The following is a 57671-nucleotide window of genomic DNA, read 5'->3' on the forward strand; positions in this document are numbered from 1 at the left end:
TCTACTACCAGAACCTTTAGTGAAGAAGCTCACAGTGAGTGGGATCATCGGGAAAACACAAGGAGTCAAAAGTGCTAGTAGCCCTCCAAAAAAGCCGAGCATAAAAAGATTTAAGAGACCTGTGTTCTCATCAGTTTCTGTGGTTTTAGTAACTCCGGAACACTCACCGGCTTCCACTACCGGCTCCTTCAAATCGATTGCGCTGCGGAGGTATTCGAAACTTGCCGGCCCAGTTGGTGTATTGTCGAACTCTTCGCGGGCGAGGCCACCTTCTCCAGAATTGAGATTCACGTAAAATTCTTCGAGTGTTGGAGGCAAGCACATTTTATCGTTGCACACCATGTAATAAACCGAACCTTCAATTTTATTAGTGCCTTCCGGAACTTTCACTTTTTGACGGAACGCCACCTCACCTTCAAAAAAGCTGAGGTCCATCATAAAATTGGGATCGTACTCGAGATGTGGCTCGGGCTCAGAGAACCCTCCGATGAACTCCATTCCTTCGAGCGTGTCGAGCAAAAGCTCGGTGGGCACAGGCCCCTGATCGCTCGGCAATTTTTGCGAGTAGAGATGCCATCCTTCATCGATGCTGGCTTTTACTGTGATCGTATATTCATCTCCACCAGTTTTGGCCGAAGATACTGACCATTTCACCGGTTCCTGAATTCCATCGTCCTCTTTGCTTTTTTCGCCTCCGTTAGCTGGCAGGGAAAAACGATATGGATCGAGCATGATGCACTTTTCTTCGTTACACACCATTCCCTCGATGTGGCCTTCTACCTGCACTCCTTCGGTGCTTTGCAGATCCACCACCTGGCGGAATGTAGCATCGCCATCGAAATAGTTTACATCGATTTCGAAGATGGGATCGTACTCAGTGACAAACTCTGAACTTGTTGGCTTTTCAATAATCTCATAATCGTTACTCTCTTCGAAAACAAACTGAGTGGGAAGCGGTCCCATGTCGTCCGGATCGGGAGTTGCTTCGAGACCGTATATGTGCCATCCTTCTTCAACGGTGGCTTTTGCGACAACTTCCACCTTGTTGCCTTCGAGTTCTTCGAGGCTTACCTCCCAGGTTACCGGATTTTCAATTTGCGCAAGCAGTGAACCTGCGAAAAACAGAAAAAAGGAAAACAAGAATGATTTTTTTGCTTTGAATCTCAACATAGTCCTTTCGGTTTTATCAGCTTCAAAAATAGCCAATACGTTTCTAGTGGCATTTTATTTTACCTCTTAAAATTGGACACCTAACCACCTAGAGCTCTATCTCCTGGCCCATCTTCAGGTTGAAGTGTTTTCGCGCCCACCACGAAGTAAGGTAAAAGATTGGAGTATCGAGTAATGCTACGAGAACTTTAAACAAAAAGCCATTGAGCAGAAGCATCCAGAACTTATCCCAGGGAATGGCTCCGGCCAGGCAAAGTAAAATCAGGACTATGGAAGTGTCAATGAATTGAGAAAAGACCGTTGAAAAATTGTTTCTCAACCAGAGGTGTTTTCCGTTAGTGAGGTTTTTCCAAAAGTGAAAAATGCGGATATCGACAAATTGAGCCCCGAGGTAAGCGAGCATCGAAGCTAAAACGGCAATGCCCGTCCTTCCGAAAACATTGGTAAACTGACTGTCAGTTACAGGCGAATAGTCAGTTGCGGGCACGGCATCCGCAACGATTACAATCAGGTAAGTAAAGATACTCGCAATCAGTCCGGACATCACCACTTGATTAGCGCGTTTTCTACCGAAAAGCTCGGAGATCAAGTCGGTTATCAAAAAAGTGATCGGATAGGGCAAAATGCCTACACTTAACTCGAAGATAAAATCGATTTCACCGATCGGCTGCCAATAAAAGAACTTGGCGAAAATCAAATTGCAGGTGACAAGGCTAGCAATAAAAAGCCCAGCCAACGTGAGATATAGCACAAAGCCCGATTTCTTTTTTGAAGGCTCCTTAGAGTTGTCCGTATTTTCCTTGTCGAGAATTTCTTTGCTGTTCAATTCACTATTTCATTTGTGATCAGCTTCTATTCAAAGCGTGAATATAATTTCCATTCTACAATTGGAATCTAATTAGGTTTTCAATTCTGAATTTTAGGACTTCTTCACAAACCAGAAACTGCTGGTTTTCCAGAAACTCTTTTGGAATCAGTGAGCTGCTCAAATGCAGATTTCAGATCGCGAAAATGAAACTGGTAACCCGCTTCCTGAAGTTTCTCCGGCAGCACCCATCGACTTTTCAAAATCAACTCGCTTTCTGTTCGCATCAGAAAAGTACCTATCTCGACCATCCAATTTGTGGCAGGCAGACCAAAAGGAACCTGAAGCGATTTTCTGAGTTGATGCATGAAGTCTCGGTTATCGACAGGCACAGGTGCTGCGGCATTGAAAGTTCCTTCGAGGTGATCGTTCTGAAGCATAAACATCACGATTTCGCAAAAATCGCGCTCGTGGATCCAACTCATCATTTGCTTGCCACTTCCCTGAGCTCCTCCCAATCCAAACCTTGAGAGTTGTGTCAAACGCTCGAATACTCCTCCGCGTTCTCCAAGAACCAGAGCGGTTCTGAGAAGTACCTTTCTCGTTTCGGGAACGGGAATATCCCAAAAAGTTTTCTCCCAGCTCTTGCAGACTCCTACGCTAAAATCATTCCCGATCTCACCCTCAGCTTCCGTCATCGGGCGATCCTCAGCGTGGCGATAGATGGTGGCACTGGCAGCGTTCACCCAGAGTTTTGGTGGGTTGCTGGCCATGATCACGGCCGTCCCCAAAGCTGTGGTGCTGTCAATTCGCGAATCGAGAATTTCCTTTTTGTTTTTTTCGTTGTATCGGCAATCGACACTGCGCCCACAGAGATTGAGCAGCAAATCTGCACCATTCAGTTCCGAAGTCCATTCAGTTGGAGTTTTTCCATCCCAATGAACGAATTTCACCTTCCCTTCAATTTTTTCATTACCGCGAGTCAGCACCACCACTTCATCGAACCTGTCGCCAAAATGGCGAATAAAACTCTCACCCATGAAGCCGCTTCCACCGGCAATCACAACTTTGTTCTTTCTATGTGTTTTCATGACTTTAGTTTTAATCGGTTGGAAAATCGAGGATGCTGAAATTGCCTCTGCGCCTCCTCCGTGTTTCGCCTTGCATAATTTGGTAAGAAAGCCAGGTGAAATAAATGGCTATTCCGCCAGTGAACACCATGGTGCCTGTGGCCCAAAACCCCAGTAAATTCAACTGGAGAATCAGATAAAAGGAAAGTGCACAGAGAATCACCAGTGCCCAGTAGACAATGATTCCATTTCGTATTGTTTGCCCCCAGCTGCGATACTGGATTAGTATTACAATTGCCGTTAAAAGCTGAACAATTCCCAGGAAAAAATGACCAACAAGACCTGGCATTCCCCAGATGTATAAAATCGCCACGGTGACAACCGCGACTAGCTGGAAATAGAAATTAAATCGTTTCATAATGTTTGTCTTTTATTTTCAATATTTTTTGAAAGTTCATATTCAAATTTTTTTAGTCCTCTTCATCGATAAACATGAAATCGCCCTGATCGGGTTCTGTCATTTCTGGCAGCTCTTCTTTCTCCTCTTTCACCGAAAACCATTCTACAAGGTGGACTACCAGGCAAACCAACGGAACCACTGTGAAGAAAATACTAGTGACCAATTTGTAATCAAGGCCAAAAGTTCCAGCCCAAACAGCGGGAAAGAACGGAATGAAAATCATTGCCAACGCCACAACGATAAAAGCCACCTTGAAAGGAATCTTTGGAGTGCGGCCGGCTCTAACGATCGTCCAAACAACCTGAAACCCGCCAAGCAACACCCACCAAATGCTAATTAATAAGTAAGGAAACTCAATGAATCGGCCGAGGATAACTCCCAGCACAAACACAGATTGTATGACGATAGCCCACTTTCTCATTTCACTTTTTTACAATTTTTAGAAGCGTCCCGGTAAACCAGTGCTTGTCAGCTTTGGTCATTCTCTCAAAAGCAGAATCAACCTTGCGGCTGAAGTTTTCTATGTTGTCAACAGTCTCCAAAAACTGACTTACTTCCGCAGCATCTCCGCTCTCAGGATCCACTTCTTTCACTTGCTCGAGTACACGAAGCACAGGCGCCAACTCTCTCTTTCTTCTCTCGTTGGCAATTTTGGTAGCCACTTTCCAAATATCCTTTTCGGCAACAAAAAACTCTTTTCGCTCTCCGATTTTACTTTCTTTCTCTACCAGCTCCCAATCTATCAACGCACGCAAATTGAGATTCGCATTTCCGCGGCTGATGCCCAGCTGGCTCATCACATCTTCAGCGCTCAGTGGCTCGTTGCTTACCAAAAGCAGCGCGTGGACCTGCGCCATGGTTTTGCTGATGCCCCAGCTCGATCCCAGCGCTCCCCAGCTCTCTATAAACTTCTCTTTTGCTCTCGATAAATCCATCAGGTAATTCTTTATGTGGCTAAACTACAACTTATTCTCGTACTTTCAATATATTTTGAAACTTTATTTTGACAAGGCTGGTTCGTGAGTTACTTTTCTATATTTGGCGCACCAACACCGACTGAAATATGAAAGCTTACCTGAATCGGAAAGCCATTGCAATTTGCATCCTGAACGTCATCCTTTGCTTTGTCCTGAGCCATGTTACTGCGCTTGCTCAGCAGAAGACTTTAGACTCCACACGTGTCTACAGCCTGATTGAGAAATCTAAAACCCCGTCAATCGACTCTGCTTTGGCCTATCTCGACACGGCTCTACTGATCAGCAAGGAGAAAAACATGAAGAAAGCACTTGCCGAGACTTACCATGAAATTGGTGCGGTGCACAAGTCAATTAGCGTTTACGACAAAGCTCTAGAAAACTACTTTGAGAGTCTGCGAATCGCAGAAGAAAACAATGATTCCGTGAGGCTTTCGGATGTTTACAGTAGCATCGGAAATGTTTATCTCGTCACGCAGGAACTGGATGATGCGCTGGAATATTTCGAAAAATCCCGAAACATCAGCCAGGCAATGAATGACAGCCTCGGAGTTATGATCAGCTACATAAATACTGGAGCTGCCAATCAGAAGAAACGCAATTTGGATGTGGCGCTCGACTACTACAATCGAGCTTTGAAGACTGCCAGAGCCAACAACTACACCGGAGATATCGCCATCCTCAACGGAAACATCGGCAGCACTTACATGGTCAAAGGTGAACTCGACTCTGCTAAACTCTATCTGGAAAAGACATTGATTCTCAAGGAGGAAATCGGAAAAGATGCCAGCACCGTTCACACTCTCAACGATTTGGCTGATCTTATGACAAGGCGAAAGGAGCCGGAGAAAGGAGTTGCTTACGCCAAGCGGGCCGTGGAGATTTCAAAGAAAATCAACAACGGAAGACACCTAAAATACGGCTACCTCTACCTCTCTGAAAATCAAAAACTGCTGGGAGATTTCGAAAACGCTTACAAAAACCTCAATCTTTACACCGAATTGAACGACAGCCTTTTTGGAGTTGAAAAAGCAGAGCAGTTCAAAGAGCTTCAAGTAAAATACGACACAGAAAAAAAGGATGCTGCTATTCAATTGCTACAGCGCGAGCAAGAAATCGCCAACTTTCGTACGAGGATCTATCTTTTAATTGGATTTCTTGTTTTACTTGTTGCCGCTGTCCTGGTCTACTGGCAGTGGCAAAATGCGAGAAAAAACAAGGAACTTCTAGCAAAAGAAAAAGAGGTAGACCGATTGAAAGCGGACTTTTTCGCAAACATTTCTCATGAATTTAGAACTCCACTAACACTGATTCTTAGCCCAGTAGAATCAATGCTCGAACAAGAGAGTGACCCACAAAAAGTAAAAAACCTCAGAGGCCTTCAGAAAAATGCCCAACGCTTGCTCAACCTCATCAACCAAATTTTGGACTTATCGCGGATTGAGGCAGGTCAGTTGACTCTCAATGTTCAGGAAACCAACCTTGTTTCACTGGCAAAAGGGGTGACCATGTCTTTTGAATCGCTAGCTGACTCCAGAGACATCAAAATCGATTTTGAAAGCCGAGCAAACACACTCGAAGTTTTCTGCAACGTCCGTCAATTCGAGACCATTCTCATCAACATCATTTCGAACGCTCTAAAATTCACTCCTCGCGGTGGCCAGGTAAAAGTGAAGCTCACCGAAAAATCGACCGCAGCTAAACTCAACGGATCTCCCGCTGTGGAGATCGAGGTTTCCGACAACGGGCAGGGCATAGACCCTGAGAAACTACCCCATATTTTTGACAGGTACTATCAGGTAGAAAACACTAACATAAACACACAAGGATCGGGAATTGGCCTGGCCCTGGCGCGGGAATTGGTTTTGCTCCACAAGGGCAAAATCGAAGTAGAGAGCGAAACAAACAAAGGCACGACTTTCAGATTCTGGCTACCTCTTGGACAAGCCCACTTGAGGGAAAGTCAGATTTATTCTAATACAGATGTAAAATTGACAAGATCTAACAATGAAATTGAGCCCTCCACGGAAATCCCAGATAAGTCGATTTCTGGTGCTACCCTCCCTCAGCTTCTCCTTGTGGAAGACAACAAGGACGTTCGAGATTATGTAAAAAGCATTCTCGCAGCAGACTATCAAATTGAGGAAGCCGAAAATGGCAAAATTGGATTAGAGCTCGCACTGGAAATCATTCCCGATTTGGTAATCAGCGATGTGATGATGCCAGAAATGGACGGCTATGAGCTCAGTGAAACGCTGAAAAAAGACGAAAGGACAAGCCACATCCCTGTCATTCTCCTCACAGCCAAAGCATCTGCCGAAAGCCGAATTGCCGGACTCGAAACTGAAGCTGACATCTATCTGAGCAAACCGTTTGTACCTCAGGAACTGAAGCTTTCAGCTAAAAATCTGATCACTTCAAGGAAAAAATTAAGAGAGAAATACAGCAAGGGACTGAAGTTTGAACCTTCAGAAGTTGCTATAAACTCTGTGGACGAGCAGTTCCTCTCTCGCCTGATTAAAGTGATCGAAGCTAATTTCGCAAAACCAGAGTTCACTGTAGAAAAGCTCAGTTCTGAAATCGGCATGAGCCGATCACAGCTTCATCGAAAACTTCAGGCACTCACCAACGAAAGCGCCAGCAACTTCATTCGGTCGTTTAGACTGCAAAGAGCACATCAGCTTTTAGAGAAAAAAGCGGGAACAATTTCAGAGGTTTGTTACCGTGTCGGGTTCAATAGTCACAGCTACTTTACGAAATGTTTTCTTGAAGAATTTGGCTACAAGCCTTCAGAAATCAACTCTTCTACCTGAGGAGATCATCGCTACCACCTCTCTCACAACACACTCATTAACAGACAGAACAACATTTGTTACACTTTTTGCAACATTTGTTTTATCAGGCAATTGCTGTTTGTCCTCATCTTTGCTCTGCTAGAATTATAAAGATCACTGGCACATGCGAAATAATACTAACACCAAACAATTCGAACCTCTGACTGAGCGAAAAAAGTTCAGTAGAGCAGATAAGGAATTCACAAAGAGCCTGGCTACTTTTTGGGGCTCATTCAATCAAGGGTCAAAACCCTGAAAAAGAAAAGTTTAAACCCTGGGTTTGGGTTTAATAATTGGTTATTTTTACAATACTTAATCACTTAGGGGTCAAATGATTCCAACAGCTACTACCGCAACCAAAAATATTTAATGTGTTAGACGGCAGAAGTCAACAGGGCGGGGTCTACTTTCGGGTAGCCCTGCTTTTTTTATGCCTTTTCCTGCTTGTCGAAATGCTTTCGAAAACGCCCAATATCCACCTCCGAATCCAGTTCTGACTTTCCCTGTACCCAGTCACAAAAATTGATAGCAAAGTACGGAGCGTTCATCACACCTTTTGTTCCCAACCCATTGAATAGCATCAAGCGCTCGTTATTTGGGTGTGCGCCAATCAGAGGTCTGCGGTCCTGGGTTGTAGGTCGAATTCCGGCTCGGTGCTCAATCACTTCGATGGGCGCTTTTACAACTTCTCTCAGCCTGGAAAGTAGCTTCTCTCTGGCCTCGTCAGAAGTTGTGAGATCGGCCGACTTCCATTCGTAAGTGGCACCAACTCGATAGAGATCATCACCCACGGGAAGCAGAAACTGCCCGTTGTTCACGATAGATCGATGACTAAGCCCCGCGATCTTTACGGTTAGCAGCTCGCCCTTGTTTTTGTGCAGAGGGAGGTAACCGAAGTACGGATTATCGGTTCCAAGATGACCTTCACAAAAGACAATCTTACCGGCTTCAAGAGAACCGTATTGAGCTCCTGAAGGCATGAGTTTTAAAGCCTCAAACTCGAACTCGCTCTCATCTATCAGGTTCTCCGATTTCAGCCATTCACGATATTTTTTGAGCAGCACTCTCAAATCGAGGTAACCCGCTTTTTCTACAACACCATAGCCGTGCTGAAAAGTAAAATCCGCATCAACCTCAGGAATTGACGTTGTTTTCAGGAAGTGCTCAAACCCGGGCTCAGCTGAACGCGCATGAAAATCATTCGCTGCCTCGTTGTCCGGAAAGACCCTGGCAATATTTTTCGGAAAGCGCAAGGTGGCACTGAGCTTCTTTTCTAAGTCTTTATAAAAATCGTCAGCAACAGGAATCAGGTCATCGGCACGCCAGCTTTTATTGAGCCTACGAAAAACGATGGGGTTCCACATCCCTGCCGCTGCATAAGAAGCGGCCTCAGCGTGTCCCTTATCGATAAAAAACACACTGTAGCCGCGCCTTTGAAGCTCGTGTCCGAGAACGGTGCCTGCCAACCCCTGGCCGACAATTAGAAAATCGTATCGTTCTGGTTGACTCAAATGATGTTCAGATCCTTACCAACTTTCACAAATGCGTTTACAGCTTTATCCAGATGCTCTCTCGTGTGGGCTGCTGAAAGCTGAACGCGTATTCTTGCCTGGCCCTTAGGCACTACAGGGTAGAAAAACCCGATAACGTAGATTCCTTCTTCCAAAAGCGCATCGGCCATTTTTTGAGAAAGCTTGGCATCGCCTAACATTACTGGAACAATGGCCGAATCTCCATCTTTAATATCGAAACCTGCTTCGCGGATTTTATCTTTGAAATACTTCGTGTTCGCTTCAAGTGTATCGCGGAGCTCTGTAGTTTCGTTCAGTAAGTCGAACACAGCAATGCTCGCACCTACAATTGACGGAGCAAGCGAGTTAGAAAACAAATAAGGACGAGAGCGCTGGCGAAGCATTTCAATAATTTCCTTTCTACCGGTGGTAAATCCGCCCATGGCACCACCTAGAGCCTTTCCGAGCGTTCCTGTGATGATATCCACACGGCCCATCACGTTTTTCAACTCGATGGAACCTCTTCCTGTCTTGCCGATAAAGCCTGTGGCGTGGCAGTCGTCAACCATCACCATCGCATCGTATTTATCAGCCAGGTCGCAGATCTCATCCAGCTTGGCCACGTAGCCATCCATTGAGAAAACACCATCAGTTACGATAACTTTGAAGCGGGCACCTTCTGCTGCTTTCAGCTGCTCTTCGAGATCTGCCATGTTGCTGTTCTCATATCGATAACGAGCAGCTTTACAAAGCCGCACACCATCGATAATTGATGCGTGATTCAGGGAGTCGGAAATGATTGCATCCTCTTTAGTTAAAATTGGTTCGAAAACACCTCCATTTGCATCAAAAGCTGCTGCGTAAAGTATCGTGTCTTCGGTTTCGTGGAAATCTGCAATTTTCTTCTCCAGCTCTTTGTGAATGTCTTGAGTTCCGCAGATGAAGCGAACAGACGACATTCCGAAGCCGTGAGTATCGATGGCTTTTTTAGCTGCTTCCATCACCTTGGGGTGTGACGACAAGCCGAGGTAGTTGTTCGCGCAGAAGTTAATCACCTCTTTGCCGGAATCGAGTCCGATTACCGCATCTTGGGGAGTAGTAATCACGCGTTCCTTTTTGAAGAGGCCTTCTTCTTTTATGTTTTCCAATTCTTGTTGGAGATGTTCTTTGATCTTTCCGTACATAATCTGTCTTTTTTTATGGGCAGACGAAGTTAGGAATTTGACAGGAACAAAAGAGCCATTCTACAATTTGAAGGCAAACAAAAAAGCCCCTGTGGATTGAATCTCACAGGGGCCTCTCAAAAAATTCTAAAGATTTTGTCCTATTGTACGCAACCTTGATCGATTTGTGACTGCAAGTCGTTATTTGGGAAACAATTTCCAGTTGGCAAATCCACGGGAACGTATCTCATTAAGTCTCCATCATAAAGCGACAGCTCAATGAAGTTCGTTAAATCAGTAATTTGTTGTGAACTCAAACCGAGTGGAACAAATTCCTCGTCCAGTTGAGTTGTAGGCACTTGCGGATTCTCGGCTACTGCATTGTTCTTGTACTCAATCACATCTCTCACAGAAGTAAATGAGCTACCATGCCCGTAAAACGGTGAATCCGTTAGGTTGTACAATTGAGGGGTTTTAAATTGGTAGTACTCTTCAGGGTTCTGAGTAAACCATCCTCTACCGAGTCGCTCTGTTGGTAGCGGCACTGTCAAATGCACGCGTGGCCCTTCAACCAGATCGTTAAATCCAAGCGCATGGAACTCTGTATCGCCTTCGCCTGTTGGCATCGACTTGTTCAGGCCTGGTCCGTTATGGCATTTGAAGCAGTTTGCCTCGCCAAAGAAAAGAATTGCACCTCTTTTCTCCGATGCGCTCATTGCCTCAGTATCGCCTTTGAGCCAATCCTGGAAAGGAGCCTTATTAGGCAAGATTGTTCTTTCGTAGGCCGCGATTGCCAAACCTGCAGTTCTTTGAGAGATTCTCGTTTGCTCCGGCCAATTTGGAAATGCATCATTAAACATATCTTCATAAACCGGATAAGTTTCGCAAAAATCCTGATCTACGACCATCCTGTGAACTGTGAGACCAGCTATTGCTTGTGTCTCTACACCTTCATGGCCAAACTGATTGTTCCAAATCGGAGTATTTGGAGGCCACAAATCTTCGGTTCCATTATTCACTCCTTCGGCACCAAACTGCCCATTGTAGAGCATGACTTTTTGGTAGGCTGTGTTGAGAATCGTTGGAGTGCGATTATTCACCACATCCATACTGTCCAGACTGTAATTCGGATTAAATTGTCTTCCTTCACCTGCTACACCAAAACCGATCCCTCCGTCAGCTACACCTTGAGGGACATTGCTGAAGAAGCCAGCCTGACCAAAGTGGCAACTCGAGCACGAAAACGTTGTCATGCCTTCTGTGTACTTGGCCTCAGTAGCAATCTGAGTTTCGTGGAAGAGGAGTTTACCTAACTCCACTTTTGCCGCTGTAATTGGGTTGAGTGGATCCTGAGGAATTTCACTGTATTGAGTTTCTTCCGGCAAGATCAAGGCTGATTCGCCAATACCTTGTGTAGCATCCAGGATAGCATCCCGAAGTGCCTGATCGTATTCCGGAGAATTTTCCGGAACCACATCAATTTCTTTTTCTTTCCTACAAGAAGACAGTAGGACAACTCCAGAAAAAGCTATGAGGAGTATTCTTTTTACCATACCGTATGATTTTGAATTAAGTTGTTGTTAGTCGTGCAAAAATACAAATTAATCGATAAAATCGATTTATCAGTCTAATTTTCAACCCCCAAACCGAGCAAATTTCATCAATTCTTCATGGAATCTTTTGGGTGCAGCAGCGTGAACCCAGTGTCCCACTTTATCAAAAGTGACGATTGAAACATCCGAAAAGATGCTTTCAATTAATTCGTGGTCTCCCTCATTAATATAGTTCGAAGCTCCACCCGCTATAAAAAGCGTTGGAGTACTAATCGAGCTCAACTCAATCTTGTCAGACATTGCTTTGATCTCCCGATTCAATACCGGTACGTTAATTCTCCATCCGAGTTTCCCTTTTTCTTTCCAGTAAAGATTTTTCATCAAAAACTGACGGATTGGCAACTCGTCTATGTACTGGGCGATGTGCTCGTCCACGTCTTTTCGCGATTTCAACTCTGATAGGTCGGCAGTGGTGAGTGCTTTCAATATTTGGTCGTGGTGAACGGGATAACTTTTCGGTGCAATGTCAACGATTACCAACTTATCAAGTTTGTCCTCATTTTTGCCGGCAAACTGCATCGCTGTTTTTCCACCCATTGAGTGTCCCAGGAGAATAGCGTCTTTAATATTCTCATCTTCGAAAAGCTCCTCGAGATCTTCGGCCATCACCTTGTAGTTCATCTCATCGCTGTGAGGAGAATGTCCGTGGTTTCTCAAATCCACCAGGTAAACATCAAAGGACTCCGCCCATTCTTTCGCGAGCGATTGCCAATTGTCGCTAGATCCGAAAAGCCCGTGTAAAATAACTAATGGCTGGCCCGATCCCAGTTTTCTAAAGTGAAGTTTCATTTTTCTATTCTTCAGTTTTGCTGCGAAGTTCAAAGTGTAGTTTTAGCGCAGCTCTCGTTTATAAAGATTAATTGTGTTTTCAAGTCCGTAGTAGAGCGCATCGCTAATTAGGGCATGCCCAATAGAGACCTCCTGCAGACCGGGAACGTGTTGGTAGAAAAAACGCAAATTCTGCAAGTCCAGATCATGTCCCGCATTTATTCCCAGTCCATTCTGAATGGCGCGCTCTGCTGCTTTCACAAATGGCTCAACCGCTTGTTCGCGATTTTGCGAATAGCCTTTGGCGTATGATTCAGTGTAGAGCTCAATTCGATCTGTTCCGGTGTCGACAGCTCTGTCGATCATTTCCAGATCTGTTTCTATAAATATCGAGGTGCGAATTCCATTGGATTTAAGTCGATCGATTACCTCTTTTAAAAGCTCCTTATTGTCTTTGGTGTCCCAACCCGCATTTGAGGTGAGCACGCCCGGAGGGTCTGGTACCAGGGTGACCTGGTGAGGCTTTTCTTCGAGGACGAGTTTCATGAAGGAATCATTTGGATAGCCCTCCACATTAAACTCCGTGGTGACCACCTTTCGAATTTCACGAACATCATCGTACCTGATGTGTCTTTCATCAGGACGAGGGTGCACTGTGATGCCATCAGCTCCAAAGGTCTCGCAGTTTTTGGCCGCTTCAACCACGTTTGGAATATTGCCACCACGGGCATTTCTCAAAGTGGCAACTTTATTGATATTAACACTTAGTCTCATTAAAACTTTTTTGGTTGGCGTTGAACAATTCCACTTATTTTGTGCCTCACAACGCAGTAACAAAATTAAGAACTTCAGCGTACCAGAAGAGGGAACTTAGGGGCAGCTATCCTTTGGATTGTAATGGGTTTAACCTAATCTGTTCCCAAAAAGAATAAATGAATGAATGCTATTGATATAATATCTTCGGAAATTCCGGAACTGTCTTTCAGTGATAATGGTGTGAATGCCTTAAACCTCATGGAAGAATACAAGGTAGGTCACTTGCCTATCGTTCATGACGGTATCTTCGTTGGACTCATCTCAGAGAGTGAGATTCTCGAAATGGAAAAACCAACAGTGGCATTCAGCACAGTAAACCAGAAACTTCTCGAAATCAGCACTCAGGAAGGATCTCATATTTATGAAATTCTGAGGCTGATGGACGAATTTCAACTGTCAATTTTGCCAGTGGTTGGCGAAGATGGCCAATACGAAGGCTGTATCACCGTGAACAACCTAATTCACAACCTGGCTCAAATGCAAGCGGTGGGCGAACCAGGCGGAACTATCGTTTTGGAGATGAATACGCATGACTACTCGCTCAGTCAAATCGCACAAATTGTAGAAGGCAACGATGCGAAGATTTTGAGTGTGACTGTTTCTACGGCTCCAGACTCTCAGATGATGGAGGTTACTCTAAAAATCAACAAAGAGGATCTCAATCCAATTATTCAAACTTTTAATCGATACGATTACAACATCAAATACTATTACCAAAAACCTCGCTACTCTGAAGACTTGAAGAGACGCTACGAGGAGTTGATGAAATATTTGAATATGTAGTTTTGCAGGATGAAGCAGCTCGCTTTTACGATCCTCTTTTGCCTACCTCTCTTTTTGGCGAGCGCCCAAAAAACACCAACAGACAGCACCCTTAAAAAGGTGGTGAAGGGTTTTGTAATTGATGGCAACAAACAAACCCACAACCGAATCATCCAGCGAGAAGTTCCATTCAAAGTAGGAGACACACTCCGGGTTTTTGAGCTTGAATACCAATGTGTTTTGGCTCGAAAAAACATTTTCAACACTCACCTTTTCAACTTTGTAGAAGTTACTCCGGTGTACACTGACAATGAAAACGTGTTCGTTAAAATTTCAGTGACCGAACGCTGGTACTGGTGGCCAGCTCCGGTTTTCGAAAATGCTGATCCGAACTTCAACATCTGGTGGGAAAGGAGAGACTTCAGTCGAGCGAATTACGGACTGATCCTGTACAAACAGAATTTTCGAGGGCGAAATGAAGACCTCTACCTAAAAGCCAAACTCGGTTACACCAACGAGTTCAAGGTAACTTATCGGATTCCATTTATCAATAAGAGCCAAAATCTTGGACTGACTCTCAGCGGACTTTACAAAGAGCAAGACGAAATCACTTACGCTACGTTCAACAACGAACGAGTTTTTTACCGACACCCGGAGACTTCCTCTCGTGAAGAACAGATCTACAGCATAGAAATGCCTTATCGAAGAGGAATTTACAGCACCCACGCCCCAAAAATCACTTACGTGAAATCGGCCATTCGAGACTCACTTTCGAACGTGGCTCCCGACTATTTTGGAAGTTCAAGGAAGCACATCAATTACTTCAAACTCTCCTACTTCTTTACCCACGACAAACGAGACATCAGAGCTTATCCGCTTAAAGGCAGCTACCTGCGAGTAGGCGTAGAGAAAAGAGGTCTTGGCCTTTTGAAAGAAAACAGTGTCGATCTACTAGGTGCTGTCGGCAGATTCAAAAAATACTGGCAGCTTCACAAACGGTGGTACTTTGCCGCAGGAGTGGCAGGCAGGACCAACCTTACAAATCAAATTCCCTACTACTTGCAAGAAGGATTGGGGTACAGCGATTTTGTGCGAGGCTACGAATATTACATAGTTGACGGCCAGCACTACGCCCTGGGAAGGTCGAATCTCAAGTTTGCAGTGATTCCGAACCGGGTTTTGGATCTTGGCTTCGGCCCAGAGAAATTCACAAAAATCTACTACGCCCTTTATCTAAATGGTTTTTTTGATGCGGGACACGTGTGGGACAGCCGCTACTCCGAAAACAATCCACTGGCAAACGAGGTGATGATGTCAGGCGGACTCGGGCTCGATTTTGTGACTTACTACGACAGCGTTTTTAGAATGGAGGTCGCCTACAACCGTTTCAAAGAGATCGGGTTTTTCCTTCACTTTGTGCAGCCGATCTGAGCAAAAAGAAGGCGATTCATCTGCAGCCTTTGGGGCTTTGATTATCTTCGCTTTTATCGAAAAGCACTAAAAAACGATTGTAGAATGACCATTGCCTTTTACGGCTTACAGTTCGGAGCTGATTTTAATCCTGTGGTTCAGGCCATTTTTGACGGCTTGCAAAAACGGAATACCGAACTCATCGTTCACGAAGATTTTGCAAAGTTTCTGAAAGAACGAATCCGTTTCGACTCCGACTTCAAAACATTTAAAGACCACCGCGGACTGGAAAGCGTGGATTGTCTCATCAGCATTGGAGGTGATGGCACTTTGCTCAGCACCATTCACTTTGTACGCGACTCCGGCATACCCGTTCTCGGAGTAAATGCCGGCCGACTCGGTTTTCTCTCACACGTATCAGCCGATCAGGTAGCCGAGGCTATTGAAGATCTGCTCGACAGAAAATACTCTATTGACGAGCGATCACTGATCAAGGTGAGCAGCCCTCAGCAAGATTTTGGAGACTTTCCCTTTGCCCTCAATGAAGTCACGGTTCACAAAAAAGACACCTCATCGATGGTTCGAATTCACGCCTACCTCGATGAAACTTACATCAACACCTACTGGGCCGATGGCCTGATCGTGTGCACACCTACAGGAAGCACGGCCTATTCGCTGAGTTGCAATGGCCCAATCGTGATGCCCGGTTCTGAAAACTTCACCATCACACCGATTGCACCTCACAACCTAAACGTGAGGCCGCTTGTGGTCCCAAACAGGCATAAGCTACGACTCAAAGCCGAAGGCCGTGAACCAAACTTCCTTATGGCTCTTGATTCTATCAGCCACTCTGTGAGTGCCAATACAGATATCATCATCGAGAACGCCAGTTTTTCTCTCAACCTCATCAACCTGGAGGGCAGAAGTTTCTTCAACACAATTCGCAATAAACTCATGTGGGGAGCCGACCGCAGAAACTAGCAAATGAGTTGTTTAACTATTTATGTTCCTAATTAAAAACGTACCTTTGCCAGCGCTTTTGAAAGACTGATGCGAACGCATAGCCGATAGCCAATAAAAATAAGCGTACAATAAAGAATTAAAATCGCCATTAGAAGATAGTTAAGGCCTGCCGAAACGGGTCCAGAACTGTACTTCAATTCGCTACTGTAGAGTAGTTTTTAGCAAGAAAATGATGCAAAGTTTTATTCGTCAAATTGCTCTTATCACAACAGCTTTTTTGCTGACTGCAACAGCATGGTCACAAACTAAGTGGGATCGATCTCAAGAGCTTGGCGTGTCTGTTGGCTCGTCCTACTACATTGGCGACATCAATCCCCGACAGCATTTCGGTGGCGAATTCCACCCGGGATTTGGATTGGTCTACAGAAATAGTTTTACAAAACGCTGGTCAGTCAAAGCATCTGTTCAGCGCATTCGATTCGAAGCCCACGATTCAGACTCCGATGATCCTTGGCAACAAAATCGAAATCTCCACTTTCGAAACACCCTAATCGAAGGGAGCTTGCAGGCAGAGCTAAATTTTTTCCCTTATCAAATAGGTAACCCGAGCTTTCCTTTCACGCCTTATTTTTTCGGAGGACTCTCAATTTTCAAGATGACTCCCGCTGCCGAGTACAACGGCACCTGGTATGAGTTGCAGCCATTGGGCACCGAAGGACAGGGAACCAGCGAAGGAGAAGAAAAGTACGCCATCAACGGAATTGCTGTTCCTTTTGGAGTAGGAATAAAAGCCAACATCATTGGCAGCCTTGCTGTGAGTCTCGAATGGGGCATGCGCAAAACCTGGACAGATTACCTCGATGACGTAAGCACTACCTACGCCAACCCGGCTGTGATAGAAGAAGAAAATGGAGAACTGGCGGCAATTTTGGCCGACAGAAGTATTGAGCAAGAAGGAATTGGAGACACAAACACCGGTGTTCAGCGTGGCGATGCATCGCGAAATGACTGGTACAATGTGTTCCATTTGATGATCACTTTTAGAATTGGCAAAAAACCAAACACGTGTTGGAAGTGATTTTCTCAAAAACTTTGGCCAGTTTTGCAAACCTGAAACGAAAAACCGAACTGTAGTTTTTTGAGTCTGCTGCCCATGAGCTATAAAGACAAAATACACCAGGATAACATTCCTCAGCACGTTGCCATAATTATGGATGGAAATGGTCGCTGGGCCAAAGGCCAGGGCCAGGAGCGTGTTTTTGGACACCTGCACGGTGTTGAGGCAGTTCGTGCATCGCTCAAGGCTGCGGCCGAAGTGGGTGTACAGTACCTCACACTTTACGCCTTCTCAACAGAAAACTGGAACAGACCCAGAGAAGAAGTGGAAGCACTGATGAACTTGCTGGTAAAAACAGTTGTGGGCGAGCTCGAGGGTTTACTGGATAACGGGGTGCGACTTCATACCATAGGCGACATTGAAAGCCTGCCAGGTGAATGCCGCGAAGAACTGATTGCGGCAAAAGAAAGAACAAAAAACAACACAAGAATCAACCTGATTTTGGCCTTAAGCTACAGCTCGCGTTGGGAAATCGGCAATGCCATAAAATCGATAATGGATTCCGGAGCTAAAAAGGAAGATGTAACAAATGAGCTCATTCAGCGTCACTTGGAAACAAGAGATTTTCCCGATCCGGAATTGCTCATTAGAACAAGTGGTGAAAAGAGAATTAGCAATTTTTTGCTGTGGCAGATCGCCTATGCCGAGCTATATTTCACCCCTGTGCTTTGGCCAGATTTCGATAAGGAAGAATTTTATAAAGCGATTGTTGACTACCAAAGTCGTGAACGAAGGTTTGGAAAAACCAGTGAGCAAATAACTGTGTAATATAGAATGAGACAACTACTTGTAGCGCTACTAATTTCTTTTATCATCCCTTTCACAAGCATTTGTCAGATAGATGGCCCTGCTCAAATAGGTGGCACTGAACTTGACTACAGCAATCCACAAACCTACACGATAGCCGGCATCTCAGTGCTAGGCGCTGAACACACCGATGTGCAGGCGATCAAGTTGTTCACCGGACTTCAGGTTGGCGATGAAATTCAGGTTCCGGGCGATGCTATCTCAAAAGCCATTAAGAATCTTTGGGAACAGAAGCTCTTTGCAGACATCTCGATCAGAATTGCAGAAATTCGCGGTGAAGACATTTTCCTGCTCATCGAACTAGAGGAAATGCCGAGACTCGGAGGATTTAGTTTTCGCGGAGTCTCAAAGTCAGGTGCTGACAACCTCAGAGACGAGATTAAACTCGTTCGTGGAATCGTTGTGAACGACAACCTCATTACCACTACAAAGAATGCAATCCGACAGTACTACATTGGCAAAGGCTACTACAATGCAGATATCGAGATAGAAACAAAAGACGCAAGTGCACTCGACAATCACGTTGATTTGATTATCAAAGTGGATAAAAAGAGCCGGGTGAGAATTGACGAGATTAACTTCATTGGTGTAGAGAAAGTGAATGAGAGAAAGCTCTCTAAAGCTATGAAAGACACCAAGGAGAAAGCAATTTGGCGTGTCTTCAACCCTTCTCGATTTAAGCCCAAAAAATACAAAGCTGACAAGGAAAAACTCATTTCTTACTACAACTCACAAGGCTACAGAAACGCCAAGATTTTGGAAGATTCTGTCTACTGGGTTGACAACAAAAACCTTGGGATCGACATCAAAATTCACGAAGGTGACAAATTCTACTTTCGCGACATCAGCTTCATAGGAAACACAAAATACAGTTCAGACACTCTAGAGCAGTTGCTTGGAATAGAACCCGGAGATGTCTACAATTCTGAAGAGCTGAACCAGCGTCTGTTCATGAATCCTCAGGGAATGGATATCAGCTCGCTTTACATGGATCAGGGTTATCTTACATTTCAGGCCATTCCTGTAGAAACCCTCATTGAAAACGATAGCATCGATCTGGAAATCCGGGTTCAGGAAGGCAAACAGTTCCGTGTTGGAAAAGTAACCGTAGTTGGAAATACCAAAACCAACGACCACGTGATCTACCGGGAGATTCGCACGAATCCGGGAGATCTGTTTAGCAGAACAGACATCATCCGTACGCAGCGCGAGTTAAACAACCTCGGATACTTCAACCCGGAGGCGTTTAACGTAACGCCAATGCAAAACCCCGAAGACGGAACGGTAGATATCGAATACGTTGTTGAAGAGAAGCCTTCAGATCAAATTCAACTCTCCGGTGGTTTTGGAGCAAATCGAATAGTGGGAACACTTGGAATAAGTTTCACCAACTTCTCCATGAGGAATATTTTTAATAAAGAAGCCTGGAGACCGCTACCAACAGGAGATGGACAAAAACTCTCGCTCAATGCAGTTTCTAACGGGCGATTCTATCAGTCTTACAGTGCTTCTTTCACTGAGCCTTGGGTAGGTGGAAAAAAACCAAACTCACTGAGCTTCTCACTTTCGCATTCGGTACAAAACCTCTCGAGCATTGGGGAGCTCGAAAGATCAGTAAAAATAACGGGGGGATCGGTAGGATACGGAAAAAGACTTCAGTGGCCTGATGACTACTTTATCTTGCAGCTGACTGGCTCTTACCAGCACTTCAACCTAAATAACTTTAGCTCTGTGTTTAGCTTCGCGAACGGTACTTCTAACAACCTCGCTGCGCAAGTGACACTTCAGCGAAATTCGATCAACGAACCGATTTTCCCGACTCGTGGATCGAATATTAAATTCACCACCAAGTTCACTCCTCCTTACTCCGCCTTTGACGGAAGAGATGATTATTCCGGTTTGTCGGAGCAGGAAAGATTTGAGTGGGTTGAGTACCACAAGTGGAAATTCACTGCCGACTGGTACACCTCACTGACGCCAGAAAAGAAGGAACGTCAACTCGTACTGAAAACCAGTGCCGGATTTGGTTTCCTCGGTTACTACAACGAACAACTTGGGCTTTCGCCATTTGAGCGATTCTACCTTGGTGGTGTTTTCCTCTCAGGGTTCATACTCGATGGTCGAGAGATTATCAACCTGCGTGGTTACGAAGACCTTTCGCTCTCGCCAACCACCGGGGCACCCTTTATCGCAAAATACAGTGCCGAGTTGCGCTACCCGATTTCCACCAATCCGCAAGCTACTATCTACACGCTTGCATTTTTGGAAGCCGGTCAAACCTGGCAGGACTTTGAAGATTACGACCCCTTCAACCTCAAGCGTTCAGGTGGTGTGGGACTTCGAATTTTCCTTCCGATGTTTGGTCTTCTCGGACTCGACTACGGATGGAGATTTGACGATGTTCCAAGCCAACCAGACATGCAGCGAGGCATCCTCCACTTCAGCATTGGCATGAACATTGGAGAACTGTAGGCGGCAAATTTTTAATAAATTCGTTCTTATAAGAAACAAGCTCGAAATCAATATGAAAAAGCTCCTCTTAATGATGGTTTTGTCGGTAGCATTCACCGGCATTTCACAGGCGCAAAAATTTGCTTACGTTGATTCTCAATACATTTTGAGACACATGCCCGAATACGCTGAAGCGCAGGGACAGCTCAATCAGTTTTCCAACGAATGGGAAGCTGAGATTGAAGCCAAGTTCGAAGCTGTTCAGCGATTGAGAGACGCCTACCAGGCCGAAAAAGTATTGCTGACTGAAGACATGAAGCAAAGAAGGCTCGAAGAAATCAAACAAAAGGAACAGGAAGCCCGTCAGATGCAACGTCAAAAGTTCGGTGTTGAAGGTGAGCTTTTCCAAAAGAGGGAACAGCTGATCAAGCCCATTCAGGACAAAATTTATGAAGCACTTGAAGAAGTTGCTTCGAGAAGTGGATACATGGTCATTTTTGACAAAGCCAGCCAGAGCAATATGCTTTACACCAACCCTAAGTACGATATCACAGAAACAGTGATAAAAAACATGGGTCTGACGCCAGGAGAAACGATCGAAACTGAAGGCGATAAGGACGAAAAAGGGGATGACTCCAAAAGCGGAGGCACTGAAAAAGAAGGCAGAAAAGATCCTTCCGGCAACAAGACTTCCACTGGCCGTACACCGATGAAAGGTGGACGTAGATAGAAAATTATATTTTTGACAACCCGAATAATTAAATTAAGAAGATAAAGATGAAGAAAGTACTGATCACATTGGTTTTGATCGCAGCAACTACAGTTGTTGGTTTTGCACAGAAACTCGGTCACATCAATTCCACTGAACTTTTGGAAATGATGCCAGGTCGCGATTCTATTGAGCAAAAAATTGAGATGAACGCCCAACAAATGGAGCAGGCTCTCGCTGACATGAAAGCCGAGTACGACAAAAAAGTAGCAGAATTTCAAGAGCAAAGCGCAAATTGGTCTGAATCTGTAACCCAATCTAAGTACAACAGTATCATGAGTTTGGAGCGCGAAATGCAACAATTCAATGTGAACGCAAACAAAGAATTGCAAAAAACTGAGCAAAAACTAATTCAGCCGCTTATTGAGCAAGCTCAGGCTGCTATCGACAAGGTTGCTGAAGACAACGGATTCACCTACATCTTCGACACCAGCACTGGTGCTATCGTTTATGCAAAAGGTGAGAACATAATGCCGATGGTGAAAGCCGAACTCGGCATTCAGTAAATAGAGAACAATTTGTAGAGAACTACAAAGGCCTCTTCGTCAAATTTGGCGGAGAGGCTTTTTTTGTTCTCAAAAGTCAATCATCAATCTTACCTTAGCGCTTCATGATAAAGGCAGGACCCATAGGAGTTTTTGACAGTGGTATTGGCGGATTAACCGTGGCTGATGCCATTCAGAAAAGACTACCGGCAGAGTCGATGATCTACTTTGGCGACACCGCTCACCTGCCCTACGGAGACAAATCGGCCGAATCAATCCGTCACTACTCAAAGCGTATTACAGAGTTTTTGATCGAAAAAGGTGCGAAAACCATAGTCATTGCCTGCAACACCGCAGCCAGCTACGCCACAGATGCCGTGACAGAAGCAGCCGGTGAAATTCCAGTTGTTAATGTTATTGACCCGGTAGTTCGCTACGCAGCAGAAAATCACCAGTCTGGAAAAATCGGTGTTATCGGAACCAAAGGAACGATCGCCTCCAGAGTTTATCCTCAGCAAATCGAAAAACTGAATTCTCAGATTGAAGTAGTTTCACAAGGAACTGCACTGCTGGCACCAATGATCGAGGAAGGCTTTTTTGACAACAAGGTCTCACAAGAAATTATTGACTCTTACCTACAGTATCCTGACTTCAGAGACATCGAAGCGCTCATCTTGGGCTGCACGCACTATCCACTGATCAAACATCAGGTCGAGCACTTCTTCAAAGGGAAAGTGGAAATCCTCGATTCGGCATCGATTGTGGCACATGAAGTAGAAAGCATTCTTCGCAGCAATAATCTACTCACCACGGAGCAATCTGCCAGTCACGAGTTCTATATTTCAGATTTCACTAGGTCATTCGAAAGCAGCACGCGCATTTTCTTTGGTGAAAAACTCCACCTTGAAGAAGCCCGCATTTGGGACTAGCGCAGTCCGAGAATGAATTTTGGATCTGGACAGTTTTGAAGAAATCTTTCTGCCTCAGATTTGGCAGCCACTCCTGGATAATCACCTTTCTTTCCCTCCAGATTTTTGATCACCTGAAAGTGCAAATGTGGTGGCCATCCACCATTTTCTGACTCATCACCGAGGGTTGCAAATTGCTGACCGGCTTTCACTTCACTTCCCTTTTCAAGTCCACTTAACGATTCCAGCGAGAGATGCCCATAAAGTGTGTAAAACACCAATCCATCAAGCTTGTGTTGCAGGATGATAGTTCCTCCGTAGTCTCCCAGGTTATCGTTGTTTCTGAAGCTGTGAACCGCACCATCCAGCGGAGCAAAAAGTGGTTCATGAGCATCGCACCAAAGATCAGAACCAAGGTGGATCGAACGCTCCTCAGATTCTCCGCTGTTGAAGTGTTTGAAGCGTCTGTAGACCACGCGATCTTCCGCATAGCCGCCAATAGCAAATTGCTTTCCTTCAGCGGCCATTTTGTCCCAGATATATTTTTCCAGCGTTTCCACACTGTTCACCGTTACAAAGGCTTCGTCTTTATTTCCTGCAGAGAGATCCAGCGTCATGGTGTTGGCAGAGGTGAGTTCAAATCGGAAAATGTTCTCGAAGCTTGTTGTAGCCAGCTTTTGTTCTAGTGTCATAAAAAGTTGCTCTCTCTTAGTCGTGATACCACGATGAATATTTGACGTAGTTATTTGCAATTCGCTCAATTTCGCCAGAAACGAGTTCGGGGCTGATCGACTTGACCCGCTTTGCCGGAACTCCTGCATAAACCGATCCCGGCTCAACTTCTGTGTTTTCGAGGACCACAGCTCCTGCAGCAATGATACTGTTTTTACCAATTTTAGCATGGTCCATTACAATTGCCCCCATACCGATCAAGACATTGTCTTCTACCGTGCAGCCATGGACGATAGCCCGGTGACCAATCGATACATTGTTGCCAATTGTAGTGGCCGCCTTTTGATAGGTGCAGTGAATGATAGCTCCGTCCTGGACGTTCACCTTGTTTCCCATCTTGATGGAGTTCACGTCTCCGCGAATCACGGAGTTAAACCAAAAGCTGCACTGATCGCCTGAAACCACATCGCCAACGATAGTGGCCGTTTCGGCAAACCAGCAGTCTTTTCCGAAGTTGGGAGTGGTGTCTCTCAGTTTTTTAATAATTGCCATAATCACAAATTTTGCTTTCGAAGATAAAAACAAAAAAGCCGCTAGAACCTGAAACGAGTTCAGGATGACTAGCGGCTCTATATTTTTTCTCACAGAAAGAGATTAAATTCGAAAGAGAGGCCTGCGTAGTTTTTACCATGCATTAAGTTGAGCAGGCTGAATAGTCAGCTATTGAGGCTTGCGAAGTTTTCGAAAACAAGGAGTTCACCTTAGTGAATGACTGTTTTCAAAACCAGCATAACGAAGATAGCAGGCTATTCAGACAGTCAACTTAGGCTTTGCCGTGGCAGTTTTTATATTTCTTGCCAGACCCACAAGGGCAAGGATCGTTTCGCCCCACCTTAGGCTCTGTCCTTACCTGAGTCTTCACCTTTTGCTGTTGGGGAGCCTGACCTCCCTGACGCTGTGCCGAAGCACTTTCTGCCAGGTTTTGAACTCCTGCCTTGCTCGTTTGCAAGTTTTGTGCTTGTTCCTGTTTTCTTGTTTTTGCGTCCTTCACCTGATCTGGAGCCACCGGCAAAGTGGATTTCACTAGGAAAGAGGCCACTTCGGAGTTCACCTTTTTCACCATTTGCGAGAATAGCTCGTAGGACTCAAACTTATAGATCAAAAGCGGATCCTTCTGCTCGTGAGCGGCAAATTGCACATTCGATCGAAGGTCGTCCATGTTTCTCAAGTGCTCTTTCCACTCATCGTCAATGATGGCGAGGGTAACACTCTTTTCTACCTCATCGGCAAGCGACAAGCCTTCGGTTTTGTATGCTTTCTCCAGATTGGCTACAACCTGTAGTTGTTTTCTTCCATCGGTGAAAGGCACCACAATGTCGCGGTAGCTGTTCGATTCATCTTCGTGAACTTTCTTAATAACGGGGAAAGCCTGCTTGGCCATCACTTCCGATTTCTTCACGTATTGCTCTGACGCTGCTTCGTAAAGTTTCTGCGAAAGTTTGTCGGGAGTCCCCGAAGTGAATTCTTCTTCTGTGAAAGGAGATTCGATTCCAAAGAATCGGTAAAGATCCAGCTTGAAGCTTTCAAAGTCTTTATTTGCCTGGTGATCGAGAATTACCGCTTCGGCCAAATCAAAGAACATATTGGCGATGTCGAGCTTCAGTCGCTCACCGAAAAGTGCGTGTTTTCTTCGTTTGTAGATCACCTCACGTTGCGAGTTCATCACATCGTCAAATTCGAGAAGGCGTTTACGAATTCCGAAGTTGTTCTCCTCAACCTTTCTCTGTGCACGCTCAATCGATTTGGTAATCATCGAGTGTTGAATCACTTCGCCTTCTTTGAGTCCGAGGCGGTCCATCATTTTTGCAATTCGGTCGGAACCGAAAACTCGCATCAAATCATCTTCAAGAGAAACGTAAAACTGAGAAGAACCCGGATCTCCCTGACGACCGGCACGACCTCTAAGCTGGCGGTCAACTCGTCTGGAATCGTGGCGTTCTGTACCGATAATCGCGAGTCCACCGGCATCTTTCACACCTGCACCAAGCTTAATATCCGTACCACGACCGGCCATGTTCGTGGCGATTGTCACTGTTCCGGCTTTACCAGCTTCAGCAACAATGTCGGCCTCCTTTTGGTGCATCTTGGCGTTCAACACCTGGTGAGGAATTTCACGCATTTTGAGCATTTTACTCAAGAGCTCCGAAACTTCAACGGTGGTTGTACCAACAAGCACAGGACGACCATTATTCCGTAGATCCATGATCTCCTCAATAATCGCGTTGTACTTTTCGCGCTTGGTTTTGAAAACCATGTCTTGCCTGTCATCTCGGACAACCGGTTTGTTTGTCGGGATGATCATCACATCCAACTCGTAGATATCCCAAAGCTCGCCAGCTTCTGTCTCGGCAGTACCAGTCATACCGGCTAGCTTGTGGTACATTCTAAAGTAGTTTTGCAATGTCACCGAGGCGTAGGTTTGCGTTGCCGCCTCCACTTTTACTTGCTCTTTCGACTCAATAGCCTGGTGCAATCCGTCAGAATATCTACGGCCTTCCATGATACGACCAGTCTGCTCGTCAACAATTTTCACCTTGTTGTCCATCACCACGTAGTCCACGTCTTTTTCAAAAAGCGCGTAGGCTTTGAGAAGTTGGTTCACCGTGTGCACACGTTGAGACTTTACAGCGTAGTCACGCATAAGCTCATCCTTCTCCTTCAAAATTTCTTCCTCGGGCTTATCGGAGCTTTCTATCTGAGCGATCTCAGTTCCCACATCGGGCATGATGAAGAAATTGTCCTCTTCGAGGTTTTTCGAAATCAGATCAATCCCTTTTTCTGTGAGCTCAACCGCATTGTTTTTCTCTTCGATAGTGAAGAAAAGTTCTTGATCAGCTTTCCACATTTCACGACTGTTGTCTTGCATGTAAAAAGCCTCCGTTTTGAGCATGGATTGCTTCACACCTTCCTCACTCAAAAACTTTATGAGAGCCTTGTTTTTCGGCAATCCACGATAAGCACGGAAAAGCGCAAGGCTACCCTCCTGAATATCTTCTTTTGATGCCGAGCCGTCTTGCAGTCCTTTGAGTTTCTTTTTGGCCTCGGCAAGTAGCTCGGTAACTTTTTGCTTTTGGGCTTTGTGGAGCAATTCCACTTTTGGCTTCAGCTCGTTGAACTCGTGCTGATCGCCTTTTGGAGTAGGACCAGAAATGATGAGTGGAGTTCTCGCTTCATCAATCAAAACCGAATCGACCTCATCGATGATAGCGTAGTGATGCTTGCGCTGAACCAGATTTTCGGGAACTTTGGCCATGTTATCGCGCAGGTAGTCAAAGCCAAATTCGTTGTTGGTTCCGTAGATTACATCGCACTTGTAGGCCCTTCTTCGCTCTTCTGAATTAGGCTGATGCTTGTCGATACAGTCCACAGAAAGACCGTGAAACTCGTGAATTGGCCCCATCCACTCGCTATCTCGTTTTGCGAGGTAGTTGTTCACCGTTACAAGGTGAACTCCGCGGCCGGTGAGTGCATTCAGGAATACCGGAAGTGTTGAAACGAGAGTTTTACCCTCACCCGTTTGCATCTCTGCGACTTTTCCACGGTGAAGTGCCACTCCACCAATCAGCTGAACATCGTAGTGGAGCATATCCCAGGTAATGGTGTTTCCGGCTGCTACCCAAGAGTTTTGCCAAATGGCCTTGTCACCGGAAATTTCGATTGAGTCTCTTTGCGTTGCAAGTTCGCGGTCGAAGTCAGTGGCAGACACTTCGAGAGTTTCGTTTTCTTTAAATCTTCGAGCCGTTTCTTTTACGATTGCGAAAGCTTCGGGGAGAACTTCTTCGAGAAATTTCTCGAGTTTTTTATCGATGTCTGCTTCGATTTTATCGATTCGATCGTAGATGCCCTCTTTGGAGTCGATGTCCATGTTGGGCGTTTCGTTCACCTCTTTTTTGAGCTGCTCAATTTCGGCCTCTTCCTCGCTGATGTGATCCTTTATTCGCTTCCGAAGCTCATCCGATTTCCCTCTAAGTTCATCGAGAGAAATGGATGAAAAAGATTCGAAATGCTCATTTATTTGATCGACAATTGGTTGAATTGCCGCAATATCTTTTTCGTGCTTATCCCCAAAAACTTTTTTGAGAATCTTCGTAACTGATCCAATCATTTCTGTAGTGTGAGTATTGTCTTTTCGTATCTGTTAGTGTGGGCTTCAATTCGTTTCCTCAACGCGGTTCTTCAACGCTAATTGCTCACCCGGGCAGCCACAAAAGTAGGGGTTTATCTTAAGATGAAAGCAGATTTGCGCCTTCGTTTGCAGCGCCCGAATTTACACCAAAACAGTGCCGTAGATTTTTGGCTGACATTGTGGCGCAACAAGTGAGTTTTCGATTCTATCGGGGATCACTTCTAACTAAGGACCAAGGCCTTCCTCAAAGCCTCCGCCTTCAGCAAGCACTCTTCGTATTCTTTTTCCGGGATTGAACCAGAGGTGATGGCTCCGCCTACCATGGCAGAGAGGTAGTGATTCGCAGAGTTAAACTGCAAACTTCTGATCACCACGTTGAAGTCGAAGTCACCATCGGGAGTAATGTAACCAACGGAACCGGAGTAAAGTCCGCGCTTCATGTTTTCGTAGCGCTCAATCAATTGCATGGAACTGACCTTTGGCGCTCCGGTCATCGAACCCATGGGAAAAGTGCTTCGCAGGATTTTGGCTAAACCCACTTTCTCAGACACCTCGCAACTGACAGTGGAGATCATCTGATGGACAGTTTTGAACGAGTGAATTCCGCACAACTCATCCACTTTTACCGAGCCTTTTCCGGCAAACCGAGACAAGTCGTTTCGCACCAGATCGGTGATCATCACATTTTCAGCTCGCTCTTTTGGGTCGTTTTGAAGTTGCTCCCTTAGTTCGCTGTCTTCAGCTTCATCTTTACCTCGCTTTGTAGTTCCCTTGATGGGCTGCGAAATGATTTTGTTTTTCTCTTTTTTGAGAAAACGCTCGGGACTGGCGGAGATCAAAAACTGATCATCGAGTTTGTAAAAAGCTGAAAACGGAGCTTCGGAAAAACCATTCAATCGATGATAAACCGTAGCCGGGTCAATTTTGACATTCTCCGCAAAAAACTCCTGACAAAAGTTCATCTCGTAGACATCTCCGAGCTGGATGTGCTTCAAAATCCGGTTGATCGATTCAATGTATTCTTTCCTGGAAATGCGATTTCTCAGAATCACCTCACCCTCTTTCTCAAAATTGAAAGTAGACTGTAACAGCTCCTCAATTTCAGTCCGGTGGATTTTGCCGGTGTGAAAATTAAGCTCCCCATCGCGGTGTTCTACAACAATTTCGGGTTCGAAAAAATGAAGGTCGGGGAATTCCAGCGGACTTGCTGCTTTGGTCGATAAATCCTCTACTGCATTTTTTAGGTCGTAGCTGAGGTGACCAAAAAGCCAGGATTTTTTCTCTTTCTGAAATGCTTCGAGTTTTTCGAACGGTTGATCGTCCGCGGTGAGTGTAACCGATCGCTTTTCGCCCAGTGCAAGCATCCAACGGTTGTCTTGTGAGTTGCTGTTGAGCAGCATCACTTTTTCCCATCGTTTGCTCTTTAGCGCTGGCCAAAAAGAAAATTTCATGGCTGTTCCACTTCCATCCCCGCTCTTTCGAGAATCATTTCTTTGCAGGTTTCTACCCAGCGTGGATGTGTGTTTAGGCTTTCCACGAGCTGCACTTTTTCGCCACCGTGTTCTTCGAAAATCTCCTGGTACTCATCGCCAATCTCAATAAGCGTTTCGAGGCAGTCGGCCACAAAAGCTGGTGAGAAAACAAGTAGTTTCTTGTCGCCCTTTTTGGCTCTCTCGATCACCACCTTGTCGGAGAAAGGTTCGAGCCACTTTTTATCAAGTCGCGACTGAAAACAAGTGGTGTACTGATCTTCTCTGAGACCCAGCTCAGATGCAATCAAGCGAGTTGTGGCATAGCTCGTTGCTTTATAACAATGCGTATTCTCTTCGTTGATCTCGCTTTCGCAATTGTGGTTGGAGCACCTGCGATCTTCGTAAACCTTATCGACCTGCCTAACAGGAAGCCCGTGGTAGCTAAACAGAATGTGATCGTAATCCTCGAGGTTGTACTTTTTCGCTCTTTCAACTACTGTATCAATGTAACCCTTGCGATTATAAAACTGACCGATGGCAGTCACCTCCGGAATTACATACCATTCTTTAATCAACCTCAGGGCTTTTTCGACAGCCGAGCCACTCGAAGCACTCGCGTATTGAGGGAAAAGCGGGAATAGAATGACTTTGTCGTAATTCGCTTTGTTCATCCTGTCGAGGACGTCATTCAAACTCGGGTTACCGTAGCGCATGGCCAACTCAACCGTGAAGTTTGAAGGCAACATTCCCTGCAACTGCTTTTTAAGCTCCTCACCGTGAACCAGAAGAGGAGAACCTCCGGCAATTTCCCAAAGCTCCCTGTAGATTTTGGCTGACTTTGGAGCTCTAAACGGCACGATGATTCCGTTCACCAACAGTTTGCGTGGCACCCATGGAATATCGATCACTCGCGGGTCATTCAAAAATTCCGCAAGATACTTCCTCACATCGCCAACCTTTGGACTGTCTGGCGTTCCCAGGTTAATAAGCAGCACTCCGACTTTCTTTTCCATAAGTTCAAATAATCGTTCTTCGCCTTTTTTGTCAGAGGATAAAAACCAATTTGTACGTTTTTGTTTACACGTGGATCGCTCTGTTCTCGGTGGCAGCCAACGCGGCCTCTTTAAACGCCTCAGTGTAAGTCGGGTGAGCGTGGCTCATACGTGCTACATCCTCTGCACTTGCGCGGTATTCCATCGCCACCACGGCCTCTGCAATCATGTCTGCAGCTCTTGGCCCGCACATGTGAACCCCGAGGATTTCATCGGTTTCTTTGTGAGCCAAGACTTTTACAGTTCCATCCGTGTCCATGCTGGCACGAGCGCGGCCGCTTGCTTTGAAAGGAAACGCTCCGGTTTTGTAAGGTGTGTCATTTTCCTTGAGCTCCTCTTCGGTGTAGCCCACTGACGCCACTTCTGGCCAGGTGTAAACCACTCCCGGAATCAGGTTGTAGTTGATATGCGGCTTTTGTCCTGACATCACTTCAGCCACAAACATTCCTTCTTCTTCGGCTTTGTGGGCGAGCATTGCTCCCTTTACCACATCGCCAATTGCGTAGATGTTGTCTACCTTGGTTTTCAGTTTATCATCAGTTGGGATTCTTCCCTTGTCGTCAGTTTCGATACCAACTTTATCGAGACCGAGGTTGTCGGTGTAAGGTCTGCGACCAACGGCAACCAGGCAGTAATCTCCTTTCAGAGAAATTTCTTCTCCATTTTTATCATCTGCTTTCACCGTTACCTGGCGCGAAGTAGATTTCACCTCTTTCACCTTGTGTTTTAGATAAAATTTAATGCCCAACTTCTTGAGTGACTTTTGCAATTCTTTGCTCATAGTGCTGTCCATGGTCGGAATAATGCGGTCCATGTATTCAACCACACTCACATCGGCACCGAGGCGGGCGTAAACAGAACCCAGCTCAAGGCCGATAATTCCACCACCGATAATTACCATGTGCTTTGGAATTTTATCCAACACCAGCGCTTCAGTAGAAGTAATGATTCGCTTTTTGTCAATTTCGATGAAAGGCAGTGAAGCCGGCTTTGAACCAGTAGCGATTATGATTTTTTCCGCTTCTACAGTTGTGTTTTTGTCACCTTTAACTTCAATCGTGTTTTTATCTTTAAAAGTGCCGTGACCCTCAATAACATCGATTTTATTCTTTTTCATCAGGTAGTCGATGCCGTTGGTCGTTTGCTCTACCACCTCGCTCTTGCGCTTTATCATTTGCTTGAAGTCGATCTTCACATCCTTCACCTGAATTCCGTGACTTTCGAACTTGGCATGCACATCGTGATATTGCTCAGAAGAGTCGAGCAGTGCTTTGGATGGAATGCATCCTACGTTGAGGCACGTCCCACCGAGGGTGCTGTAACGTTCTATAATGGCTGTTTTCATGCCCAACTGCGCACAGCGAATGGCGGCTACATATCCTCCGGGGCCCGAGCCGATAACGGCTACATCGTATTTGCTCATGATAAATTTGTTGCGAATTTTTTCTGGGCGCCAAAGTTATGAAACAAAGCGGAGATGAAAGGGAAGTTATCTTTCCTTGAAAATCTCCCGCCATCAAAACTCTTTGACCCTTCACCTAAACTTGTGTCCGTCTTATTTTGTTTCTTTGCCGTCTATTAAAATATCCACCGAAAAAGTGCATCCGGGAAAGGCCTGAAAACACTGAACAGAGCTCGATTTTTTAGGTTTTCAATTCCCAGATCCAGATACATAAGCGAAAAATCAAATGTGGGAGAGAATATCCAGCTTCATTCTACGCTACCGACTCTTTCTGATCATAGGTATGCTACTGCTCACGGCATTCATGGCATGGCAAGCTACAGGAGTGAGAATGAGCTACCAGTTTGGAGGGCTCCTGCCCAAAACTGACAGCACTTATGTAGAGTATCAAAACTTTCTGGAAACTTTCTCGGAGGACGGAAATGTGATTGTTGTCGGTGTCAATGACTCCTCTCTTTGGGATGTCAATAATTTTCGGGAGTGGCACGAGTTGGGCAACGATCTCAAAAAAATTAGTGTCGAAAAAGACACAGTTGTCGACCAAAAAGCGATCACCATTTCGAAGTCAGCTGTGGACTCCGTCTTTTCAGTAGCTCACAGTTATAATCTGGTAAAAAACACAGAAGAAAGAAAGTTCGAATTCAACAAGATTGTGAGCGGACCACCTGAAGACCAACAGGAAGTCGACTCCATCAAAAACGTTCTTTACGACCTGCCTTTCTACAAAGGTCTCCTCTTTCAGGATACGACTCACGCCAGCCTCATGATGGTGTTTGTCAACTCGCAACTCTTCAACTCCGAAGATCGCGGAAATTCCGTAGAGCAAATCCAAGAGCGGATTAAGCTATTTGAAAAAGAGACCGGTATCAACACTCACGTTTCTGGATTGCCGTACATCCGAACGGAGATGATGCAAAAGATTAAGGGGGAACTGCAGTTCTTTGTTATTCTCGCTGCCATTGTCACCTCCATTTTGCTGTTGCTCTTTTTCAGAAACTTCCGGGTGATGGTGACGTGCCTACTGGTAGTTTGTGTTGGCGTAATCTGGTCGATGGGGATGATCGCCATTTTCGATTATCCACTCACCATGTTGATGGGATTGATCCCTCCGCTGATGATCGTTATCGGGATCCCCAATTGTATTTACCTGCTGAATAAATATCACTCCGAATACAAAAAGCATGGGAACCAAATGCGATCGCTTTCTCGTGTGATTTACAAGGTAGGGAACGCTACATTTTTGACGAACATGACCACGGCTCTCGGTTTTGCCACGTTCATGTTTACCCACAGTCAGATCTTGCGCGAATTTGGCCTGATTGCGGCCATCAACATCATGTGCGTCTTCATCATTTCGCTGATCATCATCCCGATCGTGTTCAGCTATTTGAAGCCACCAAAAAGAAAGCACGTTCGCCACCTCGACCGCAGATGGCTTTACCATGTAATCGAGCAACTCCAAAAGATTGTGACGCACCACCGCAGAGCAGTCTACATTGGAACTGTTCTGGTTTTGGGTCTGGGCATTTACGGTGTCACGCTCGTGCAAACTACCGGAAACGTGGTAGACGATTTGCCCGATGACAGCTCGGTAATTGTAGACCTCAAGTTTTTTGAAAAGAATTTCAACGGTGTGATGCCTTTTGAAATCCTGATCGATACGAAAAGGAAAAATGCCATCACCAACGATGCGAACCTGAGACGAATTGAGAAGCTTCAGGAGCTGTTGGCCGAATATCCGCAGTTTTCGAAATCACTCTCAATTGCAGACGCTTCAAAATTCGCCAAACAGGCTTTTTATAACGGAGCACCCAATCGCTACGCGCTGATCAACAGAAACGAGCAGAGCTTCATTGGCCCCTACATCCGTGGCGACTACCGAACGCAGGGCATCGAAAAAATGTTCATGGATTCTTCCAAACAGGTCACCAGAGTTACTGCACAGGTAGCCGATATCGGCACTCTCGAAATGGAGAAGCTGATGAACGACCTCAAACCCAAGATTGATAAGATTTTCCCTCCAGACAAATACGACATCACCATCACCGGGACGAGCATCGTCTTTTTGGAAGGAACGACCTACATGGTCAAGAATCTTTTCATCAGTTTGATGATTGCCATCGTGATCATCGCTTTGATCATGTCTTTCCTCTTCCGCTCAGCGCGAATGGTTTTAATTTCGCTTTTGCCAAACATGATTCCGCTGATCATCACTGCGGCCATTATGGGCTTCACGGGAATCACCATCAAGCCGAGTACTATTCTCGTTTTCTCTATCGCCTTTGGAATTTCTGTGGATGACACGATTCACTTCCTGGCCAAATATCGACAGGAGCTCGACCACTCGCACTGGACCATTGGAGAGTCTGTGTTGCGTGCTGTTCGCGAAACAGGAATTAGCATGCTCTACACTTCCATCGTGTTGTTCTTCGGATTTGGAATATTTGTAGCATCCGAATTTGAAGGAACTGCCGCACTGGGTGTGCTCGTTTCGGTTACTCTCCTGGTGGCAATGTTCACCAACCTTGTGCTGCTACCATCACTTTTGATGTCACTCGACAGAGCCATCACAACCAGAACTTTCAGCGAGCCGATGCTCGAAATTATCGATGAGGAAGAAGACATTGATCTTGACGAATTGGAGATAAAAGGCCAGCGCGAGATCGACAAAAGAGATAACGACCAGACTTAGTAGAACACCGAAAACTACAAATCATGAAAGGAATTATTCTGGCCGGTGGATCCGGCACACGACTTTATCCACTCACCAAAGCGGTAAGCAAACAACTCATGCCGGTTTACGACAAGCCGATGATCTACTACCCACTTTCGACCTTGCTTATTTCTGGTATTCGCGAGATCCTGATCATTTCAACTCCACACGATTTGCCTGGGTTTAAACACCTTCTGGGTGATGGGTCGCAAATCGGGTGTTCCATTTCTTACAAGGAGCAACCGGAGCCAAAAGGACTCGCTCAGGCCTTCACACTTGGCGAAGAATTTATTGGTGACGACAAAGTAGCTTTAGTTCTCGGTGACAACATTTTTTATGGCAAAGGATTTGGAAAAATTCTCCGCGACAACACCGATGTAGACGGTGGAATGGTTTACGCCTACCACGTGTCAGACCCCGAGCGCTACGGTGTGGTGGAGTTCGACAAAAACCAAAAGGCCATTTCTATTGAAGAAAAGCCGAAAAACCCCAAATCGAACTACGCGGTTCCTGGATTGTATTTCTATGACAACAATGTGATAGAGATCGCTAAAAACCTGAAGCCGAGTGCTCGCGGTGAGTACGAGATCACCGACATCAACAGGGCTTACCTAGAGCAGGGTAAACTCCAGGTGTCGAAGCTCGACCGTGGAACGGCCTGGTTGGACACCGGCACATTCCCGTCTTTGATGCAGGCCAGCCAGTACGTGCAGGTGATTGAAGATAGGCAGGGACTGAAAATTGGAGCCATCGAAGAAATCGCCTGGAGAATGGGCTACATCGATGATGCTCAGTTTGAAGCACTGGCAAAACCACTGGTTAAAAGTGGCTATGGCGATTATCTGTTGCAGCAGTTAAAAACCGAAAGGTAAGCAACGTAAAAACGCACAAATTTGAAACAGGAAATCGAACACTCCATGAAGTCGCTCTCGCAGTGTCAGCATCTAATCGTTGAAGCCATCGAAGAGTTTACTGCAGAAAATGGCAAAGGCGAACTCTACGAGCCCATCAATTACATCATGAACATTGGTGGAAAGCGGATGCGTCCTGCACTCTTGCTCATGGCCTGCGATCTTTTTGGTGGAGATGTTCAAAAAGCGCTGAAGCCGGCTCTGGCCATAGAAGTGTTTCACAACTTCACCCTGATGCATGACGACATCATGGACGAGGCTCCCATGCGAAGGGGCAAGAAAAGTGTTCACAAAAAGTGGGACACAAACGCGGCCATTCTCAGTGGAGACGCCATGATGGTGCAGGCTTACCAGCTGATCACCGAGACGCCCGACAAGCAATTGAAACCCGTGCTCGAAGTGTTCAGCGAAACGGCAATCGCAGTGTGCGAGGGCCAGCAGATGGACATGGATTTTGAAAATCGGGATGACGTTGCCATCCACGAGTACCTCGAAATGATCAGGCTGAAAACCAGTGTTCTTGTAGCTGCAGCTCTAAAAATCGGAGCCATCATTGCCGGTGCTTCCAAAAGAGATCAGGAACACGCTTATTTCTTCGGAGAAAAAATCGGGATGGCTTTTCAACTTCGTGACGATTATCTCGATGTGTTTGGCGAAGAAGACAAAGTCGGAAAACAAACCGGAGGCGACATCCTATCCGACAAAAAAACCTACCTCCTTTTGCGAGCCAGACAAAAAGCATCGCCCGACCAGCTGAAAAAACTCAACGAGCTCAACGGCAACAATTCTGACCAAAAAGAGAAAGTCGAAAAGACCATCAAAATTTTTAGAGACCTGCGCGTAGATCACGAGCTGATTGAAAAATCGGAAATGTATTTCGCGGAAGCCATCACTCACCTCAACTCAATTAAACTCGAAGAGGAGCGCAAAATCGAACTTCAGCTCTTTGCCGAAAAACTCATGATCCGAGAAAGCTAAGATGGACGAAGACCCCGGTAAAAACACAGACCTTACTCCTCTTGTCTCTGAGATCAAAAAAGCCGGAGACTCAAAAAATCTCCTTGCCAAAACCCAGCGGCAAATCGAAAAAGACTTTAGCACTTTTTCCGTGGGCATTCCCTTTGACGAAAGTGAAACCCTCGACTCGCTTTTTCAAAAACTGAAAGCAGCGCTCGAACAGCTCACCGAAGAAAACAGAGCCAAGCTGAGTCAAATCCTCTACCGAATCGATCTTTCCGAAGCCCACCTCGGAGCCATTCTCACCGGAGCCGAAGGGCCTGATATCCACGGCCAACTCGCTTTTCAAATCATTCAAAGAGAAATGAAAAAAGTAATCCTGAGAGAGCGCTACAGCCCCTGACCGAGGAAAGCCATCGTTTAGCTTTCCAACATTAGTTAAATGATGAACACTTCACGACAAATTGTGGTTTATAAACTCCGCAGACTTTGTAATTTTGTAATTCGAATTTTAACGCATCCCACAACATAATGGACAACTACTCTTATCTGAGTAACGCAGACGTCACAGCGATAGACGACCTCTATCAAAAGTTTAAGGAAAATCCTGAGTCAGTCGATTTTGGCTGGCGCAAGTTTTTTGAAGGGTTTGAGTTTCACAGAACAGAATTTGAAAAAGACGGAGAGCAGGAACTTCCTGAAGATCTCCACAGGGAGTTTAAGGTAATCAACCTGATCAACGGATACCGCAATCGCGGCCACCTGTTCACCAAAACCAACCCGGTGCGCGAGAGAAGAAAATACTCTCCCACACTCGACATCGAAAACTTTGGCCTCGAAGAATCCGACCTGGACGAAACGTTTCAGGCTGGTCAGGAAATCGGAATTGGAAGAGCCACGCTCAAAGAAATTATTGAGCACCTAAAGCACACTTACTGCCAGTCGATTGGTGTGGAGTACATGTACATCCGCGATCCCGAAAGACTCAAGTGGATTCAGCACAAGCTCGAGGAAAACAACCTGAAGAAATTTACCAAAGAGGAAAAGCTCGACATCTACAAAAAGTTGAGCCGCACCACGCTTTTCGAGCAATATCTGCAGCGAAAGTTTGTGGGACAAAAGAGATTTTCCATTGAAGGTGGCGAAGCGTTGATTCCAGCGTTGGACTCGCTTATCGAAAAAGCATCTGCCAACGGAGTTGAGGAATTCGTAATGGGAATGGCCCACCGCGGTCGCCTCAACGCTCTGGCTCATATTTTTGGAAAGCCTTACGAAGAACTCTTTGCAGAATTCGAAGGACGAGAGTACAAAGACGATGTGTTCGATGGCGATGTGAAATACCACCTCGGCTACTCCAACACGGTGAAGTCCGACAAAGGAGCTGACGTTCACCTTACCCTCTCCCCCAACCCTTCTCACCTCGAAGCGGTGGATCCGGTTGTGGAAGGTTTGACGAGAGCAAAAATCGACAACTACCTCAAAGACGAGAACAAAATTGTTCCGATCCTCATCCACGGTGATGCGGCAATTGCAGCGCAGGGAGTGGTCTACGAAGTGGTGCAAATGGCACAGCTCGATGGCTACCGAACCGGTGGAACTATCCACATTGTGGTGAACAACCAGATTGGCTTCACCACCAACTACCTCGATGGACGCTCGAGCACCTACTGCACAGATGTTGGTAAAACCACACTTTGCCCTGTGTTCCACGTAAATGGTGACGATGTGGAAGCCGTGATCCAAACAGTCAACATGGCGCTTGAGTACCGTCTGAAGTACAACCGCGATGTGTTTATCGATTTGCTCGGCTACAGAAAATACGGCCACAACGAAGGTGACGAGCCGAAGTTCACTCAGCCGCAGCTTTACAAAGCCATTTCGCAGCACCCCGACTTGCGAGAGATCTACAAAAATCAACTTATCGAAGAGGGAATTCTCACTGAAGATCAGGCCGATGAAATGAAGTCGGAGTTTGAGAAAATGCTTGACGACCGATTTGAGAAGAGCAAAAAGATCGAGAACAACTACGTGAAGCACTTCCTCGAGGAAACATGGAAAGATTTGAAAAAAGCTGATGACGATGCTTTTGACGAATCGCCAGATACAAGCTACGACAAGAAAAAACTCATAGAGCTCGGAAAGAAAATGAGCTCTCTGCCAGAAGGCAAAAAGTGGTTTAGAAAAGTTGAGAAGCTTTTCAAAGAGCGCACAAAAATGCTCGACAACAACAAGCTCGACTGGGGAATGGGCGAAATGCTCGCCTACGCCACGCTCCTGGAAGAAGGCTTCCCGGTGCGGATTTCCGGTCAGGATGTGGAGCGTGGGACCTTCTCTCACCGCCACGCTGTGGTGAAAACCGAAGACGAGGAAGAAATCATTCCGCTCAACCACATTGCCGACAAGCAAGCCGAAATGACGATCTACAACTCACTCCTAAGCGAGTACGGTGTTGTCGGGTTCGACTACGGTTACGCTTTTGCCACTCCAAACGGACTAACGATTTGGGAAGCGCAGTTTGGTGACTTCAACAACGGAGCGCAAATCATTATCGACCAGTTCCTGAGCTCTGCTGAAGATAAGTGGCGCACCATGAATGGATTGGTGATGCTGTTGCCTCACGGCTACGAGGGAATGGGCTCTGAGCACTCGAGTGGTCGCATGGAGCGCTACCTCACGCTTTGCGCTGAAAACAACATGCAGGTGGCCAACGCTACCACTCCGGCAAACTACTTCCACCTTTTGAGAAGGCAGCTACACCGCGAGTTCCGCAAGCCGCTGATCGTTTTCACTCCAAAGAAATTGCTCCGCTACGCCAAAGCAACTTCGAAAATCGAAGAGATGGCCGAGGGCAGATTCCAGGAAGTGCTGGACGATCCGAATGTGAAAAAAGGAGACGTGGACACGATTGCTTTCTGCTCTGGGAAAATCTACTACGACATCCTCGAAGAAAGAGAAAAGAAAGAGTCTGGAGAAAACATCGCAGTGGTGCGCCTCGAGCAGCTTTATCCGTTCCCGGAGAAGCAAATCGACAAGATTCTCGATAAGTACGACAAGGCGAAAAATTACATTTGGATTCAGGAAGAACCTGAAAACATGGGCGCCTGGGGCTACATCCTCCGCACTTTCCGCAAGGTCAACCTGGATTTGATTTCCAGAAAAGCCTCCGGAAGTCCGGCAGCTGGAAGCACCATCGTACACGAGAAGCGCCACCGTGCACTGCTCGACAAGTTGTTCTCCTACGCCAAAGAAAAAGTATCATAAAAAATAATAGCATTTTGCGACAACAGATCTCCAACGAGGCCACGAGCCGGGAGGTCAAACCAAAAAGATCGACATGCCAGAAATAGAAATGAAAGTACCGAGTCCGGGAGAATCCATCTCGGAAGTTGAAATAGCCACATGGCTGGTAAGTGACGGTGACTACGTAGAAAAAGACCAGGCCATTGCCGAGGTCGATTCCGACAAAGCCACACTCGAACTGCCTGCCGAAGAGTCTGGGACAATTACCCTAAAAGCCGAAGAAGGCGACACTGTAGAAGTGGGCGAAGTGGTGGCCCTCATCAACACCGATGCGGAAAAGCCAAAAGGCTCGGACGATAAAAAACAAGACGCCAAAGCAGCGAAAGACGAGAAGAAGGAGGAAGAAAAGTCGGACAGCAAAGACGACAAAAAAGAGGAGAAGAAAGAAGAGAAAGAGTCGAAGTCTGAAAGCAAGGACAAAAAGGACGACAAAGAGAAAGAGGAAGAGGATAGTCACGCTAAAGGGCACCCTTCTCCAGCTGCTCGCAAAAAAATGGACGAAGAGGGAATCTCTTCCGACCAGGTGAAAGGCACCGGAAAAGGTGGACGCATCACCAAACAAGACGTGATTGACGCCATGGCCGGAGGCATCAGCAGTGATGCAGCCCAGGGCTGGGGTGGAACCCGCGATTCTGAGCGCAAGAAAATGTCTTCGCTTCGCAGAAAAGTTGCCGAGCGACTGGTTTCTGTGAAAAACGAAACGGCCATGCTCACCACCTTCAACGAGGTGAACATGCAGCCGATCATGGACATGCGCTCCAAGTACAAAGAGACATTTAAAGAAACACACGGCACTAGCCTCGGATTTATGTCCTTCTTCACCAAAGCGGTGACTGAAGCGCTGAATCAGTTCCCGGCAGTGAATGCCCAGATCGATGGTAAAGAAGTGATCTATCACAACTACGCAGATGTGGGTGTGGCAGTGAGCACGCCAAAAGGACTGATGGTTCCCGTGATGCGCAATGCCGAGCAGATGTCACTGGCTGAAATCGAAAGCGAAATCAAGCGACTGGCCATCAAAGCGCGCGATGGTAAAATCACCATTGATGAGATGACCGGAGGAACCTTCACCATCACCAACGGTGGAGTGTTTGGCTCGATGATGAGCACACCAATCATCAACCCACCGCAGAGTGCCATTTTGGGAATGCACAACATTGTGGAGCGACCAATGGCCGTGAACGGTGAAGTGAAAATCCTGCCGATGATGTACGTAGCCCTAAGCTACGACCACCGCATCATCGATGGGAAAGAATCGGTGAGCTTTTTGGTGAAAGTGAAAGAAATGCTTGAAAACCCGGAGAGCATGATCTTCGGAGGCAAAAACCCCGCAGAAGTTTTGATGGGACTGTAGCCAAACGGCCACCCAAATAATTTTAAACCGCTGGTGGTCCTGATCTTGTTTCAGGATCTCTAGCGGTTTTTTTTGTGTTTTCATGCTCTTCCTTCAAAATAGTCGACTGTTGCCCTTAAACCAGAAAAGCCTTAGCTTAGTGCCACTAATCACTTTCTCCATGTTCAAATTGATCGCTACCGCTTTTGTCTTTTTGCTGGTTTCGCTTTTAGGGTCGGGGTCGTGTGCCCAAACCTTTTCTAAGGTGTATGATCACTTCGACCGGGAACTGTTGGAAGAGGCATACAATATTGAGGAGACTGCAAATGGATATATCATATTTTATGCTGGAGGAGCTGCGGATGGTGTCTCTACACGTTTAGGTGTTCGAACAATAGATTGGGAAGGGAATTCGCTATTTCTGCACGAATATGGGGATGATAGTACAAGAATGTTTGCAGGTTGGGCAAATAGTGGTTTTGAAGTTTCGGATGACAGTTACGCAATAGGAAATGGCTTTGACACAGTTGGGGTATCTAATTCCTCCAACTCAAAGCTGATGTTGTTCAATTCCAGTGGTGAACTACAAAACTCTTTCACTTACATTGATTCTCTTGCCAATGGAGGCAGCGGAGTGATTAATGCCGATAATTTTTATTATATATATGGCAATTCTCTTGACACACCTAATGAATTACTTGGTGGATACCTAATGAAAATCTCCGAAGACTTAGAGCTTGTTTGGAAAAAAGTTTATCCAAATGAAGGTAGCGAAAACCTCAGCTTCAACAGCTGCACAGAGGCACATGAGGGTGGTTTCATTATTGGCGGTCGAGTAACAGACTTTGACACATTTGGTGTTTGTGAAGATCTGGCTTACGATTCTGATCCTATTATCATGAGAGTGGACTCTGAGGGGAATGAAATCTGGCGAGAACAATTTGGCACCTGCAAAACCGAATGTGGAGCCCACGTCACCCGCACCTCAGATGGCAACTATCTTTTTTCTTCTTGTTTGAAGACAGATGAGCCTGTTTCCGGTGAGTTGTTTGGGTTTTGGCCTTACATTGTCAAGTTTGATTCAGACGGTGAGGTAATTTGGGAGCAGACTTATGGCGATGCCAACTTTGAAAGTGTTCTTACCAAAGTACAAGAATTGTCGGATGGAAATATCATTGCCGGTGGATACAGATATGCGCTCAGTGAAAACACTGCACACCGTTGGGGACTACTCATCAAACTCAACCAGCAAGGTGACAGCCTTTGGTACCGCAAGTATTCATTTGCCGATGACACCCAATGTTTTTTCCGCGATGTGATAGAAACTTCAGATGGAGGTTTTGCCGCTTGTGGTCGCACCTGGCCATCAGAAGAAAACTCGAGTATCGACACCTGGGTGGTAAAAACAGATGAATACGGTTGTATCATTCCCGGTTGTCATATCGGTGTAGAAGAATTCACTGAAAAGTATGGCAGCTTTAAAGTTGGGCCTAATCCAGTGAGCCAGTCTGAAAATCTGGTTGTTTTTCTACCCGATGTCAAAGATCTCTCGGGTCTCTCCTTCCAGCTACGCAACCTCAGCGGTCAGGTCGTTAAATCTTTTGTCCCCGATGAAGGCGGTACTTCTTACCTTCTGCGAATGGACGATGTAGTAAAAGGCATGTACGTGCTTTCGCTTTTGAAAGATGGCACAAAAGTGCAGAGTGAGAAGGTGGTGGTGAGGTAAACTAACTCTGAAGAATTTAATACTATATTTCAAATAGGTGAAGGATTTGGGACCGGCCTTGAGCTCGCGCAAAAATTTTTCAAAGTCGAGACTTACGAAGACCGAGAAGCCGCAAGGATCACTCGGTCGTAGTTAGTTGAGACAAAGCAAAATTTTGAGTAGAGGTCACAGCCTTGATTTTTTTCTTTCTTTTTTCATCAAGGAAAAAAGATAAATTGAGTATCAGCAGCGGCTAGTCTGATATATTAAACGGCCCTCTTTATAAGCGTGCAACAAAAGCCATGAAAGATCTTTCATTTTCGGGATTCACAACAGAGCTATCGGTATTATTTCTCACCCTTTTCAATGGGTACGTTTAATCCAAAAATTCCCATAAATTTGCCCCCAATTCATTAAAATCCTAAAGAGAGAATGGCCCATAAATATCAAGTTCAGATAGATGACTTCATGGAGGCTGTAAAAGCAAAAGACCCGAACGAAACGGAGTTTTTGCAAGCCGTTGAAGAGGTTGCCGAAACGGTGATCCCTTTTATTGAAGAAAACGGTTTAGACAAATACAAAAAAGCCAAGGTGCTCGAGCGCATGGCCGAGCCCGAGAGAATCATCACTTTCCGTGTGCCGTGGACAGACGACCAGGGAAAAGTGCAGGTGAACCGCGGCTACCGCGTGGAGTACAACTCAGCCATTGGGCCTTACAAAGGCGGGTTGCGTTTTCACCCTTCTGTGAACCTGAGCATTCTCAAGTTTTTGGGCTTCGAGCAGGTGTTTAAAAACGCCCTCACCACTCTTCCAATGGGTGGCGGAAAAGGTGGATCTGACTTTAACCCAAAAGGGAAATCGGACAATGAAGTGATGCGCTTTTGCCAGAGCTTCATGACTGAACTTTCGCGCCACATCGGTCCAAACACAGACGTGCCTGCGGGTGATATCGGTGTTGGCGGCCGCGAAATTGGCTACATGTTTGGCCAGTACAAAAGATTGAGAAACGAGTTTACCGGAGTACTCACCGGAAAAGGTATCAACTGGGGTGGATCGCTCATGCGTCCTGAAGCTACCGGTTACGGATGCGTTTATTTCGCGCAGGAAATGCTCGACACTAAAAACGACAGCCTGAAAGGTAAAACCATTTGCGTTTCGGGTTCTGGAAACGTTGCGCAATTCGCAGTTGAAAAAGCCTGTCAGATGGGAGCCAAAGTGGTGACGATGTCAGACTCGCAAGGATTCATCCACGACCCGGAAGGAATTTCGCTTCAGAAACTCGACTGGATCATGGATTTGAAAAACAACCGCAGAGGCCGCATCAGCGAATATGCCGATGCCCACGATGGTGTTGAATATTTCGAAGGCAAGCGCCCATGGGGAATTCCATGCGACATTGCTCTGCCTTGTGCCACTCAAAACGAGTTGGACGGTGAAGAAGCTAAAACGCTTCTGGAAAACAACTGCATCTGCGTTGCCGAAGGAGCCAACATGCCGTGCACTCCGGAAGCCATTGAGGCATTCCACGAGGCGCGAATTCTTTTCTCTCCCGGTAAAGCCTCAAACGCTGGTGGTGTTGCCACTTCGGGACTGGAGATGTCTCAAAACTCCCTGCGCTACAACTGGAGCAGCGAAGAGGTTGACCAACGTCTTCACACCATCATGAAAGACATCCACGAAGCGTGTGTGAAATATGGAAAAGATAAAAACGGTTACATCAACTACGTGAAAGGCGCTAACATTGCCGGATTCGTGAAAGTAGCCGACTCGATGATCGACCAGGGAGTGGTTTAAATTCCCCATCGACTATAAAACTAAATCCCGGTAGCAAGCAGAATTAGAACTGCTTCCTATCGGGATTTTTTTTGATTTCATTTTTCTGAGTTAGAAAATACTCATTCCCATTTCCACCCTTGTGTCTCGACTCCGCTCGACAACCGGCCTACGCCACACTGTTCCAGCCGCATTCTCGTCTCCAAGAAATCACCCATTTGTTTGTACATTTGACCCAAACACAAAGAAAAAATGGAAACCGGACTCCTACACCTACACTCACTTTTACGCTGGATTGCACTCGTGCTGATCGTTGTTTCTGTCATCAAGTTTTTTAGCAGTGCAGCCGGCAACAAATCGTTCACTTCGGGCGATAAAAAACTCGGACTTTTCACGCTCATCACGTTTCACCTTCAGTTGGTGATCGGGCTGTTGCTTTATTTTTTAAAAGGATGGCATCAAGCGTTTAGTGATATGGCAAATGCTATGTCAGATTCATGGACACGCTTTTACGCAGTGGAACACATGCTCGGGATGATCATCGCCATTGCTTTTGTCACTATCGGTTACTCAAGCGCCAAGCGCACCCGAGTTGACAGCAAAAAGTTTAAGAAAATGGCATGGTGGTTTTTGATCGCGCTAATCATTGTTTTGGTTTCCATTCCATGGCCTTTCAGAGAGGTGGGAGCAGGAAAAGGTTGGTTCTAAGTTTTATGAAGCAAACAATTCTGGCAGTATCGATTGTAGCGCTCGTGGGCTTTGCCGGTGGCTGTGGCAGCAGCAAGGGTTCCGATGTGGCGTCTGCAGAGCCAACTCAAAAAGTGACTCCCGAAGAGGCAGTGAAAATCTTCAACCGCAAGTGCGGATTGTGCCACGGGAAAGACGGTAAAAAACAACTTGCCGGAGCACCCGACCTTACCACAAGCACACTGGAAAAAGATAAACGAATTGCCATTATCACTTATGGCAAAGGCAGCATGCCTCCATTCGAAGAAAGACTTTCTGCTACCGAAATCGAGGCAGTTGCCGACTACCTTGCTACCTTTGCAGAGTAAAAACGAAATTAACTTCCTGATTGATAGAAACTGAAAAAATACAAGAAACCTGTGTGCTGGTGGGAGTGATCACTTCCAGCCAATCGCGTGAAGCAGTAGACGAGTACCTCGATGAGTTGGCATTTTTGGCCGAGACTGCCGATGCGCTTTCTCAGAAGCGATTCGTGCAGAAACTCGAGCACCCCGATCCAAAAACATTCATCGGCTCAGGGAAGCTCAAGGAAATAAAAGACTATGTTGAAGAGAACAAAATCGACATGGTGATTTTTGACGATGAGCTTTCGCCCACGCAGCTACGAAATGTGGAGCGCTCTTTCAAGGATGTGAAAGTGCTCGACCGCAACAACCTCATCCTTGACATTTTTGCATCTCGAGCAAGAACGGCCCATGCGAAAACGCAGGTGGAGCTTGCGCAGTACGAGTACCTTCTGCCACGCCTCACCAACATGTGGACTCACCTCCAAAAGCAAAAAGGTGGTATCGGAATGAAGGGTCCCGGTGAAAAGGAGATCGAGACCGACAGGCGGATTATTCGCGATAAAATCTCAGGCCTCAAAAAGCAGTTGCAGAAAATCGACAAGCAGATGGCGACCCAGCGAGGAAATCGCGGAGCCATGGTGCGAGTTGCACTGGTGGGTTACACCAACGTTGGTAAATCAACGCTGATGAATCTGCTGAGCAAATCGGACGTGTTTGCCGAAAATAAACTCTTCGCCACGCTCGACACTACGGTGAGAAAAGTGGTTTTGCAAAATGTTCCTTGCCTGGTTTCCGACACTGTTGGGTTTATCCGCAAGCTGCCTACTCAGTTGATAGAGTCTTTTAAATCCACGCTTGACGAAACTCGCGAGGCCGACATTCTGGTGCACGTGCTGGACATTTCTCATCCCAATTTTGAGGATCACTACAACGTGGTGAACGAAACCCTGAGCGACATTGGTACACTTGGAAAACCTACGATTGTGGTTTTCAATAAAATTGATGCGTTCACTTACACGCCAAAAGACGAGGACGACCTCACTCCAAAAACGAAGGAAAACTACTCGCTCGAAGAACTGGAAAGATCGTGGATGGCGCGCGTTCAGGACAACGATGTGGTGTTTATTTCGGCAGAGAAAAAGATCAACATTGACGAGTTGCGCGATGTGCTCTACCAGCGAGTGAAAGAAATTCACCAGGAGCGATATCCGTACAACGACTTTCTTTACTGAGACTTGTAAAAACTTACTACTTTTGCCGACTATGCCGAGTATCCGTCAGGAAAAAATAGCCAATGTCATAAAGCAAAGTCTGGCAGTGATTTTCCAGCAACAGAGCCACATGCTCTTTGGTGGAATGTTTATCACCGTAACGCAGGTGCGCATCACTCCCGACCTCAAGTTGGCAAAAGTCTACTTGAGTTTTATGGCCGTTAAAGACAAAAAAGAAGCACTCAAAAAAGTGCAGTCTGAGAAGAATCGCATCCGCAAACACCTCGGTGAAGAAGTTGGCAAGCAATTGCGCCTGACTCCCGACTTGCAATTTTACATTGACGACTCTATCGACTACGCTCAGAAAATCAACGAGCTGTTAAAATAATCCTCATGCAGTACGATCCGATAAAACGCTCACTGGGAAACGTATTTAATAGATCTCCATTTCTTCGCAAGACATTCTACAAGCTCCTCGACTTGTTGCTTTTGCGTGCATGGCATGTTCACCGCGAGCTTCGCAAATGGGCAAAAGACTACCCAGAGAAAGCGCATATTCTCGATGCCGGAGCCGGCTTTGGGCAGTACACCTACTACATGAGCAACATGAGCCGCAATTACTGCATTTTGGCTGTAGACGTGAAATCTGAGCAAGTCTCCGACTGCAACAAATTTTTCCAGGCGATTGACCGCAAGCACGTGGTTTTTAAAAAAGGCGACCTCACGGAATTTAGAAAAGAAGAAGCTTTTGACCTGGTGCTTTGCGTGGATGTGATGGAGCACATCGAAGAAGATGTGAAAACAATGACAAACTACTGCCACTCGCTGAAGCCAGGCGGCATGCTTTTGATCTCCACTCCATCCGATCAGGGTGGATCTGACGTTCACGAAGATTCCGAAGAGAGCTTTATCGATGAGCACGTTAGAGACGGCTACAACATGGAGGAAATCAAAGAAAAGCTGAAAAAAGCAGGATTCTCCAAAGTTAAAGCGCACTACTCGTACGGGACTCCGGGTAAAATCTCCTGGCGCATTTCCATGAAGTGGCCGATGAAGATGCTCAACTTTTCGAAAGTCTTCTTCATCATTTTGCCTTTCTACTACCTGATTTTTTACCCAATCGCTTTTGTGCTCAATTACATCGACAGCCACTCGGTACACAAAACCGGAACCGGGCTGGTAGTGAAGGCGTGGAAATAAAAAAGCCTTCCCCGGGCGAACCGAAGAAGGCTTAACTCACGCAATTCCTAAGGGTGTTGGGTTGTAAGTTGTAGATAGAATAATTGATTCATTCTGCACCCCATCTTGCGATGAATGTTCTTCAAATATAAGTGCTCTTCTCTGGCAAAAGTGTAAGACAACCTTCGATAAGCTTTGTGGGAACTGTCTGACACTGAGAACTATTTGCATTGAGTGATTTGAGGAGACCACTACCACTGTGGCTCAATAGTAGCTTAACAATTGAGTAAGCCGAAAATATTACCTTATTTTTGCCCGGTAAATTTCTCAAGAACAAGGCCATGAGCAAAAGAAAAATATTAGTTCCCACAGATTTTTCGAAAATCGGTAACACTGCTATCGACCACGCACTGGTGACAGCCAAATCGCTCGATGCGGATATTTACATTCTCCATATCGTTGGCAATAAGAAGGACTTGCCCGAAGCGCAAAACATCCTTTCAGAACTGGCGAAGCAGGTTAAGGAAAATCACGGTGTTGAAGTAAACACTATTCCACGTATCGGATCGATTTACGAAGACATCGACAACGTTGGAGTTGAGATTGGTGCTGACCTGGTGATCATGGGAACTCACGGTCTTAGAGGAATGCAATTTATCACCGGTGGGCGCGCTATCAGAATTGTAACGAGCTCTTCAATTCCATTCATTGTTGTTCAGGAAAAGGGAATTGGTCCGGAAGGTTATGATGACATTGTGGTGCCGCTTGACCTCAGCAAAGAGACCAAGCAAAAGCTCAAGATTGTTTCCGACATGGCAAAGTATTTCAAATCTCGCATCCATCTGATTTCGCCAGACGAGAAAGATGAGTTCTTGAAAAAGCAACTCGAACGAAACATCAACTTTGCCCGTGAATTCTTCAATGAAAAGGGTATCAAGTACACCGTAAAGATCAAGGGAAAGTCTGAGAGTGGCTTCTCAAAAGCGGTAATCGCCCACGCCAAAGAAAGCAATGCAGACCTGATTTGCATTATGAATCTCTACGAGAAAAGTTTGATGGGAATGATTGGTGGAAAATATGAGCAGCGCATCATCACCAACGAACATCAGATTCCTGTGATGTGCGTGAACCCCGTGGAGACTTACGTGATGAACCGTTCGGTTTTCGCGAGCTAAACGCGGACGCCAATCACCAGAATATCGTCTACCTGTTCGTAGTCGCCCTTCCAGTCGAGGAGCGAGTCGATGAGTCGATCTTCCTGAGCTTTCATTGGGAGGTCTGAGATTTCCAGGATGAGTTCACGGAACTGTTTCTTCATAAACTTCTTTCCCTTTTCTCCTCCAAACTGGTCAGCAAAGCCATCGGAAAAAACGTATACGTTGTCGCCCTTCTTGAGCTGAATACTGTGATTGGTGAATTCAGGTGCGTCAGCATCAAAGTCGCCAATGGACATCTTGTCTCCGGGATACTGCCTGAGTTTGCCACCTCGCACAATAAAAATGGGATTTTGTGCTCCGGCACATTCAAGTTTCAGTGACTCCGTATCGAGCATACACATAGCCAGATCCATTCCATCGCGCGCTACAGTTGAGTTGTCTTCGCCAAATCGCAGGGCTTCACTAGCCAGGCGATTGAGGTTACTGAGGATTGATGCTGGCCGGGTAAATACCTTGGTTACCTGATTGAGGGCATTGTGACCAACGAGGCTCATGAATGCTCCTGGAACACCGTGTCCGGTGCAGTCTACGGCTGCCCAAATCTTCTTTTTGCCCAAATCCTTAAACCAGTAGAAATCTCCAGAAACGATGTCTCTCGGCCGGTAGAGCACAAAAGATTCTGGGAACATGTTGCTGATTTGCTCATCCGTAGGAAGAATCGTTTGTTGGATTCGCTTTGCGTAGTTGATGCTGTCGGTGAGGTCCTTGTAAAGATCAGTCACCTGCTCTTTTTGCTTCTCGATCTCTTCTTTTTGGTGTAGCACCTCGTTGGTTCGCTCAATAACTTTCGACTCCAGCACCCGCTCGTTTTCGGCCAGGCTGTCGCGCATTTTCAAAAGGGCGTGTCCCAGCTCATCGCTCTCACTGAGAGGTTGATAGCGCGCATTAAAATTTCCATTTCCAAGCTGCTGAGAAAATTCCTTTGTTCGGTTCAAGCCAGTCACCAGCCGATTCAAAGCGATGGTCATTTCTCCAATTTCATCGTTGGTAGCTTTCATGGGTTTGTGCGGATACATTCCCTTACCGAGGTAAAGCAGCGTCTTTTTGAGATGATTCACCGGCCGCACAATGGAGCGAATGGTGATCAGGGCAATCACCACTCCGAAAATTATGACGAAGGCAGAAATGTTCACCAGATAAATTTGCAGCGTGTCAAAGCTGCCGATCATGTCATCGCGGATATTTTTCTCATTGTTCTGAAGAAACTGAATGAGCTCTCCAAGTCCCTCCTGAATTTCGCTGTGAAAAGTCGGCACTTCTTCGCCCTGTTCCATGAGCAGCTCAGCGCGCATCACATTTTGAGGATCTTCGTAGCTCGCAAAATCGGGAAGCATGTATTCGATGTTTTCGTACATCAAAAACAAATTCTCAATCTCCACTTTTACACTTTGAAAGAGCTCTCGTTCTTGCTCTGTCCAGCTCTCGGAGTACTTTTCAATTTCGTTGATTTGGCTGGGAATGGTCTTGTTGACGAGGTGGCGAAGCTCAGCTTTCTCGGGCTCGTCTTCACGCGACTGGATGTAAACCCACTGACGTGCCAGCATAACCGATCGGGCAACTTCGTGGCGCAGGTTTTCAATGGCCCTCAGCGAGGGTGAATAAACCTCGTTGATTTGATCGTTGATCTGCCGGCTTTCCTGAAGCGTTTTGTTGGTGAGGTAAAAGACAAGGCCGACTGCAGCTATGAACAAGCCGAATCCGAGAGCTATTTTTCCAGATATAGAAAGCTTAAACTTCATGGCTGGCGTTGAAATTCCGGAAGTGATCAATCGCGGATCTCACCGGACTTGATCAACTCTTCCAATCGGTTTTTGTATTGATTCGACTTCTGCTCCTCACTCAAACTTCTGTAGATCGCCATCAATCCTTTTAGCGTTTCCTTTCGGTTGGGGCGCTGGCTATGGGCCTCCAGCATATAGGGAAGTGACTGCTTAAAGAGTTTTACGCTCTCGTCCTGAATCATGATCAACTCATAGATCTCGGTGTTGTAGTTCACCTGGCGAATTTTATAAGCTCCCTGATTGTAGTAGTTGATAGCGATGTTGTAGTTAGCCTGGTAGTCCGTGGGATCCATCTCAAGCACTTTCTTGTAGTACTCGATGGCCTTGTCGATATAAATCTGATTTTGCTCGCGATTTCTTTCGTAGAGCTTTCGATAGCCTGATCCGAGTGCTTTGTAAAGTTCGATTTTCTCTGCAGTGTAATCCTTGTCCGGATCAAAAAGCGGATAGAGGGAGCGGTACTTTTTGAAGAAATATTCCGGCTCGTTTTGATTTTGGTAAGTGAGATTGTAGGTGGCATCAACAGCATCGTTGAAGTAAGACACTGCCAGGAACTTGGCCGCCTTCCCGATGAGCTCATCGTACTTTCCTTCTTTGTCGAGTTCCACCGCCCGCTTGATTGAAGCCACGGCAATCTCCCTGTTTTCGGAATACTTGTCGCGATTGTCGCGCTGCTTGTAGATCTCTTTGAAAATATATCCTTTCACAAACCAGGCGTATGGATCCTTTGCCACAGCTGGGTTTCGCAGAGCATCCTCAATGGTTTCTCTCGCTTCCGAAAGCTCACCTGCTTCGCACTGGCGAGCGGCTTGTTTCACAAGATCAGACTGAGCCTGAGCGCCAAATGCGATCAGTAGCAAAAATGCGATATGTAGGATTGCACTTTTCATTTTATCGCCCAGTTTTTAATCTTATCTCCGAGAATTATTTTCCGCTGGTCCGCCTCCTTTTCATTTATTTCAAATCGAATGTTGCCTTCCTGCACCACAAAGTTGATCATGACACCTTCATCGAGAGCTCCCGAAAAATCGGATATGATCATTGTGCTTTTCTTCGATAACTTCTTGGTGAGTTCAGAAAGTTCTTTTCGTTTTTCCTTGGAAACGAAGAGTACATGCGGCCTTTTTATCTCACTCACAGACTCGAACTGTGTAACCTCGAGCATCTGACTTCCGATCGACTTGGTGGCGTACTTGTCCAGCAATTCTTCGAAGACATTTTCGTCACCGTAAACTCCAACGTGGAATTTACCCGATTTATATTCGTCAGGCCAATCGGAGTATTTCGAGAAGTTAAAGAGATAGTTTGCCTTGATCATGGCCACAGTGTTGGCTTCGTCAATCTGCGCGTCATCTCCCTCAGAGTTTGAAACCCCCGAGGAAACTAGCACCAGTGCCAAAAATGTTATACAAAGCCCTCTGATCAATATCTTACAAGTTAAGATGCGTTACTCTCTGTGCAGTTAACAAAAATAACTCTTGAGCTCCGCAGGCTGAGAAAAGGAGAATTTGTTTATCAACCTGTTGGTGTGTAAAATAGAAAGGTTGCGGGTTTGTGAGTAGTTGATGACCGTGGGAAGTAGGTAATTGGGGGATTGAGGTGACTTGGGGATTGAGGAGGCTCAAGCTAATACATTATTAAACTTTTACCGGCTAGTACCTGAGGGTGTCGAGATAAAGTAGAGACAAGGTGATGGGGCCTGTGCGGTTTTGATCATGATTTTTGGAATTTGGTGCTTCTGGGAAAAGTCCCAGTGGGACGACATTTTGGTAGATATTGGCATTTTCCAAATTTACAAAGCTCCAGAGGAGCGGCATTATGGTAAGTATTCCCAAGGGAAAAAGTAGTATTGAATGAAAAAAAGCACAACCAGCGTCCGCCAGTTGTGCTTTTCTAAAATTTATTGAAGGACTAAAATTCCTCCTCTTTAAATATTGAGTTTAACTCGGATCGATCATCGGAACATTCATGCTCTCCAGGTCGCGATCGAATAGGTAGAGACCACTTTTATTGTCTCCAATCAGTTCCACTTTGTCCACGAGTGTACGTGCCAGGCCTTCTTCTTCAATTTGCTCAGAAACATACCACTGCATGAAATTGTGCGTGGTGTAATCCTTCTCAGAAAGGCAGATGTCAACCACATTGTTGATGGCTTTGGTCACGCGAACTTCGTGTGCGTAGAGGGTTGTGAAAATATCGTGGATGCCTTTGAATTCCGCAGGCGGCTCATCGAGTTTTGGAATTTTCGCCTGTCCTCCACGCTCGTTGATAAACTTGATCAACTTAAGCATGTGCTCGCGTTCCTCGTCAGAATGAACGTAGAGAAAACGGGCTACTCCGTTGTATCCCTCTACCTCGGCCCAGCTCGCCATAGCCAGGTAAAATTGCGATGATTCGGCTTCAATCAGCACTTGCTCGTTGAGCGCTTTTTCTATCTTTTTTGCTATCATAGTCTTACTTTTTTCGGTTACTCAAAGCTAACGAATTCGCTCGATCTTCCCAGGTTGGGCGGTCAATTTAGAATGGTTCTTGCCTGAAAAAACCCAGAGAATTCCAGCTTTCCAGAAATTCTACTTTATCTCAACTCTAAAAACGCGTTCAGTGTTCTCCGTGATCCTAAAAGGATGTGCCACCCGAAAGCCGACAATCCAGGCAATTTCGCCTGCCGACTCGATCACCATAACCCGGTCTTTCTCAAAAACCGGCACTTTCTTCTGTATCAGGAAATCACTCACTTTCTGTTTACCGTTCATACCCAGTGGTTGGAATTTATCGCCCTGCTGCCAGAGTCGAAGAGTGAGCGGAAACGTCAAATTGTCGAGATCCAGGAAAGCCTGATTTGAATTAGCAGATTTAAAATCGTTCGAAACAGCCTCTTCCGAAAATTCCAACTTCAGAGGTTTATCGATTGAACTCTGTCCACGCTCAATTTGCTGGCTTTCAATTTCGTTATTCTGATTTGGAACAAAAACCAGATGCTCTCGCTCGCGGAAGATTTTTCCTGAATTCGTCTCCACAAACTTTCCCGACTGGCTTTCGGCAAGGTCTTTCACCTGATCGATCTGCACCGGCTCCAGACCCCAGCCTTCACTCAGGTGCTTCAAAAGAGCGCTTTTCTCGCGAACATCCTTCCAGCGCTTTAGGTCGAGATAAGACTTTTCACCTTCAGTGTGCACGAGTTTCTCTGTCAGACCAGCCAAATGATTTTCAATAGCTGGTTTCAGTTCTGCAAAATGATCGATAGCCTCTGCAATGTGTTTTGAAGCTCCGGGCTTTATTTTTTCCAGCTCGGGGATCACGAGGTTTCGCAGTTCATTTCGAGAGTAGTTGTTTTCAAAATTCGTTTGATCTTCTCTGAAAGGGACTTTCTCCGTTTCTGAAAACGCCCGAATCTCTTCTTTAGAAGCCCATAGCAATGGCCGGATGACCTTTCCGTTTTGTGGAGACATCGAAGACCAGGCGCGATAGCCACCTCCGCGAATAAGGTTAAAGAGAAATGTTTCTACGGCATCATCGCGGTGGTGGGCCGTGGCAATCTTTGAGTAGTCGAAGAGCTCACAGAGCTTCTCGAACCACTCGTAGCGAAGCCTTCTGGCAGCTTCCTGAGTTCCCACTTTCCATTTTGCTTTCGCTTTAGCCACATCAAATTTATTGCTGTTAAAAGCGATGTCGTTTTCTTCCGCAAACTGCTCTACCAGTTCTGCATCCAGATCAGATTCCTCACCTCTCAATCCAAAGTTGCAATGAGCAATTCCGAAGTCCAATTCGCTGTCGATAAAAAGCTGTGCCATCACCATCGAATCTACTCCGCCCGAAACGGCCAGCAGAACCCGATCGCTTTTGCTAACCAGTTGGTGCTCAGAAAAGTATTTCTCAAACTGAGTTTTCATCTTCCTTCGGATAAGATTCTGTAAATGAGTTGTTAAAATTAGGAGTTTTGGGCAACCTTTGAGCTTTAGCGAAGTATATTCGTAGGCATACAAATCATACGTCAAACAACTAAACAAAAATCAATGAAAAAACTCTTTACTCTTGCTGCGGCAGCGGTGCTGTCGTGGTCCGCAACTGCACAAAATGCCTCAGATTATTCAGCTGAGGTTGTTCTCAACTACAATGATGCGCTTTTGGAGTTTATCCCGGTAACCCCTGGTTTTACACCACCGGTGACTGCGCGCGCTTTTGGATATATCGGTCTCACTTTTTACGAATCTGTTCAGCCGGGAATGCCCGAGTACGGTTCTCTGGAAGGAATGGCCAACGAACTCAACTCAGTACCAGATCCAGTTTCGGGTCAGGATTACCACTGGCCCACTGTGGCAAACAACGCCATGGCATCTATCATTGACAGTCTTTTCTCTAATTTGAGTCCTGCGCACCAGGCTCAACTTGAGCAAATTCGTGATGATTACAACAACCAGTTTTCGGGTGAAGTAAGCACTGCGATTTACAACGCATCCGTTGATTTCGGTGTGGATGTGGCCAATGCCATCTACGATTACTCTGCCACAGACGGAGGTCACGAAGGACAGTTTTCCAACTTTCCAAATGACTTTACTCCGGCAGAAGGTCCTGGACTTTGGGAGCCGTTAGACGGTCAAAGCGCTCTTCAGCCTTACTGGGGTCAATTGAGAACATTCGTTGCTCAAAACAACGAAGAGTCAAACCTTCCGCCAGCACCACCTGCATTTTCAACTGATGAAGAAAGTGAATTCTACTCCTATGCCTTCCAGGTTTATGATGCGGTAAACAACTGCACGGAGGATCAGGCGAACATTGCTCAGTGGTGGGCAGATGGAGCCAACACCATCACACCTCCGGGACACAGCGTTAGTTTGATGACACAGGTTTGTGAAGAAACCAGTGCAACGCTCGAAGAAGCTGCAGTTTGCTACGCCATGCTCGGAATGAGCCTTTCGGATGCATTTGTGGCTTGCTGGAATTCGAAGTACATCCACAACCTCGTTAGACCGATCACTTACATTCAGGATCACATCGATGAAAACTGGGGAACAACAGTGGCGACACCACCATTTCCAGAATACGTGAGTGGTCACTCTTCGCAAAGTGGTGCTATGGGAGAAATCCTCACTTATCGTTTTGGCCCCAACTACTCTTTTTCTGACGACACCTGGGCCGGCACATTCGGTGAGGAGCGCTACTTTACAAACTTCTGGCACGCAGCCGAAGAAGCGGCAATCTCCAGAATGTATGGCGGAATCCACTACCAGTTTGGAAATGACGAAGGTCTTTTCCTCGGTGAGAGAGTTGGTGAAAACATCATTTCGCTATTCTCAACTGTTGGAGTTAAAGAATTCCAGGATCCGGCTGAAAACTTCAGCATGTATCCAAACCCGACTTCTGATCAACTGTTTCTGTCTACTTCCGACTTCGGTAAAAACACCATTCGCATCTTTAGCGCAACCGGCCGATTGGTAAAAGAAGTTGAGAACGTGAAGCAAATCAACACCAGCGAATTGAGCCAGGGAATGTACATTCTCGAATACTCAGCCGAAGGCATGCAAGCCCCGGTGAAAAAGCAATTTGTGAAGATGTAATCAGAATCTTCCACTGGCTGCTTCAAAGAAGTTCGCCAATGATTTTTAAGAGCCCTCGATCAAACTTGATTGTTGGGCTCTTTCTTTTTTATGACGCTTAATTCCAATGCATTATTTTTAGAGGTTAAACACTCTTCTACATGAGTCGCGACTTTAACCAAAAAGACGAAATTGAAATCGTTGAAAAGCGAAAAATAAAACGAATCACATTCGGCAATTTCGTGGCTTCAATTTTTGATGCCTTCAATCTCGAGCGCGGTTTAATTTTCACGATCAAACGGCTTTTTAAGAATCCGGGCAAGGCAGTTTCTGATTACCTTTCTACTGGACGGTTTAACTACACACCGCCCTTCCGACTACTTCTGGTAACTACTACCCTGATCATTTTGGTACTCAGCTTTTCCAGGTCAGGTAGTGAATTTATGAGTGGATTTACTTCAGAAATAGACAACGACAAGATCGTTCAGGACTTAAAATTCCTGGGACGGTTTCTCAACCTAATTTTCTGGATTTTCATCCCAATCATCGCGTTTTTTCAATGGCTTTTCAACAGGCGCAGTGGCTACAACTACGCTGAGATGCTGGTTTTTCACACCTACATCTACTCCATTATTAATCTGATTTCACTTATCCTGGTTTTAGATTATTTCATCAACGGAGCCATTCTGACGCTCATCCTGATGGTGGGGTCTTCGATCTACTACATTATTTCTTACAAAAGTTTTATGAAGAAAAGCTGGGGAAGAGCGATCTGGGAAATGATCGTTATCGGATCCATCAGCACCTTCATCTACACAGTTATCATCATCGGGCTTATTGCGGGTATTATTATTCTGGAGCTCGGCCTGCCAGAAGTGGATATCTAAACTCGCCAAACGACAGCTCTCAGGTCACCATCGTGAGACATTGAAACATCCAGTTTTCGGCCTTTGTAAAGTCCGTAAGGCACACGTGAAGAGTCTTTTTGTAGAGTGATTTTTTGGCTTTTGAAATTGATTGCTCTCGGTGCGGACTGATAGCTCTCGTACAAACTGGAAAACTCCAGATCTTCATTTAATTCAATTGCTGTGGCATGGATGTAATTACCGTCTTTTCGGCAAATACTTTTGAATCGAAGGTTTCCAATTTCAACCTGAAAGACAAACTCCTCTTCACTTACCTTGAATGCCTCGATGGAAATAGACTTCGGTTTAAAAATACGCTCCCTGTACTTCTTAAACCAGGATTTATAAACCGCCTCTTTCACCGCCCAAAACTTCGCCTCCAGAAGAAATGGATCGTCTGCAGCTTCTATCCAGTTTC

At 45.8% G+C, this 57671-nt stretch carries 49 protein-coding genes (2 of these 49 cut by a window edge); 26 read left to right on the forward strand and 23 right to left on the reverse strand.

Annotated elements, in window-relative coordinates:
* The 6 genes from ABHV44_RS00220 to ABHV44_RS00245 form a co-directional block, all read right to left on the reverse strand.
* Positions 1–1170 carry the start of a protein-disulfide reductase DsbD family protein gene (locus tag ABHV44_RS00220; protein ID WP_459072618.1) on the reverse strand. The gene continues 1293 nt to the left of window position 1, outside the view, so only the first 1170 of its 2463 coding nucleotides appear in the window; its start codon is at positions 1168–1170; the stop codon falls past the left edge of the window.
* Between the two features lie 88 nt (positions 1171–1258).
* Positions 1259–1996, reverse strand: a complete 738-nt coding sequence (locus ABHV44_RS00225; RefSeq protein ID WP_459072619.1) for a queuosine precursor transporter — start codon at positions 1994–1996, stop codon at positions 1259–1261.
* Between the two features lie 104 nt (positions 1997–2100).
* Positions 2101–3066 (reverse strand): TIGR01777 family oxidoreductase, encoded by a 966-nt coding sequence (locus ABHV44_RS00230; protein WP_459072620.1) that lies wholly within the window; start codon positions 3064–3066, stop codon positions 2101–2103.
* A 10-nt stretch (positions 3067–3076) separates the two neighbouring features.
* Complete coding sequence (locus ABHV44_RS00235; protein WP_459072621.1) at positions 3077–3463, reverse strand: hypothetical protein; 387 nt, start codon at positions 3461–3463, stop codon at positions 3077–3079.
* 52 nt (positions 3464–3515) lie between these two features.
* On the reverse strand, positions 3516–3926 hold the full coding sequence (locus ABHV44_RS00240) for a hypothetical protein (RefSeq protein WP_459072622.1): 411 nt from the start codon (positions 3924–3926) through the stop codon (positions 3516–3518).
* Position 3927: 1 nt separating this feature from the next.
* Positions 3928–4440, reverse strand: a complete 513-nt coding sequence (locus ABHV44_RS00245; protein WP_459072623.1) for a GbsR/MarR family transcriptional regulator — start codon at positions 4438–4440, stop codon at positions 3928–3930.
* Between the two features lie 128 nt (positions 4441–4568).
* Here ABHV44_RS00245 and ABHV44_RS00250 point away from each other — a divergent pair, with 128 nt between their 5' ends.
* Positions 4569–7292, forward strand: a complete 2724-nt coding sequence (locus ABHV44_RS00250; RefSeq protein ID WP_459072624.1) for an ATP-binding protein — start codon at positions 4569–4571, stop codon at positions 7290–7292.
* 449 nt (positions 7293–7741) lie between these two features.
* Here the strand turns inward: ABHV44_RS00250 and ABHV44_RS00255 are convergent, their stop codons facing one another.
* The 5 genes from ABHV44_RS00255 to ABHV44_RS00275 all read right to left on the reverse strand — a co-directional run bounded on the left by ABHV44_RS00255 (position 7742) and on the right by ABHV44_RS00275 (position 13142).
* Positions 7742–8824 carry an NAD(P)/FAD-dependent oxidoreductase gene (locus ABHV44_RS00255; protein ID WP_459072625.1) on the reverse strand — a complete coding sequence of 361 codons (1083 nt, stop codon included), beginning with the start codon at positions 8822–8824 and terminating at the stop codon, positions 7742–7744.
* A complete protein-coding gene (gene kbl / locus ABHV44_RS00260) occupies positions 8821–10008 on the reverse strand; it encodes a glycine C-acetyltransferase (RefSeq protein WP_459072626.1) in 1188 nt (395 codons plus the stop codon). The genes ABHV44_RS00255 and kbl overlap by 4 nt, the downstream gene beginning before the upstream one ends.
* 140 nt (positions 10009–10148) lie before the next feature.
* On the reverse strand, positions 10149–11540 hold the full coding sequence (locus ABHV44_RS00265; RefSeq protein ID WP_459072627.1) for a cytochrome-c peroxidase: 1392 nt from the start codon (positions 11538–11540) through the stop codon (positions 10149–10151).
* An 81-nt stretch (positions 11541–11621) separates the two neighbouring features.
* Entirely contained in the window at positions 11622–12389 is a 768-nt protein-coding gene (locus tag ABHV44_RS00270) for an alpha/beta fold hydrolase (RefSeq protein ID WP_459072628.1), read from the reverse strand.
* A gap of 42 nt (positions 12390–12431) precedes the next feature.
* Positions 12432–13142: a pyridoxine 5'-phosphate synthase gene (locus tag ABHV44_RS00275; RefSeq protein ID WP_459072629.1), complete on the reverse strand. Its 711-nt coding sequence runs from the start codon at positions 13140–13142 to the stop codon at positions 12432–12434.
* A gap of 162 nt (positions 13143–13304) precedes the next feature.
* Here ABHV44_RS00275 and ABHV44_RS00280 point away from each other — a divergent pair, with 162 nt between their 5' ends.
* The 9 genes from ABHV44_RS00280 (at position 13305) to murI (ending at position 22877) form a co-directional block, all read left to right on the forward strand.
* On the forward strand, positions 13305–13967 hold the full coding sequence (locus ABHV44_RS00280; RefSeq protein ID WP_459072630.1) for a CBS domain-containing protein: 663 nt from the start codon (positions 13305–13307) through the stop codon (positions 13965–13967).
* 9 nt (positions 13968–13976) lie between these two features.
* Positions 13977–15377, forward strand: a complete 1401-nt coding sequence (locus tag ABHV44_RS00285; protein WP_459072631.1) for a BamA/TamA family outer membrane protein — start codon at positions 13977–13979, stop codon at positions 15375–15377.
* A gap of 84 nt (positions 15378–15461) precedes the next feature.
* A complete protein-coding gene (locus ABHV44_RS00290; RefSeq protein ID WP_459072632.1) occupies positions 15462–16337 on the forward strand; it encodes an NAD kinase in 876 nt (291 codons plus the stop codon).
* Positions 16338–16548: 211 nt separating this feature from the next.
* A complete protein-coding gene (gene porG / locus ABHV44_RS00295; protein WP_459072633.1) occupies positions 16549–17397 on the forward strand; it encodes a type IX secretion system protein PorG in 849 nt (282 codons plus the stop codon).
* Between the two features lie 75 nt (positions 17398–17472).
* On the forward strand, positions 17473–18204 hold the full coding sequence (locus tag ABHV44_RS00300; RefSeq protein WP_459073003.1) for an isoprenyl transferase: 732 nt from the start codon (positions 17473–17475) through the stop codon (positions 18202–18204).
* 6 nt (positions 18205–18210) lie between these two features.
* Positions 18211–20715: an outer membrane protein assembly factor BamA gene (bamA, locus tag ABHV44_RS00305; RefSeq protein WP_459072634.1), complete on the forward strand. Its 2505-nt coding sequence runs from the start codon at positions 18211–18213 to the stop codon at positions 20713–20715.
* A gap of 52 nt (positions 20716–20767) precedes the next feature.
* Positions 20768–21424: an OmpH/Skp family outer membrane protein gene (locus ABHV44_RS00310; protein WP_459072635.1), complete on the forward strand. Its 657-nt coding sequence runs from the start codon at positions 20768–20770 to the stop codon at positions 21422–21424.
* Between the two features lie 47 nt (positions 21425–21471).
* Positions 21472–21969 carry an OmpH/Skp family outer membrane protein gene (locus ABHV44_RS00315; RefSeq protein ID WP_459072636.1) on the forward strand — a complete coding sequence of 166 codons (498 nt, stop codon included), beginning with the start codon at positions 21472–21474 and terminating at the stop codon, positions 21967–21969.
* 104 nt (positions 21970–22073) lie between these two features.
* Positions 22074–22877: a glutamate racemase gene (murI, locus tag ABHV44_RS00320; RefSeq protein WP_459072637.1), complete on the forward strand. Its 804-nt coding sequence runs from the start codon at positions 22074–22076 to the stop codon at positions 22875–22877.
* Here murI and ABHV44_RS00325 read toward each other — a convergent pair.
* From ABHV44_RS00325 to lpdA, 6 genes are all read right to left on the reverse strand, one after another.
* A complete protein-coding gene (locus tag ABHV44_RS00325; RefSeq protein ID WP_459072638.1) occupies positions 22874–23548 on the reverse strand; it encodes a peptidoglycan DD-metalloendopeptidase family protein in 675 nt (224 codons plus the stop codon). The genes murI and ABHV44_RS00325 overlap by 4 nt on opposite strands.
* 16 nt (positions 23549–23564) lie before the next feature.
* Positions 23565–24080 (reverse strand): gamma carbonic anhydrase family protein, encoded by a 516-nt coding sequence (locus ABHV44_RS00330; RefSeq protein ID WP_459072639.1) that lies wholly within the window; start codon positions 24078–24080, stop codon positions 23565–23567.
* Between the two features lie 271 nt (positions 24081–24351).
* A complete protein-coding gene (gene secA, locus ABHV44_RS00335) occupies positions 24352–27690 on the reverse strand; it encodes a preprotein translocase subunit SecA (RefSeq protein WP_459073004.1) in 3339 nt (1112 codons plus the stop codon).
* 245 nt (positions 27691–27935) lie between these two features.
* Complete coding sequence (locus ABHV44_RS00340) at positions 27936–29165, reverse strand: anthranilate synthase component I family protein (RefSeq protein WP_459072640.1); 1230 nt, start codon at positions 29163–29165, stop codon at positions 27936–27938.
* Positions 29162–30199 (reverse strand): ferrochelatase, encoded by a 1038-nt coding sequence (gene hemH, locus ABHV44_RS00345; RefSeq protein ID WP_459072641.1) that lies wholly within the window; start codon positions 30197–30199, stop codon positions 29162–29164. Before hemH ends, ABHV44_RS00340 begins: the two co-directional genes overlap by 4 nt.
* Positions 30200–30263: 64 nt before the next feature.
* Positions 30264–31661: a dihydrolipoyl dehydrogenase gene (gene lpdA, locus ABHV44_RS00350; protein ID WP_459072642.1), complete on the reverse strand. Its 1398-nt coding sequence runs from the start codon at positions 31659–31661 to the stop codon at positions 30264–30266.
* A gap of 265 nt (positions 31662–31926) precedes the next feature.
* Between lpdA and ABHV44_RS00355 the strand changes: the two genes are divergently transcribed.
* The 14 genes from ABHV44_RS00355 to ABHV44_RS00420 all read left to right on the forward strand — a co-directional run bounded on the left by ABHV44_RS00355 (position 31927) and on the right by ABHV44_RS00420 (position 48991).
* The gene (locus ABHV44_RS00355; RefSeq protein WP_459072643.1) at positions 31927–34392 is read left to right on the forward strand and encodes an efflux RND transporter permease subunit; all 2466 of its coding nucleotides are present in this window, start codon (positions 31927–31929) and stop codon (positions 34390–34392) included.
* 23 nt (positions 34393–34415) lie between these two features.
* Positions 34416–35285, forward strand: a complete 870-nt coding sequence (gene rfbA, locus ABHV44_RS00360; protein WP_459072644.1) for a glucose-1-phosphate thymidylyltransferase RfbA — start codon at positions 34416–34418, stop codon at positions 35283–35285.
* A 21-nt stretch (positions 35286–35306) separates the two neighbouring features.
* Entirely contained in the window at positions 35307–36302 is a 996-nt protein-coding gene (locus tag ABHV44_RS00365; protein ID WP_459072645.1) for a polyprenyl synthetase family protein, read from the forward strand.
* A 1-nt stretch (position 36303) separates the two neighbouring features.
* Entirely contained in the window at positions 36304–36684 is a 381-nt protein-coding gene (locus tag ABHV44_RS00370) for a hypothetical protein (protein ID WP_459072646.1), read from the forward strand.
* A gap of 128 nt (positions 36685–36812) precedes the next feature.
* A complete protein-coding gene (locus ABHV44_RS00375; protein ID WP_459072647.1) occupies positions 36813–39542 on the forward strand; it encodes a 2-oxoglutarate dehydrogenase E1 component in 2730 nt (909 codons plus the stop codon).
* A gap of 73 nt (positions 39543–39615) precedes the next feature.
* A complete protein-coding gene (odhB, locus tag ABHV44_RS00380; RefSeq protein ID WP_459072648.1) occupies positions 39616–40935 on the forward strand; it encodes a 2-oxoglutarate dehydrogenase complex dihydrolipoyllysine-residue succinyltransferase in 1320 nt (439 codons plus the stop codon).
* Between the two features lie 160 nt (positions 40936–41095).
* On the forward strand, positions 41096–42640 hold the full coding sequence (locus ABHV44_RS00385; RefSeq protein ID WP_459072649.1) for a T9SS type A sorting domain-containing protein: 1545 nt from the start codon (positions 41096–41098) through the stop codon (positions 42638–42640).
* Between the two features lie 411 nt (positions 42641–43051).
* On the forward strand, positions 43052–44413 hold the full coding sequence (gdhA, locus tag ABHV44_RS00390) for an NADP-specific glutamate dehydrogenase (RefSeq protein WP_459072650.1): 1362 nt from the start codon (positions 43052–43054) through the stop codon (positions 44411–44413).
* Between the two features lie 231 nt (positions 44414–44644).
* On the forward strand, positions 44645–45100 hold the full coding sequence (locus tag ABHV44_RS00395; RefSeq protein ID WP_459072651.1) for a hypothetical protein: 456 nt from the start codon (positions 44645–44647) through the stop codon (positions 45098–45100).
* Between the two features lie 5 nt (positions 45101–45105).
* Positions 45106–45447, forward strand: coding sequence for a c-type cytochrome (locus tag ABHV44_RS00400; protein WP_459072652.1), 342 nt, complete (start codon positions 45106–45108; stop codon positions 45445–45447).
* Positions 45448–45467: 20 nt separating this feature from the next.
* Positions 45468–46658 carry a GTPase HflX gene (hflX, locus tag ABHV44_RS00405; protein WP_459072653.1) on the forward strand — a complete coding sequence of 397 codons (1191 nt, stop codon included), beginning with the start codon at positions 45468–45470 and terminating at the stop codon, positions 46656–46658.
* Between the two features lie 31 nt (positions 46659–46689).
* Entirely contained in the window at positions 46690–47025 is a 336-nt protein-coding gene (gene rbfA / locus ABHV44_RS00410) for a 30S ribosome-binding factor RbfA (RefSeq protein WP_459072654.1), read from the forward strand.
* Positions 47026–47030: 5 nt separating this feature from the next.
* The gene (locus tag ABHV44_RS00415; protein ID WP_459072655.1) at positions 47031–47837 is read left to right on the forward strand and encodes a class I SAM-dependent methyltransferase; all 807 of its coding nucleotides are present in this window, start codon (positions 47031–47033) and stop codon (positions 47835–47837) included.
* Between the two features lie 320 nt (positions 47838–48157).
* On the forward strand, positions 48158–48991 hold the full coding sequence (locus tag ABHV44_RS00420; RefSeq protein ID WP_459072656.1) for a universal stress protein: 834 nt from the start codon (positions 48158–48160) through the stop codon (positions 48989–48991).
* On the opposite strand, the gene ABHV44_RS00425 is transcribed toward ABHV44_RS00420, so the two are convergent.
* The 5 genes from ABHV44_RS00425 to tilS form a co-directional block, all read right to left on the reverse strand.
* A complete protein-coding gene (locus ABHV44_RS00425; RefSeq protein ID WP_459072657.1) occupies positions 48988–50772 on the reverse strand; it encodes a SpoIIE family protein phosphatase in 1785 nt (594 codons plus the stop codon). The two genes, ABHV44_RS00420 and ABHV44_RS00425, sit on opposite strands and share 4 nt — an antisense overlap.
* A gap of 26 nt (positions 50773–50798) precedes the next feature.
* Positions 50799–51704, reverse strand: coding sequence for a hypothetical protein (locus ABHV44_RS00430; protein WP_459072658.1), 906 nt, complete (start codon positions 51702–51704; stop codon positions 50799–50801).
* Positions 51701–52204, reverse strand: coding sequence for a YfiR family protein (locus ABHV44_RS00435; protein ID WP_459072659.1), 504 nt, complete (start codon positions 52202–52204; stop codon positions 51701–51703). Before ABHV44_RS00435 ends, ABHV44_RS00430 begins: the two co-directional genes overlap by 4 nt.
* A 550-nt stretch (positions 52205–52754) precedes the next feature.
* On the reverse strand, positions 52755–53264 hold the full coding sequence (locus ABHV44_RS00440) for a ferritin (protein WP_459072660.1): 510 nt from the start codon (positions 53262–53264) through the stop codon (positions 52755–52757).
* A 120-nt stretch (positions 53265–53384) separates the two neighbouring features.
* On the reverse strand, positions 53385–54704 hold the full coding sequence (gene tilS / locus ABHV44_RS00445) for a tRNA lysidine(34) synthetase TilS (RefSeq protein WP_459072661.1): 1320 nt from the start codon (positions 54702–54704) through the stop codon (positions 53385–53387).
* A 123-nt stretch (positions 54705–54827) separates the two neighbouring features.
* Here tilS and ABHV44_RS00450 point away from each other — a divergent pair, with 123 nt between their 5' ends.
* Together ABHV44_RS00450 and ABHV44_RS00455 are read left to right on the forward strand one after the other, a co-directional pair.
* Positions 54828–56369, forward strand: coding sequence for a T9SS type A sorting domain-containing protein (locus ABHV44_RS00450; RefSeq protein ID WP_459072662.1), 1542 nt, complete (start codon positions 54828–54830; stop codon positions 56367–56369).
* Between the two features lie 140 nt (positions 56370–56509).
* A complete protein-coding gene (locus ABHV44_RS00455) occupies positions 56510–57235 on the forward strand; it encodes a DUF3667 domain-containing protein (protein WP_459072663.1) in 726 nt (241 codons plus the stop codon).
* Here ABHV44_RS00455 and ABHV44_RS00460 read toward each other — a convergent pair.
* Positions 57232–57671 carry the 3' portion of a 4'-phosphopantetheinyl transferase family protein gene (locus tag ABHV44_RS00460; protein ID WP_459072664.1) on the reverse strand. It continues 97 nt past the right edge of the window, so only the last 440 of its 537 coding nucleotides appear in the window; the start codon falls outside the window, past its right edge — the gene reads right to left on this strand; its stop codon occupies positions 57232–57234. The genes ABHV44_RS00455 and ABHV44_RS00460 overlap by 4 nt on opposite strands.

This window comes from Halocola ammonii (genome assembly GCF_049334165.1).
In the GTDB taxonomy this organism is placed as follows: Bacteria; Bacteroidota; Bacteroidia; order Flavobacteriales_D; family Sanyastnellaceae; genus JBEGHD01.

Excerpts from the sequence above, each read along its gene's own strand:
- odhB (WP_459072648.1), top strand. The coding sequence starts at position 39,616 with ATGCCAGAAATAGAAATGAAAGTACCGAGTCCGGGAGAATCCATCTCG.
- ABHV44_RS00430 (WP_459072658.1), bottom strand. The coding sequence starts at position 51,704 with ATGAAAAGTGCAATCCTACATATCGCATTTTTGCTACTGATCGCATTT.
- ABHV44_RS00355 (WP_459072643.1), top strand. The coding sequence starts at position 31,927 with ATGTGGGAGAGAATATCCAGCTTCATTCTACGCTACCGACTCTTTCTG.
- rfbA (WP_459072644.1), top strand. The coding sequence starts at position 34,416 with ATGAAAGGAATTATTCTGGCCGGTGGATCCGGCACACGACTTTATCCA.
- ABHV44_RS00265 (WP_459072627.1), bottom strand. The coding sequence starts at position 11,540 with ATGGTAAAAAGAATACTCCTCATAGCTTTTTCTGGAGTTGTCCTACTG.
- ABHV44_RS00395 (WP_459072651.1), top strand. The coding sequence starts at position 44,645 with ATGGAAACCGGACTCCTACACCTACACTCACTTTTACGCTGGATTGCA.
- ABHV44_RS00315 (WP_459072636.1), top strand. The coding sequence starts at position 21,472 with ATGAAGAAAGTACTGATCACATTGGTTTTGATCGCAGCAACTACAGTT.
- ABHV44_RS00310 (WP_459072635.1), top strand. The coding sequence starts at position 20,768 with ATGAAAAAGCTCCTCTTAATGATGGTTTTGTCGGTAGCATTCACCGGC.
- ABHV44_RS00420 (WP_459072656.1), top strand. The coding sequence starts at position 48,158 with ATGAGCAAAAGAAAAATATTAGTTCCCACAGATTTTTCGAAAATCGGT.
- ABHV44_RS00300 (WP_459073003.1), top strand. The coding sequence starts at position 17,473 with ATGAGCTATAAAGACAAAATACACCAGGATAACATTCCTCAGCACGTT.
- ABHV44_RS00375 (WP_459072647.1), top strand. The coding sequence starts at position 36,813 with ATGGACAACTACTCTTATCTGAGTAACGCAGACGTCACAGCGATAGAC.
- ABHV44_RS00400 (WP_459072652.1), top strand. The coding sequence starts at position 45,106 with ATGAAGCAAACAATTCTGGCAGTATCGATTGTAGCGCTCGTGGGCTTT.
- murI (WP_459072637.1), top strand. The coding sequence starts at position 22,074 with ATGATAAAGGCAGGACCCATAGGAGTTTTTGACAGTGGTATTGGCGGA.
- kbl (WP_459072626.1), bottom strand. The coding sequence starts at position 10,008 with ATGTACGGAAAGATCAAAGAACATCTCCAACAAGAATTGGAAAACATA.
- ABHV44_RS00425 (WP_459072657.1), bottom strand. The coding sequence starts at position 50,772 with ATGAAGTTTAAGCTTTCTATATCTGGAAAAATAGCTCTCGGATTCGGC.
- ABHV44_RS00415 (WP_459072655.1), top strand. The coding sequence starts at position 47,031 with ATGCAGTACGATCCGATAAAACGCTCACTGGGAAACGTATTTAATAGA.
- ABHV44_RS00280 (WP_459072630.1), top strand. The coding sequence starts at position 13,305 with ATGAATGCTATTGATATAATATCTTCGGAAATTCCGGAACTGTCTTTC.
- ABHV44_RS00230 (WP_459072620.1), bottom strand. The coding sequence starts at position 3,066 with ATGAAAACACATAGAAAGAACAAAGTTGTGATTGCCGGTGGAAGCGGC.
- gdhA (WP_459072650.1), top strand. The coding sequence starts at position 43,052 with ATGGCCCATAAATATCAAGTTCAGATAGATGACTTCATGGAGGCTGTA.
- ABHV44_RS00270 (WP_459072628.1), bottom strand. The coding sequence starts at position 12,389 with ATGAAACTTCACTTTAGAAAACTGGGATCGGGCCAGCCATTAGTTATT.
- bamA (WP_459072634.1), top strand. The coding sequence starts at position 18,211 with ATGAGACAACTACTTGTAGCGCTACTAATTTCTTTTATCATCCCTTTC.
- ABHV44_RS00235 (WP_459072621.1), bottom strand. The coding sequence starts at position 3,463 with ATGAAACGATTTAATTTCTATTTCCAGCTAGTCGCGGTTGTCACCGTG.
- ABHV44_RS00440 (WP_459072660.1), bottom strand. The coding sequence starts at position 53,264 with ATGATAGCAAAAAAGATAGAAAAAGCGCTCAACGAGCAAGTGCTGATT.
- ABHV44_RS00250 (WP_459072624.1), top strand. The coding sequence starts at position 4,569 with ATGAAAGCTTACCTGAATCGGAAAGCCATTGCAATTTGCATCCTGAAC.
- hemH (WP_459072641.1), bottom strand. The coding sequence starts at position 30,199 with ATGGAAAAGAAAGTCGGAGTGCTGCTTATTAACCTGGGAACGCCAGAC.
- ABHV44_RS00340 (WP_459072640.1), bottom strand. The coding sequence starts at position 29,165 with ATGAAATTTTCTTTTTGGCCAGCGCTAAAGAGCAAACGATGGGAAAAA.
- ABHV44_RS00385 (WP_459072649.1), top strand. The coding sequence starts at position 41,096 with ATGTTCAAATTGATCGCTACCGCTTTTGTCTTTTTGCTGGTTTCGCTT.
- porG (WP_459072633.1), top strand. The coding sequence starts at position 16,549 with ATGATGCAAAGTTTTATTCGTCAAATTGCTCTTATCACAACAGCTTTT.
- ABHV44_RS00455 (WP_459072663.1), top strand. The coding sequence starts at position 56,510 with ATGAGTCGCGACTTTAACCAAAAAGACGAAATTGAAATCGTTGAAAAG.
- ABHV44_RS00325 (WP_459072638.1), bottom strand. The coding sequence starts at position 23,548 with ATGACACTAGAACAAAAGCTGGCTACAACAAGCTTCGAGAACATTTTC.
- ABHV44_RS00275 (WP_459072629.1), bottom strand. The coding sequence starts at position 13,142 with ATGAGACTAAGTGTTAATATCAATAAAGTTGCCACTTTGAGAAATGCC.
- rbfA (WP_459072654.1), top strand. The coding sequence starts at position 46,690 with ATGCCGAGTATCCGTCAGGAAAAAATAGCCAATGTCATAAAGCAAAGT.
- ABHV44_RS00370 (WP_459072646.1), top strand. The coding sequence starts at position 36,304 with ATGGACGAAGACCCCGGTAAAAACACAGACCTTACTCCTCTTGTCTCT.
- ABHV44_RS00290 (WP_459072632.1), top strand. The coding sequence starts at position 15,462 with ATGACCATTGCCTTTTACGGCTTACAGTTCGGAGCTGATTTTAATCCT.
- ABHV44_RS00330 (WP_459072639.1), bottom strand. The coding sequence starts at position 24,080 with ATGGCAATTATTAAAAAACTGAGAGACACCACTCCCAACTTCGGAAAA.
- ABHV44_RS00285 (WP_459072631.1), top strand. The coding sequence starts at position 13,977 with ATGAAGCAGCTCGCTTTTACGATCCTCTTTTGCCTACCTCTCTTTTTG.
- ABHV44_RS00240 (WP_459072622.1), bottom strand. The coding sequence starts at position 3,926 with ATGAGAAAGTGGGCTATCGTCATACAATCTGTGTTTGTGCTGGGAGTT.
- tilS (WP_459072661.1), bottom strand. The coding sequence starts at position 54,704 with ATGAAAACTCAGTTTGAGAAATACTTTTCTGAGCACCAACTGGTTAGC.
- lpdA (WP_459072642.1), bottom strand. The coding sequence starts at position 31,661 with ATGAGCAAATACGATGTAGCCGTTATCGGCTCGGGCCCCGGAGGATAT.
- ABHV44_RS00450 (WP_459072662.1), top strand. The coding sequence starts at position 54,828 with ATGAAAAAACTCTTTACTCTTGCTGCGGCAGCGGTGCTGTCGTGGTCC.
- ABHV44_RS00245 (WP_459072623.1), bottom strand. The coding sequence starts at position 4,440 with ATGGATTTATCGAGAGCAAAAGAGAAGTTTATAGAGAGCTGGGGAGCG.